The 55525-nt window shown below is 70.4% G+C and carries 53 protein-coding genes (2 of these 53 running past the window's edge); 30 read left to right on the top strand and 23 right to left on the bottom strand.

Going from position 1 to position 55525, the window contains the following annotated elements:
- The 3 genes in view from ACWPN7_RS09435 to ACWPN7_RS09425 are tightly spaced (at most 35 nt apart) and all read left to right on the top strand, a layout consistent with a single transcriptional unit that may run on beyond the window.
- A protein-coding gene (locus ACWPN7_RS09435; RefSeq protein ID WP_459197244.1) for an FAD-binding oxidoreductase crosses the window boundary here: on the top strand, positions 1-1016 show its 3' portion. It extends 454 nt beyond the left edge of the window; only the last 1016 of its 1470 coding nucleotides appear in the window; its start codon lies beyond the left edge, outside the window; the stop codon is at positions 1014-1016.
- Positions 1017-1046: 30 nt separating this feature from the next.
- A complete protein-coding gene (locus ACWPN7_RS09430; protein WP_492273260.1) occupies positions 1047-1811 on the top strand; it encodes an electron transfer flavoprotein subunit beta/FixA family protein in 765 nt (254 codons plus the stop codon).
- A gap of 35 nt (positions 1812-1846) precedes the next feature.
- Positions 1847-2776 carry an electron transfer flavoprotein subunit alpha/FixB family protein gene (locus ACWPN7_RS09425; protein ID WP_492273259.1) on the top strand — a complete coding sequence of 310 codons (930 nt, stop codon included), beginning with the start codon at positions 1847-1849 and terminating at the stop codon, positions 2774-2776.
- On the opposite strand, the gene ACWPN7_RS09420 is transcribed toward ACWPN7_RS09425, so the two are convergent.
- Genes ACWPN7_RS09420 through ACWPN7_RS09410 form a run of 3 tightly spaced genes read right to left on the bottom strand, consistent with a single transcriptional unit; the run spans position 2742 to position 5313 of the window.
- Positions 2742-3215, bottom strand: coding sequence for an SRPBCC family protein (locus ACWPN7_RS09420; protein ID WP_459197522.1), 474 nt, complete (start codon positions 3213-3215; stop codon positions 2742-2744). The genes ACWPN7_RS09425 and ACWPN7_RS09420 overlap by 35 nt on opposite strands.
- Before the next feature lie 12 nt (positions 3216-3227).
- A complete protein-coding gene (locus tag ACWPN7_RS09415) occupies positions 3228-4064 on the bottom strand; it encodes a phosphoenolpyruvate hydrolase family protein (RefSeq protein WP_040137909.1) in 837 nt (278 codons plus the stop codon).
- A gap of 13 nt (positions 4065-4077) precedes the next feature.
- Entirely contained in the window at positions 4078-5313 is a 1236-nt protein-coding gene (locus tag ACWPN7_RS09410; RefSeq protein ID WP_459197523.1) for a Tm-1-like ATP-binding domain-containing protein, read from the bottom strand.
- A 105-nt stretch (positions 5314-5418) separates the two neighbouring features.
- Between ACWPN7_RS09410 and ACWPN7_RS09405 the strand changes: the two genes are divergently transcribed.
- On the top strand, positions 5419-7215 hold the full coding sequence (locus ACWPN7_RS09405; RefSeq protein WP_456530732.1) for a phosphoenolpyruvate hydrolase family protein: 1797 nt from the start codon (positions 5419-5421) through the stop codon (positions 7213-7215).
- On the opposite strand, the gene ACWPN7_RS09400 is transcribed toward ACWPN7_RS09405, so the two are convergent.
- Positions 7197-7811 (bottom strand): phosphoenolpyruvate hydrolase family protein, encoded by a 615-nt coding sequence (locus tag ACWPN7_RS09400; protein WP_459197524.1) that lies wholly within the window; start codon positions 7809-7811, stop codon positions 7197-7199. The two genes, ACWPN7_RS09405 and ACWPN7_RS09400, sit on opposite strands and share 19 nt — an antisense overlap.
- Before the next feature lie 187 nt (positions 7812-7998).
- Between ACWPN7_RS09400 and ACWPN7_RS09395 the strand changes: the two genes are divergently transcribed.
- Complete coding sequence (locus ACWPN7_RS09395) at positions 7999-9228, top strand: ABC transporter substrate-binding protein (RefSeq protein ID WP_459197525.1); 1230 nt, start codon at positions 7999-8001, stop codon at positions 9226-9228.
- A gap of 34 nt (positions 9229-9262) precedes the next feature.
- Here the strand turns inward: ACWPN7_RS09395 and ACWPN7_RS09390 are convergent, their stop codons facing one another.
- From ACWPN7_RS09390 to ACWPN7_RS09320, 15 genes are all read right to left on the bottom strand, one after another.
- A complete protein-coding gene (locus ACWPN7_RS09390) occupies positions 9263-10474 on the bottom strand; it encodes a YlbE family protein (RefSeq protein ID WP_149649314.1) in 1212 nt (403 codons plus the stop codon).
- A 36-nt stretch (positions 10475-10510) separates the two neighbouring features.
- Positions 10511-10996, bottom strand: a complete 486-nt coding sequence (locus ACWPN7_RS09385) for a MarR family winged helix-turn-helix transcriptional regulator (protein ID WP_051658733.1) — start codon at positions 10994-10996, stop codon at positions 10511-10513.
- Positions 10997-11094: 98 nt separating this feature from the next.
- Entirely contained in the window at positions 11095-11475 is a 381-nt protein-coding gene (hpxZ, locus tag ACWPN7_RS09380; protein WP_040137906.1) for an oxalurate catabolism protein HpxZ, read from the bottom strand.
- On the bottom strand, positions 11472-12650 hold the full coding sequence (locus ACWPN7_RS09375; RefSeq protein ID WP_456530734.1) for an amidase: 1179 nt from the start codon (positions 12648-12650) through the stop codon (positions 11472-11474). Before ACWPN7_RS09375 ends, hpxZ begins: the two co-directional genes overlap by 4 nt.
- A 118-nt stretch (positions 12651-12768) precedes the next feature.
- The gene (locus ACWPN7_RS09370; RefSeq protein ID WP_459197526.1) at positions 12769-13461 is read right to left on the bottom strand and encodes an SRPBCC family protein; all 693 of its coding nucleotides are present in this window, start codon (positions 13459-13461) and stop codon (positions 12769-12771) included.
- A gap of 4 nt (positions 13462-13465) precedes the next feature.
- Positions 13466-13954, bottom strand: a complete 489-nt coding sequence (locus ACWPN7_RS09365) for a (2Fe-2S)-binding protein (RefSeq protein ID WP_201044078.1) — start codon at positions 13952-13954, stop codon at positions 13466-13468.
- A complete protein-coding gene (locus tag ACWPN7_RS09360) occupies positions 13951-14763 on the bottom strand; it encodes an FAD binding domain-containing protein (RefSeq protein WP_407825819.1) in 813 nt (270 codons plus the stop codon). The genes ACWPN7_RS09365 and ACWPN7_RS09360 overlap by 4 nt, the downstream gene beginning before the upstream one ends.
- Positions 14760-17129 (bottom strand): xanthine dehydrogenase family protein molybdopterin-binding subunit, encoded by a 2370-nt coding sequence (locus ACWPN7_RS09355; RefSeq protein WP_459197527.1) that lies wholly within the window; start codon positions 17127-17129, stop codon positions 14760-14762. Before ACWPN7_RS09355 ends, ACWPN7_RS09360 begins: the two co-directional genes overlap by 4 nt.
- Positions 17130-17152: 23 nt before the next feature.
- The gene (locus tag ACWPN7_RS09350; RefSeq protein ID WP_014199601.1) at positions 17153-17857 is read right to left on the bottom strand and encodes an ABC transporter ATP-binding protein; all 705 of its coding nucleotides are present in this window, start codon (positions 17855-17857) and stop codon (positions 17153-17155) included.
- Entirely contained in the window at positions 17844-18662 is an 819-nt protein-coding gene (locus ACWPN7_RS09345; RefSeq protein ID WP_051658731.1) for an ABC transporter ATP-binding protein, read from the bottom strand. Before ACWPN7_RS09345 ends, ACWPN7_RS09350 begins: the two co-directional genes overlap by 14 nt.
- A complete protein-coding gene (locus ACWPN7_RS09340) occupies positions 18659-19696 on the bottom strand; it encodes a branched-chain amino acid ABC transporter permease (RefSeq protein ID WP_201044074.1) in 1038 nt (345 codons plus the stop codon). The genes ACWPN7_RS09345 and ACWPN7_RS09340 overlap by 4 nt, the downstream gene beginning before the upstream one ends.
- Positions 19693-20472, bottom strand: a complete 780-nt coding sequence (locus tag ACWPN7_RS09335) for a branched-chain amino acid ABC transporter permease (RefSeq protein WP_492273258.1) — start codon at positions 20470-20472, stop codon at positions 19693-19695. The genes ACWPN7_RS09340 and ACWPN7_RS09335 overlap by 4 nt, the downstream gene beginning before the upstream one ends.
- 306 nt (positions 20473-20778) lie before the next feature.
- The gene (locus ACWPN7_RS09330) at positions 20779-21933 is read right to left on the bottom strand and encodes an ABC transporter substrate-binding protein (RefSeq protein WP_014199597.1); all 1155 of its coding nucleotides are present in this window, start codon (positions 21931-21933) and stop codon (positions 20779-20781) included.
- Between the two features lie 74 nt (positions 21934-22007).
- Positions 22008-23597 carry a gamma-glutamyltransferase family protein gene (locus ACWPN7_RS09325; RefSeq protein ID WP_459197528.1) on the bottom strand — a complete coding sequence of 530 codons (1590 nt, stop codon included), beginning with the start codon at positions 23595-23597 and terminating at the stop codon, positions 22008-22010.
- 7 nt (positions 23598-23604) lie between these two features.
- Positions 23605-24441: a sulfite exporter TauE/SafE family protein gene (locus ACWPN7_RS09320; RefSeq protein ID WP_081863434.1), complete on the bottom strand. Its 837-nt coding sequence runs from the start codon at positions 24439-24441 to the stop codon at positions 23605-23607.
- 694 nt (positions 24442-25135) lie between these two features.
- Here ACWPN7_RS09320 and ACWPN7_RS09315 point away from each other — a divergent pair.
- The 14 genes from ACWPN7_RS09315 (at position 25136) to ACWPN7_RS09250 (ending at position 37838) form a co-directional block, all read left to right on the top strand.
- Positions 25136-26407 carry an amidohydrolase/deacetylase family metallohydrolase gene (locus tag ACWPN7_RS09315; protein ID WP_456525865.1) on the top strand — a complete coding sequence of 424 codons (1272 nt, stop codon included), beginning with the start codon at positions 25136-25138 and terminating at the stop codon, positions 26405-26407.
- A 155-nt stretch (positions 26408-26562) separates the two neighbouring features.
- On the top strand, positions 26563-26841 hold the full coding sequence (locus tag ACWPN7_RS09310; RefSeq protein ID WP_040137897.1) for a hypothetical protein: 279 nt from the start codon (positions 26563-26565) through the stop codon (positions 26839-26841).
- A 93-nt stretch (positions 26842-26934) separates the two neighbouring features.
- Positions 26935-27324: a hypothetical protein gene (locus tag ACWPN7_RS09305; RefSeq protein WP_451995940.1), complete on the top strand. Its 390-nt coding sequence runs from the start codon at positions 26935-26937 to the stop codon at positions 27322-27324.
- Between the two features lie 277 nt (positions 27325-27601).
- Positions 27602-28738, top strand: coding sequence for an ABC transporter substrate-binding protein (locus ACWPN7_RS09300; protein WP_040137895.1), 1137 nt, complete (start codon positions 27602-27604; stop codon positions 28736-28738).
- A gap of 98 nt (positions 28739-28836) precedes the next feature.
- Positions 28837-29709 carry a branched-chain amino acid ABC transporter permease gene (locus tag ACWPN7_RS09295; protein ID WP_014200179.1) on the top strand — a complete coding sequence of 291 codons (873 nt, stop codon included), beginning with the start codon at positions 28837-28839 and terminating at the stop codon, positions 29707-29709.
- Position 29710: 1 nt separating this feature from the next.
- Positions 29711-30682, top strand: coding sequence for a branched-chain amino acid ABC transporter permease (locus ACWPN7_RS09290; RefSeq protein ID WP_040137893.1), 972 nt, complete (start codon positions 29711-29713; stop codon positions 30680-30682).
- Positions 30679-31503: an ABC transporter ATP-binding protein gene (locus tag ACWPN7_RS09285; protein WP_459197529.1), complete on the top strand. Its 825-nt coding sequence runs from the start codon at positions 30679-30681 to the stop codon at positions 31501-31503. Before ACWPN7_RS09290 ends, ACWPN7_RS09285 begins: the two co-directional genes overlap by 4 nt.
- Complete coding sequence (locus tag ACWPN7_RS09280; RefSeq protein ID WP_145679906.1) at positions 31500-32264, top strand: ABC transporter ATP-binding protein; 765 nt, start codon at positions 31500-31502, stop codon at positions 32262-32264. Before ACWPN7_RS09285 ends, ACWPN7_RS09280 begins: the two co-directional genes overlap by 4 nt.
- 87 nt (positions 32265-32351) lie before the next feature.
- A complete protein-coding gene (locus tag ACWPN7_RS09275) occupies positions 32352-33575 on the top strand; it encodes an FAD-dependent monooxygenase (protein ID WP_492273257.1) in 1224 nt (407 codons plus the stop codon).
- A gap of 135 nt (positions 33576-33710) precedes the next feature.
- Positions 33711-34466 carry a maleate cis-trans isomerase family protein gene (locus ACWPN7_RS09270; RefSeq protein WP_040137890.1) on the top strand — a complete coding sequence of 252 codons (756 nt, stop codon included), beginning with the start codon at positions 33711-33713 and terminating at the stop codon, positions 34464-34466.
- Positions 34467-34480: 14 nt separating this feature from the next.
- A complete protein-coding gene (locus ACWPN7_RS09265) occupies positions 34481-35296 on the top strand; it encodes an alpha/beta fold hydrolase (RefSeq protein WP_349620856.1) in 816 nt (271 codons plus the stop codon).
- Between the two features lie 27 nt (positions 35297-35323).
- Positions 35324-36370: a 2,5-dihydroxypyridine 5,6-dioxygenase NicX family protein gene (locus ACWPN7_RS09260; protein WP_451995928.1), complete on the top strand. Its 1047-nt coding sequence runs from the start codon at positions 35324-35326 to the stop codon at positions 36368-36370.
- Entirely contained in the window at positions 36367-36999 is a 633-nt protein-coding gene (locus ACWPN7_RS09255) for an isochorismatase family protein (RefSeq protein WP_492273256.1), read from the top strand. The genes ACWPN7_RS09260 and ACWPN7_RS09255 overlap by 4 nt, the downstream gene beginning before the upstream one ends.
- A 74-nt stretch (positions 37000-37073) precedes the next feature.
- Positions 37074-37838: a TetR/AcrR family transcriptional regulator gene (locus ACWPN7_RS09250; protein WP_349620857.1), complete on the top strand. Its 765-nt coding sequence runs from the start codon at positions 37074-37076 to the stop codon at positions 37836-37838.
- A 120-nt stretch (positions 37839-37958) separates the two neighbouring features.
- Here the strand turns inward: ACWPN7_RS09250 and ACWPN7_RS09245 are convergent, their stop codons facing one another.
- Positions 37959-38987 carry a LacI family DNA-binding transcriptional regulator gene (locus ACWPN7_RS09245; protein ID WP_349620858.1) on the bottom strand — a complete coding sequence of 343 codons (1029 nt, stop codon included), beginning with the start codon at positions 38985-38987 and terminating at the stop codon, positions 37959-37961.
- A gap of 221 nt (positions 38988-39208) precedes the next feature.
- Here ACWPN7_RS09245 and ptsP point away from each other — a divergent pair, with 221 nt between their 5' ends.
- The 5 genes from ptsP (at position 39209) to ACWPN7_RS09220 (ending at position 47113) form a co-directional block, all read left to right on the top strand.
- Positions 39209-41761: a phosphoenolpyruvate--protein phosphotransferase gene (gene ptsP, locus ACWPN7_RS09240; RefSeq protein WP_459197531.1), complete on the top strand. Its 2553-nt coding sequence runs from the start codon at positions 39209-39211 to the stop codon at positions 41759-41761.
- Positions 41758-42720: a 1-phosphofructokinase gene (gene pfkB, locus ACWPN7_RS09235; RefSeq protein WP_451995922.1), complete on the top strand. Its 963-nt coding sequence runs from the start codon at positions 41758-41760 to the stop codon at positions 42718-42720. Before ptsP ends, pfkB begins: the two co-directional genes overlap by 4 nt.
- A 35-nt stretch (positions 42721-42755) precedes the next feature.
- Complete coding sequence (locus tag ACWPN7_RS09230) at positions 42756-44510, top strand: PTS fructose transporter subunit IIBC (RefSeq protein ID WP_451995920.1); 1755 nt, start codon at positions 42756-42758, stop codon at positions 44508-44510.
- A 267-nt stretch (positions 44511-44777) separates the two neighbouring features.
- Positions 44778-45365, top strand: a complete 588-nt coding sequence (locus tag ACWPN7_RS09225) for a DUF6655 family protein (protein WP_456525859.1) — start codon at positions 44778-44780, stop codon at positions 45363-45365.
- Between the two features lie 143 nt (positions 45366-45508).
- A complete protein-coding gene (locus ACWPN7_RS09220) occupies positions 45509-47113 on the top strand; it encodes a sensor histidine kinase (protein ID WP_459197532.1) in 1605 nt (534 codons plus the stop codon).
- Positions 47114-47179: 66 nt separating this feature from the next.
- On the opposite strand, the gene ACWPN7_RS09215 is transcribed toward ACWPN7_RS09220, so the two are convergent.
- Positions 47180-47860 carry a LuxR C-terminal-related transcriptional regulator gene (locus ACWPN7_RS09215; protein WP_014200193.1) on the bottom strand — a complete coding sequence of 227 codons (681 nt, stop codon included), beginning with the start codon at positions 47858-47860 and terminating at the stop codon, positions 47180-47182.
- A 305-nt stretch (positions 47861-48165) separates the two neighbouring features.
- Between ACWPN7_RS09215 and ACWPN7_RS09210 the strand changes: the two genes are divergently transcribed.
- From ACWPN7_RS09210 to ACWPN7_RS09195, 4 genes are all read left to right on the top strand, one after another.
- Positions 48166-48366: a hypothetical protein gene (locus ACWPN7_RS09210; RefSeq protein ID WP_014200194.1), complete on the top strand. Its 201-nt coding sequence runs from the start codon at positions 48166-48168 to the stop codon at positions 48364-48366.
- A gap of 100 nt (positions 48367-48466) precedes the next feature.
- Positions 48467-48895, top strand: a complete 429-nt coding sequence (locus tag ACWPN7_RS09205; RefSeq protein ID WP_014200195.1) for a VanZ family protein — start codon at positions 48467-48469, stop codon at positions 48893-48895.
- 109 nt (positions 48896-49004) lie between these two features.
- The gene (locus ACWPN7_RS09200) at positions 49005-49247 is read left to right on the top strand and encodes a hypothetical protein (protein WP_040137885.1); all 243 of its coding nucleotides are present in this window, start codon (positions 49005-49007) and stop codon (positions 49245-49247) included.
- 139 nt (positions 49248-49386) lie between these two features.
- Positions 49387-50496: an FkbM family methyltransferase gene (locus ACWPN7_RS09195; protein WP_459197533.1), complete on the top strand. Its 1110-nt coding sequence runs from the start codon at positions 49387-49389 to the stop codon at positions 50494-50496.
- A 6-nt stretch (positions 50497-50502) separates the two neighbouring features.
- Here the strand turns inward: ACWPN7_RS09195 and ACWPN7_RS09190 are convergent, their stop codons facing one another.
- Positions 50503-52623 (bottom strand): tetratricopeptide repeat protein, encoded by a 2121-nt coding sequence (locus ACWPN7_RS09190; RefSeq protein ID WP_459197534.1) that lies wholly within the window; start codon positions 52621-52623, stop codon positions 50503-50505.
- A gap of 97 nt (positions 52624-52720) precedes the next feature.
- Positions 52721-53629, bottom strand: coding sequence for a LysR family transcriptional regulator (locus ACWPN7_RS09185; RefSeq protein WP_103040635.1), 909 nt, complete (start codon positions 53627-53629; stop codon positions 52721-52723).
- A gap of 116 nt (positions 53630-53745) precedes the next feature.
- Between ACWPN7_RS09185 and ACWPN7_RS09180 the strand changes: the two genes are divergently transcribed.
- Both ACWPN7_RS09180 and ACWPN7_RS09175 read left to right on the top strand, forming a co-directional pair.
- Positions 53746-54939 (top strand): serine hydrolase domain-containing protein, encoded by a 1194-nt coding sequence (locus ACWPN7_RS09180; protein ID WP_492273255.1) that lies wholly within the window; start codon positions 53746-53748, stop codon positions 54937-54939.
- Positions 54936-55525, top strand: partial view of an MFS transporter gene (locus ACWPN7_RS09175; RefSeq protein WP_492273254.1) — the 5' portion only. 727 nt of this gene lie beyond the right edge of the window; only the first 590 of its 1317 coding nucleotides appear in the window; the start codon lies at positions 54936-54938; its stop codon lies off the right edge, out of view. The genes ACWPN7_RS09180 and ACWPN7_RS09175 overlap by 4 nt, the downstream gene beginning before the upstream one ends.

Below are 55525 nucleotides of genomic sequence, written 5' to 3'. Positions count from 1 at the left end.
TCGCCGCCGAGGGCTCCTGCCAGATCGGCGGCAACATCGCGACCAACGCCGGCGGCGTCCAGGTCGTGCGCTACGGCAACATGCGCAACCTCGTCGCCGGGCTGGAGGTGGTGCTGCCCGACGGGCGGATCTGGGACGGGCTGCGCGGGCTGCGCAAGGACAACGCCGGCTACGACATGAAGCAGATCTTCATCGGGTCGGAAGGCACGCTGGGCATCGTCACCGCCGCGGTGCTGAAGCTGTCGCCGCTGCCGCGCGCCACCGCCACGGCGCTGGTCGCGGTGTCGGCGCCCAGCGACGCCGTCGATCTGCTGACCCGCGCCAAGGGCGTGGCCGGCGACCGCATCATCACCTTCGAGCTGATCCAGCGCGACTGCATCGACGTCGCCCGCCGCCACGTGCCGGACGTGCCCGATCCCCTGCGCGACCGCTATCCGTGGTACGTGCTGGTCGAGTTGGCCGACCAGGACGGCGGCAACCGCCTGATGGAGATGCTGGAAGGCATCCTGGAAGCCGGAATGGAGGCCGGCGAGGTGCTGGACGGCGTCGTCGCCGCCTCCAAGGCGCAGGCCGATTCGCTGTGGCGCATCCGCGAGGGCATCCCGGAGGGCCAGAAGCGCGAAGGCGTGTCCTTCAAGCACGACGTGTCGGTGCCGATTTCCCGCGTGGCGCGCTTCCTCGACCGCGCCAACGCGGCGCTGGAGCGGGAGTGTCCGGGCATCCGCCCCTTCGCCTTCGGCCATCTCGGCGACGGCAACATCCACTTCAACCCGATCCAGGCGGAGGGCGGCGACCCGGCCGAATGGAAGGCGAAGCTGGCGACGGTCAACGCCATCGTCCATGACATCGTCGTCGAGCTGGGCGGTTCCATCTCCGCCGAGCACGGCATCGGACGGCTGCGCATCGACGAGATGCCGCGCTACAAGTCCCCGGTCGAGCTGGACATGATGGCGACGCTGAAGCGCGCCTTCGATCCGCACAACATCATGAATCCCGGCAAGATCCTGCGCACCTGAGCGCGGTTCCGCCAGTCAAGGATTGAACCCATGAAGGTCCTCGTCCCGGTCAAGCGGGTGGTCGATTACAACGTCAAGATCCGCGTCAAGGCGGACGGTTCCGGCGTTGAGACCGCCAACGTGAAGATGAGCATGAACCCCTTCGACGAGATCGCCGTCGAAGAGGCCGTCCGCCTCAAGGAAGCCGGCAAGGCGACCGAGGTCATCGTGGTCACCGTCGGCCCGACGGCCGCCCAGGAGACCCTGCGCACCGGCCTCGCCATGGGCGCCGACCGTGGCATCCTGGTGCAGACCGACGCCGAGACGCAGCCGCTGGCCGTCGCCAAGGTGCTCAAGGCGCTGATCGACAAGGAAGGCCCCCATAAAGACGGGATTGGGCTGGTCATCCTCGGCAAGCAGGCGATCGACGACGACTGCAACCAGACCGGCCAGATGCTCGCCGCCCTGCTGGGCTGGCCGCAGGGCACCTTCGCCTCCAAGGTCGTGCCGGGCGAGGGCTCGGTCACCGTGACCCGCGAGATCGACGGCGGGCTGGAGACGGTGCAGCTGACGCTGCCGGCGGTGGTCACCGCCGACCTGCGCCTCAACGAGCCGCGCTACGCCTCGCTGCCCAACATCATGAAGGCCAAGAAGAAGCCCATCGAGACGCTGGCCCCCGACGCGCTGGGTGTCGACGTGGCGCCGCGCCTGACCACGCTCAAGGTCGCCGAGCCGGCCAAGCGCAAGGCCGGCGTCAAGGTCGCCGACGTCGCCGCCCTGGTCGACAAGCTGAAGAACGAAGCCCGCGCGATCTGAAGGGCCAGCGTGCTCTGAAGGGAAAGTGATCTGACATGTCCATTCTCGTCATCGCCGAACACGACAACGCCGCGCTGAAGGCGGCCACGCTGAACGCGGTCAGCGCCGCCGCCAAGATCGGCGGAGAGATCCACGTGCTGGTCGCCGGCCAGGGTGCCCAGGCCGTCGCCGAGGCCGCCGCCAAGGTGGCCGGCGTGGCCAAGGTGCTGCTGGCCGACGACGCGGCCTACGCCCACCCGCTGCCGGAGAACGTCGCACCGCTGGTCGTCAACCTCGCCAAGGGCTACGGTCACGTGCTGGCCGCCGCCTCGTCGGAGGGCAAGAACCTGCTGCCGCGCGTCGCCGCGCTGCTCGACGTCGCGGCGATCTCCGACATCACCGGGGTGGTCTCCGCCGACACGTTCGAGCGGCCGATCTACGCCGGCAACGCCATCGCCACGGTGAAGTCCGCCGACCCGATCAAGGTCGTCACGGTGCGCACCACCGCCTTCGAGGCGGCCGCCACCACCGGCGGTTCGGCGACGGTCGAGGCGATCGCCGGGACGGGCGACGCCGGTTCGGCCAAGTTCGTCGGCCAGGAGCTGACCAAGTCGGAGCGTCCGGAGCTGACCCAGGCCAAGATCGTGGTGTCGGGCGGGCGCGGCATGCAGTCGGGCGAGAACTTCAAGCTTCTGGAAGCGCTGGCCGACAAGCTCGGTGCGGCGGTCGGCGCCAGCCGCGCGGCGGTGGACGCCGGTTTCGTGCCGAACGACTACCAGGTCGGCCAGACCGGCAAGATCGTGGCGCCCGAGCTGTACATCGCCGTCGGCATCTCCGGGGCCATCCAGCACCTCGCCGGCATGAAGGACAGCAAGGTCATCGTCGCGATCAACAAGGACGAGGAGGCGCCGATCTTCCAGGTCGCCGACTACGGCCTCGTCGCCGACCTGTTCAAGGCGGTGCCGGAGCTGGAGCAGGCGCTGTAACGCCGGCGCCGCACAGCGCCGCCAGCGCCCGGAACCCGGCGGCGAAGGTGTTCCGGCCGACCTGTTCGCGCAGCGTGGGCAGGTCCTCGGGCCGGCACTCGAAGTCGGCCCACCATTCGCCGAAGGTCCGGTTGCCCTCCGTCACCTCGGTCAGGCGGAAGGTCGCGACGTAGTCGGTGAGCGGCAGCGGGGATTCCAGGATCGTGTAGGTGTAGGAGCGCTCGCGGTCGCTGAAGGACACCAGCTGTTCGCGCAGCCGGCCGCCGGGCGTGAGCCCGAAATTGCGGACGCAGCCGACCGTGTCGCTGCGCAGCCCGTCCTCGATGTGGCTGTCCGCGATGATGGGATGCCAGGCGTAGTGGCCGTTGAAATCCCGCGCCTTGTCCCAGACCTGCCCGACGGGCGCGTCAATGACGGCGCTGACATAGACCCGTGCCATGCGTTCTCCCCTTCAGCGTTGCTTGGTGATGGCCTTGAAGCGGCGCGTCTGCTCGGTCAGCGCGGTTTCCGTCGGCAAGCGTTCCATGCTGGACGCCCCGTAGAAGCCGTGGCAGACGGTGCACGCGCCGAGGACGAAGGAGGCGTCCTCCGGCGTGGCGATCGGGCCGCCGTGGCACAGCACGATCACGTCCTTGCGCACCCGCAGGGCCGCCTCCGCCCAGGCGTCGATCTTCGGCACGCAATCCTTCAGCGACAGCGCCGTTTCCGCCCCGATGCTGCCGCCGGTGGTCAGGCCGAGGTGGCAGACGATGACGTCGGCCCCGGCCTCGGCCATCGCCACCGCCTCCCCTTCCGAGAAGACGTAGGGCGTGGTCAGCAGATCCAGCTCATGGGCGGCACGGATCATATCCACCTCCAGCCCGTAGCCCATGCCGGTCTCCTCCAGGTTGGCCCGGAAGACGCCGTCGATCAGCCCCACGGTCGGAAAGTTCTGCACGCCCGAAAAGCCCAGATCGGCCAGCCGTCGCAGGAACTGGTCCTGGATCATGAAGGGATCGGTGCCGTTGACGCCGGCCAGCACGGGGGTGTGTCGCACCACCGGCAGCACCTCGCGCGCCATGTCGACGACGATCTCGTTGGCGTTGCCGTAGGCGAGCAGCCCCGCCAGCGAGCCGCGCCCGGCCATGCGGTAGCGGCCGGAGTTGTAGATGACGATCAGGTCGATCCCGCCCGCCTCCTCGCATTTGGCGGACAGCCCGGTTCCGGCGCCGCCGCCGACGATGGGTTCGCCGCGGGCCATCATGCCGCGGAACCGGTCGAGGATTTGTTGACGGGGAATGCGGGGCATCGTCGAAGGCTCCTTATGGCGTCGTGCCGTGGCCGGCCGCGGCGATGTCCCGGAAGGCCCGGACGAGCGCGGCGGCGAAGGCGGGGTCGTTGATGTTGTGGGGAAGGCGGATCAGCCGGCGCGCGTCCGTCTGCTCGACGGTGCGCTCCAGCGCATCGAACAGCGCGGCGTCCGCTTCGGGATCGTGGAAAGGCTGGCCCGGCGCGTCGAGCACCGACACACCCCCTTCGGGGATGAGGAAACGCACCGGCCCGGTGAAGGCGTTCAGCTTGCGGCCGATCCAGGCACCCATCGCCCGGTTCTCCTCCGCCGTGGTGCGCATCAGCGTGACCTGGGGGTTGTGCACGTAGAACAGCCGGTCGCGGTAGCGGTCGGGCACGGTGTCGCGCGGGCCGAAATTCACCATGTCCAGCGCGCCGCAGGACCCGACATAGGGGATGCCGGCCCGCGCGATGGCGTCCAGCCGCTCCTCCCCGGCGCTGAAGACGCCGCCCATCAGCAGGTCGCAGACCTCGGTGGTCGTCACGTCCAGCACCCCCGCCAGCAGACCCGAGGCGACGAGCTTCTCCATCGCCCGCCCGCCGGTGCCGGTGGCGTGGAAGACCAGGCAGTCGTAGGCGGGGTCGAGCGCCTGGGACAGCTGCGTGACGCAGGGGGTCGTCACGCCGAACATGGTGAGGCCCAGCGCCGGCTTGGTGTCCGTCTCGGGGATTGCGCGCGCCACCATGCCGGCCATCGCGTGGGCGGCGTTGCCCAGCACACGGCGCGAAATCCGGTTCAACCCGGCGACGTCGGTGACCGAGGCCATCATGCAGAGGTCCGTTCCGCCGACGTAGGACGCCACGTTGCCCGACGCGACGGTGGACACGATCAGCTTGGGCGTCCCCACCGGAAGCGTCCGCATGCCCGGCGCGATGATCGCCGTGCCGCCGGAACCGCCCAGCCCGATCATGCCGGCGACGTCGGAACGCCGCTCGACGAAGCGCCGGAACGCGTCGGCCATGCGCGACACGGCCAGCCCGCGGTCGTCGGTGCCCAGCACCGCCTCCGCCCCGTCGGGGTGGCAGGAGGCCACGTCCCGCGCCGGGACGTCGGCCGGGACGGCGGGCGGGCGGGTGCCCACATCGACCGTCACCGTGCGCAGCCCCTCCGCCGCGATCAGCCCCCGCACATAGTCCAACTCGATTCCCTTGGTGTCGTAGCAGCCGACGACATAGACCGTCGCCGCGCCTTGCTCCGCATCCGCCATGGCCGGGCCTCCTCCCTTCGTCTTTTCCGGAAGTGTAGGCCGCCCGCCGGGGGTGCCAACCGGAGCGTTGCGGCGGAGCGGGTAATATTGGGTATAGTGGTTGGCATGACCCATGACCGCGTGCCCCATCACCGGACTCAGCTGCTGGACGATCTGCGACGGGCCTGCGCGGGCCGGCACACGCTGCTGGTCGGCGCCGCCATCGGCACCGGCCTCGCCGCCCGCGCGGCGGCGCGCGGCGGCGCCGACTTCCTGCTGGCGCTGGCCGCGGGACGCTTCCGCACCATGGGGGCGTCGTCCATCGCCACCATGCTGGCATTGCGCGACAGCAACGCCTTCGTCGCCGACTTCGCCTGCTCGGAGATCGTCGACGCGACGCCGATTCCGGTCTTCTTCGGCGCCTGCGCCTGGGGCCTCGCGGAGGAGGAGTTTTCTCCCCTCATGGAGCGGCTGCGCGGCTGGGGATTCGCCGGCGTGGTGAATTTCCCGACCGTGTCGCATGTCGACGGGCGCTTCCGCGAGGCGCTGGAGCGCACCGGCCTGGGCTTCGCGCGGGAGGTCCGCCTGCTGGAGGCGGCGCGGGCGGCCGGGCTGGCGACCGTCGGCTATTTCCGCCGCCGGGAGGAGGCGCTGGCGCTCGCCCAGGCGGGGGTAGACGTCTATTGCTTCAACATCGGCTGGAACGCCGGCGGCGCCGTGGGCGTGCCCAGCGGGGAGTCGGTGCTTCAGGTCGGCAACCGCGCCCGCGGCCACATCAAGGCGATCCGCACCGCCGACCCCGGCGCGCTGTGCGTGATCGAGGGCGGGCCGATCACCACCCCGCAGGAGATGCACGAGGCCTGCCGCGAGGCGCGCGCCGACGGCTACATCGGCGGCTCGACCATCGACCGCCTGCCCTCGGAAAGCTCGATGGAGGAGATGACCGCCGCCTTCAAGCTGGTCTCAACCCTGCAGCGGCGCATCGACCGGCTGGAGCGCCGCCTCGACCAGACCGGCCAGGGGATGGGGCTGGTTGGCCGCACCGACGCGCTGGTGGAGGCGCGGGCGCGGCTGGAGCATCTCGGCGCCGACGGCGGGCCGGTGTGGGTCGCCGGGCCGGACGGCAGCGGGCGCTCGCTGGTGGCCACTCTGCTGCACGGGCGCGGGCCGCAGCGCCAGCGTCCGCCGATGACCGTCGACGCCCGCCATCTGGACGGCGGGTGGCTGTTCGGGGCGGAGCCGGCGGACGGCGGACGCCGCCGCCTCGGCTGGGTCGAGGCCGCCAACGGGACGACGCTGGTGATCGAGAACGCGGAAGGACTGGCGCCCGGCACGCAGGCCGAGCTTGCCGCCTTCCTGGAGCGCGGCAGCTTCCGCCGCCAAGGCGGCCAGGACAGCCTGCGCTCCAACGCGCGGATCATCCTGATCGGAACGGCGGGTCTGGAGGCCGCGGCCGGCGCCGGGACGCTCGTGCCCGACCTGGCCCGCCGCCTCGCCCGACGCGACATCGACCTGCCGCCGCTGAGCGAGCGGCTGGACGACATTCCACTGCTGGTCGAGCATTTCGCGGCGGCGCTGCGCCCGTCAGCGGGTCCCGTGCGCCTATCGCCACGGGCGTTCCGGCTGCTCATCGCCCATGACTGGCCGGGCAACCTCCGCGAACTCCGCGCCGTGGTGGAGCAGGCGCTGGACGGCAGCGGCGATGTCATCGAGGCGGAAGCCCTGCCCGCCCTGGACGGCAAGCGCACGGGCCGCCCACGCCCCGACGCGCCCGGAGACCGGTCGCCCAAACAGTCAGAACGGGACTGGATTCTCGACGGCCTGCGGCGGCACCGCTTCCGCCGGGGGGAGACGGCCCGTTTCCTCGGCCTGTCGCGCAAGACGCTCTACAACAAGATGCGCCACTACGGCCTGTTGGAGTGACCGGCGTCGGGCGGAAGCACCAGCCCGTCGGCCGTCCGCCTCATGACGTCATGATGGTCCTCGAAGCCGGCCGGCCGATAGAGGAGGACGGGACCGCCGCCCTCTCCACGCAGTTCGGCGGCGACCGCGGTGGCGTTCGCGACCGCCTCGGCGTCGCGTGACGGATCGCCGGTCGCGGCGCCCGGATGCACGACGAGGCGCCCCGCACCCGCCGCCCGCAGGCGCCGGCCGATGTCCGCGTCGGCGGCGAAGCCGGTGACGGCGAATCCCGCACAGGCGGCCTGCTCAAGGAACGACACCTCCCGCTCCGCACCGAGCCCGACGCCGCGCAGCGTCTCGCCGGTTTCCCCGTCGAACAGCGCGGTGGTGGGGAAATTGGCGACCGCCTGCACCCCGAACCGGCGCAGGGTTTCCAGGAACGGCCCCACCGGCCGGAAGGGGTCGACGGCCAGCACGCCGACGCACACCCCCTCCGGCACGCCATCCGGCGATTCGGCCAAGGCGGCGAACAGCCGCCCGTTGCTGTCCTGGACGGGAAGCAGGGCCAGATACTCGGCGCGGTCCACCGGATGCCCGCCGAAGGCCGGACAGAACAACCTCTCATTGGGCATTTCCGCCAAAGGACAGAACGCAGAAACGATTTGTACGTCGAACCGACCTTTTTTCCCCATTTTACCCATGCTCCGGATCGCGCGCCGTTGTGGAATCGACCATGGGGCGGGACGGTATGGCAACGGGTTTCGGTGAAGGCTCGCCGGGACGACGCAAAACAGGGAGGAATCGATGAAGCGTCAGTTGGGCACCGCGCTGCTGTCTGGGACCGCGCTGCTGCTCGCCACCATGCTGCCGGCGGCGGCGCAGCAAGGGGCCAGGATCTCGAACGACGTCGTCCGGATCGGGGTCATCACCGACCTGTCCGGGGCCTTCTCCGACCAGAGTGGCCGCGGCTCCATCGCCGCCGCGCAGATGGCGGTGGAGGATTTCGGCGGCACGGTGCTGGGCAAGCCCGTCGAGGTGCTGACGGCCGACCACCAGAACAAGGTGGATGTGGGCTCGGCCATCGTGCGCGAGTGGATCGACGCGCAGAACGTCGATCTCATCCAGGACGTGGCGAACTCCGGTCTGGCGCTGGCGGTGGCGGACATCGTCCGCGACAAGAACCGCGTCGCCATCTTCAACGGCCCGTCCGTCACCCGCCTGACCGGCGACAAATGCACGCCCAACACCATCCACTACGCCTACGACGCCTACGCGCTGGCCAAGGGCACCGGGGCGCAGACGATCAAGCAGGGCGGCGACACCTGGTACTTCCTCACCGTCGATTTCGCCTTCGGCCACGGGCTGGAGGAGAACACGGCGAAGATCGTCCAGGAGAACGGCGGCAAGGTCCTGGGCGCCGTGCGCTTCCCGCTGAACAACCTCGATTTCGCCTCCTACGTCACGCAGGCGCAGGCGTCGGGTGCCAAGATCGTCGGCCTCGCCACCACCGGGATGGACGCGCGCAACGCCATCAAGGCCGCCTCCGAGTTCGGCCTGACCCAGAGCGGCCAGCAGCTCGCCGGCCTCCTGCTGTTCGACACCGACGTCCACGCCCTCGGGCTGGAGGCGACGCAGGGGATGTACCTGACCACCGCCTTCTACTGGGACCGCGACGACGAGACCCGCGCCTTCTCCCGGCGTTTCCACGAGCGGGTGAAGATCATGCCGAACATGGGGCAGGCCGGGGTCTACTCCTCGACGCTCGCCTACCTCAAGGCCATAGAGGCCGCCGGCACCGACGAGGCCGGCCCGGTCATGGAAAAGCTGAAAAGCATGCGGATCAACGACGTGTTCGTGAAGGACGGCTGGGTGCGCGAGGACGGCCGCTTCATGCGCGAGATGTACCTGATGCAGGTGAAGAAGCCTTCGGAGTCCAAGTACCCCTGGGACTACTACACCCTGCGCGCCACGATCCCCGCGGAGGAGGCCTTCCGGCCGCTGTCGCAGAGCGACTGTCCCCTCGTGAAGAAGTGACGGGGAGTCCCGTCTGACCCGCGGCCCTCGGACGTCAGGCGCGACGGTCGGGAGCGTCCGGGAAGCCGGCGCGGCTCCGCGCGTCCACCGCGGCCACCGCCTCGGCGTGGCAGGAGGGCGGATGCCAGGCGAGGCCGCGCCCGACGATCCCGTCCTCCCCCGCCGCGTGCAGGGCGGCCAGGCAGACCGGGGGCACCGGGCCGCCCAGCAACACGGCGCGAGCGTCCAGCCCGACGCGCCGCCCGTGGACGGGATGGTCGGCGCAGAGCAGCCGGTCTGCCGCCGCGATGGCCGTCTCGGCCGCCGCCCCCAGCTCCGCCCGCAGCAGCGGGGCGGCGTCGAGGGCCAGCGCGCCGAAGCCCAGCGCGTCGATGACGGCGCTGTCCCCGATCGCCGGCAGGCGTGGGCGGGGAGCACTGCCGGGAGAGCCGATGTCCGGCCCCTGCGGTGCGGCCACCGGCGCGCTCGCCCAGCCCTCGCCCATCATGCCGGACAGACGCAGCCCGAAGCGCACCCCATTGCCGCCGGCCGCCGTCACCAGCGCCGACCCCGGCACGCCGTCGGCGGCCAGCATCACCGCCTTGCAGGCGGCCATCCAGGGATTGAGGAAGAACTGCCCGGCCTCCTTCAGGAAGGCACAGACCTCACCGGTCCCGCCCAGCCGCGACACCAGCGTCTCGGTCAGCAGGGCCGAGGCCACCCCGACACGCCCGTGCAGCTCGTCCCCCTGCTCCATCGCCTCGCGCGCAATGCCACGCAGTTCCACTGCCCCGATTCCGGCCAGCGCCGAGCCGACCGCGCCGTGCAGCAGGCGCAGCCGCTCCACCACCGCGCCGCTGACGATGCCGAAACGCAAAGCGGGGCCGCCGCCCTCGTTGAGCGGGCTGTAGGCGCGGGCGCCGGAGCCGCCGGCATCCTCCACCACATGCAGCCACATCGACCGCGACACGACGGCGGCGAGCGGGGTGACCACGCCGAAGTCCTGCGCCGGACGCAGGGTTACGGCGCCGCTGCGCACCAGGGCGCGGGCCTCCTCCACGCTGCCGGCCATGCCTTCGAACAGCAGCGCCGCGGCGGCAGCGTTGAGGATCGGCGGGCAGATCTCCGCCGGATCGGCGAAGGGCGGTCCGGCGTGCAGCAGCGTGTGGCGGTCCAGCCCGATCCGCTCCCCGGCGGTTCCGGTCTCCGTCCACAGCGGATCGGCGGCCAGCATCCGTTCCACGGCCCGCGCGGTGGCGTCGTTCATCGCGTATGTCCCCAGGTCTCGATGTTGTCCGTGCCTTTACGGCAGATGCAGCGGGGCGCGGCCGTAGCCGTTGCTGGCGTCGACCAGATGCAGCAGGTAGCGCAGGAAGACCGCGCGGTCCTCCTTCAGCAGGGGCGCGATGGTGCGGTCGTGGGCGCGCTGAGCCTTCTTGTCCATGCGGCGCAGCAGCTTCCGGCCCTCCGCGGTGATGGCGGCCAGCTTCATGCGCTTGTCCACCGGGCTGGCCCGGCGCTGGATCAGCCCGCGCTCGGCCAGCCGGGCCAGAACGCCGGCGGTGGTCGTGCGGTCGATGCCGATCTGGGCGCCCAGCGTCACCTGATCCAGGTCGGGCCGGTCCACCAGGGCGGTCAGCACGCTGTACTGGACGGGGGTGATGTTGAACTCCGCGCACTCCTCCATGAACATGGCGACGTGGATCTGGTGCAGGCGGCGGATGAGGAATCCGGGACGCTCCGCCAGGACGCGGTACGCCTCTTCGATCAGGGGGTCGTCTAATGTCATCGCGGGCGGTCCGTCGGAGCGGGTTTGGGAAAGCGGCGAACAGAGAGAGGATGGCGGCGGGCCGGAGGATCGGCAACCGGGCCGGATGGCCGCAACGTCTAGCCCATCAGCGACACATGCGCGGCGACGATCCGCCAGCCCTCCGGCATGCGGACCCAGGTGTGGCTCTGCCGCCCGACGCGCTCGGTGGACGGGCGCGTGAACTCGGTGTTGGCGGTCGCCATGTCGCGGCCATAGGTGGTGATGACGGTGTTGCGCAACACCCGGTCCAGCCCCGCCGCGGGGCGGCCCTGGCGGAAGGCGGCGATGGCGTCGTAGCCGTACAGGTTCTCGCCCACGCCGTAGCGCAGGGTCGCCGGGTGGTTCCAGAACAGCTCGTCCAGGACCGCTACGTCGTTGCCGGTCAGCGCGCGCTCGTAGCGCTCGAAGGCGGCGGTGACCTCGGCCACCACCTCGGGGATGTTGATTTCAAGCGTCATGCGAACAGTTCCTCGGCAATGGACAGAAGCGTCGAATCGCTGCCGCGCGGCCCGATCAGCGACAGGCCGAGCGGGCAGCCCTGGAGCCGCGCCGCGGGAATGGAGAGTTGCGGCAGGCCAGCCAGACCGGCGGGGCAGAGGATCGCCAGCGCCCGCCCGCGCTCCGCGTCCACCGCCGCCCCCGACGAGCCGCGCAGCGGCGCGATGCCCGGCGCGCTGGGCAGGACGATCAGCCCGTCCGTCCCCAACAGGCCGTCCATCCGCCGCCGGATGCCAGCCCGTGTCTCCGCCGCCGCACGGGCCAGGGCAGGGTCGAGCGTCGCCGCCGCGGCGAAGCGGTCGCGCACCCCCGGCCCGAAGGTCGGTTTCGTCGCCGTGATCCAGGCGCCGTGCGCCGCCCAGGCTTCGGCGGCCTGGAGCGTCTGGAAGACCGGACGCCATTGCTCCAGCCCCTCCGGGGCCAGTGTCACGGTCTCCGCACCCCCGAACCGCTCGCGCAGCCGGTCCAAGGCCGGGGTGAGGGCGGCGCGCACCGCCTCCCCCGCGATGGCGAAGGCGTCCTCGGCGACCAGCAGGCGGCGGAAGGCCAGATCGGGTCCCAGAGTGGACGACGGCAGCAGCACCGCCCCGACGCGGCGGAGCAGCGCCGCCTCCCACGCGAACCAGCCCACCGTGTCGAAGCTCGGCGCCAACGGCACGGAGCCGTCCAGCGGAACCGCCCCGTGGGTGGGCCGGATGCCGTAGAGGCCGCAGTAGCTCGCCGGCAGGCGGACCGACCCGCCGGTGTCCGTCCCGATGGCGAAGTCCACCGCCCCGCCCGCCACCGCGGAGGCCGACCCGCTGGAGGAACCGCCGGGGATGCGGCCCGGCGCCTGCGGGTTTTCCGGGGTGCCATAATGGGCGTTCTCGCCGGCCAGGCTCCAGGCCAGCTCGTCGGTCAGCGTCTTGCCGGCAACGCGCGCCCCGGCGTCGAGCAGGCGCTGCACGGCGGGCGCGGTCTCCTGTGGGACTTCGTGGGTGCGCAGCCAGTCCGGGTTGCCGGCCCCGGTGGGAAGGCCGGCGATGTGGAACAGGTCCTTCACCGCGAAGCGCAGCCCGGCCAGCGGGCCGCTTGCGGCTCCGGCGACCTCGGTCCGGCCGTAGGGGACGAAGGCGTTCAGGGGGTCGTTCGGCATGATGCGGGTTTGGGTCTCGTCAGAATTCCAAAATCCCCTCTCCCCTCCGCTCACGCGCAAACGAAGTTTGCGCTGACGCGGCAGGCGGACCTTTGGTCCGCCGACAGCGGGGAGAGGGTCAGGGTGAGGGGGTTGCGCTTTTGCCGGACGCACCGCCGCGCGCATCCCCCTCACCGGCCCTCCGGGCCACCCTCTCCCCAGAGGGGAGAGGGTTGGAAAAGAGCTTGCGCAACCAATCCTTCAACATGCTCCACAGCAGATTGCCAGCGTTCAATTCCTTGGCGGGCTCGGGAGCGGGTTCCGGGGCCGGAGCGGCCACCACGTCAGACGACGCAGCCGCCGCCACCTCCGCCACCGGTGCGGTCGCGGCGAGCTTGGCTTCCAGGTTGCGGGCGAATTCGGCGGTCAGGCGGTTGGCGATCTCCTGCACGATGGCGCCGCGGCTGAACTGGGCCAGAACGCCGGTCAGCGTGAAATCGACGGTCAGGTCGATGCGCGTCACCGGCCCCTCCTCCACAACGGCGAAGGTCACGTCGGCCTTGGCGCGGGAGTTGTTCTTGGGGTCGGTTCCCTGGCCGTGGATGACGCCGGTGTGGGTCGCCTCGTCCATCGTCAGCGTGCCCTCGCCCACGAAGGCGGCGGCGATGGGGCCGAGCTTCACGCGCATCTGCCCGAAGATCCGGTCGCCCTCGCGCGGCTTGGTCAGCGAAGCGCCGGGCATGCAAGCGATCACCTGCTCCACGTCGCCGAGCAGCGGCCAGACGCGGGCGCGCGGGAAGTTGACGGCAAGGGTCTGGGTCATGGTCGGCATGGGCTTACCCCGCGTTCGTGTTGCGCGCGTCGATGACGCGGCGGATGGCGTTGACGATCCCGACATAGCCGGTGCAGCGGCACAGGTTGCCGCTCATCGCCGTGCGGATCGCCGGGTTGTCGGCGTCCGGGCAGCGCAGCACCACGTCACGCGCCGCCACCAGCATCCCTGGCGTGCAGAAGCCGCACTGGAGCCCGTGCTCGGCCGAGAAGGCCTCGCGCAGCTCCGCGGCGACGGGGTCGTCATCCAGCCCCTCCACCGTAGTGATGGACCGCCCGTCGCAGGCCACCGCGAAGGTGATGCAGGAGCGCGCCGGCTCGCCGTCGATCAGGATGGTGCAGGCGCCGCACACGCCGTGCTCGCAGCCCAGATGGGTGCCGGTCAGCAGCTCCCGCTCGCGCAGGAAGTCGCCGAGATGCTGGCGCGGCGGCACGCTGGCCTCGACCCGCGTGCCGTTGACGGTCAGGGAAATGGTTTTGGCGTGGGCGCTCATGACATCACCTGCGCGATGGCGCGCTTCAGCGCGACGGTGTGGGTCCGAAGGGCGATGGGGTCGTCCGCGGCGGGGCTGCCGGCGAGATGGGCGGCCATCGCCGCTTCCGTGCAGCCGTCCGCGAACAGGGCGGGGCCGTCGATCACCACCGGCTTGCCGGAGGTCGCACCGACGACGCAGCGCTGGACGCCACGGGCCGGGTCGATCAGCACCGCGCCGGTGGCGTGGGAGAACTCGCCGGTCTTGCGGCAGACCTTGTAATAGCCCCAGCGCGCCCGCTCGGACAGGGCGGGCACACGGATTTCCGCGACGATCTCGCCCGGTTGCAGGGCCGTTTCGAAGACACCCAGGATAAAGTCGGTCATCGGCACGTTGCGCCGTCCGCCCGTGCCGGCGATCACCACGTCCGCGCCGAGCGCGGTCAACACGTTCACCCAGTCCGCCGCCGGGTCGGCGTGGGCGAGGCTGCCGCCGATGGTGCCGCGGTTGCGCACCGCGCGGTAGGCGATCACCGCCGCCACGGATGGCAGGACACCGCGCGTCACGTCCGGATAGTCGCCGTCCTCCAGCCGCGCGTGGGTGACGCAGGCCCCGATGACCAGCCGGTCGCCCTCCTGGCGGATCGTTTGAAGCTCGGCGATGCGGGTGATGTCCACCAGCAGCTCCGGCTGGGCCAGCCGCAGGTTCAGCATGGGGCCGAGCGACTGGGAGCCGGCCACCGGCCGCACCATCACGTCCTCGCGCGCCAGAAGTTCCAGCGCCGCGTCCAGCGTCGCCGGCTGGGCGTAGTCGAAATCGACCGCCTTCATGCCGCACCCCGCTTGCCCGCAATGGCGGAGAGAATGACCTCCGGGGTCATCGGTGCGTTCGTCACGATGACTCCCAGCGGCTTCAGCGCGTCGTTGATGGCGTTGCAAATCGCGGCCGGCGGGGCGATGGCGCCGCCCTCGCCGATGCCCTTCACGCCGAACTCGGTGTAGGGCGAAGGCGTCAGCATGTGGATGATCCTCACGTGCGGGACCTCGGTGAATCCGGGGATCAGGTAATCCGCGAAGGTGGAGGCGAGCGGCTGGCCCTCCGCGTCGTAGGGCATCCGCTCGTAAAGCGCGGTGCCGACGCCCTGGGCGACGCCGCCGTAGATCTGGCCGTCGACGACCATCGGGTTGACCATGGTCCCGGCGTCCTCGACCACCACGTAGTCGAGGATTTCGACCTGCCCGATCTCCGGGTCCACGGCCACCGCCACGGCGTGGGTGGCGTAGGAGAAGGTGCCGTGGTCGCTGCCCGGCTTGTAGCCGGCGGTGACCTCCAGCCCGCCGCGGTCCACGTCGGCGGGGAGGAGCTGCGGCGCGCGGTACCAGGTGTGGGCGATCTCGCGGATGGTCACCGCGGCGGCCCCGGCCTTCACCGACCCGCCGTCCAGAACCACCCCGTCCGGCCCGGCCTGCATCAGGTGCGCGCCGATCTTGCGCAGCCGCTCGGCAAGCGTGCGGCAGGCGGTGGCGACGGCGCCGCCGGCCATGACCATGCTGCGCGACCCCCAGGTGCCCGTCGAATAGGGCGTCAGGCCGGTGTCGCCGTGCACCAGCTTGATCTTCTCCAGCGGGATGCCCAGCACCTCGTGCGCGACCTGGGCGAAGGTGGTCTCCATGCTCTGGCCGTGCGACTGCACGCCGACGCGCAGCTCCAGCCCGCCATCCGGGGTGATGCGGGCCTGCGCCTGCTCGTGCCCCGGCACCATGGGAATGCCCCAGCCGTGATAGACGGCGGTGCCGTGGGCCGACTGCTCGCAATAGGTGGCGAAGCCGACGCCGATCAGCCGACCATCCGCCTCCCCGGCCTTCTGGCGGGCGCGCCAGCCCTCAAGTTCGATGGCGGCGACGGCGCGGCGGACGGATTCGGGATAGTCGCCGCTGTCGAAATGCTTCCTCGTCACGTTGTCGAAGGGCATCTTCTCCGGCGGGACGAGGTTTTCCAGCCGCACCTGCCACGGCTCCCGCCCGACGGCGTCGGCCACGGCGTCGATCATCTGCTCCATGGCGAAGCACACGCCGGTGCGCGCCACGCCGCGGTAGGGGACGATCGGCGGCTTGTTGGTGCAGACTGAGAAGGTGCGGCAGCGGTAATGCGCGAAGTCGTAGGGGCCGGGCAGGATGCTGCCGACCTGTGCGGCCTCCAAGCAGGCCGAGAAGGGATAGACGGAATAAGCCCCGGCATCGACCCAGGCGTCGGCCTCGATGCCCAGCAGCCGCCCGCGCGCGTCGGCGTAGGCGGTGATCTCGTAATGGTGCTCGCGGGCGTTGGCAGCGGCGACCAGATGCTCCCGCCGGTCCTCGGTCCAGCGGACGGGGCGGTCGAGCCGCATGGCGATCCAGGCGGCCACGATCTCCTCGGGCTGGAGCAGACCCTTCCAGCCGAAGCCGCCACCGACGTCCGGCGCCACCACGCGGATCAGCCCCTGGTCGAGGCCCAGGCATTCCGACAGGCCGGCGCGCACGATGTGCGGCATCTGGGTCGAGGTGGTCAGGACGAGCTGTTCGACATGGCGGTCCCAATGGGCGACCACGCCCTTGCCCTCCAGCGGCACCATGCACTGGCGCGCCGTTCGGATGGTCCGCGACACCTTCACCGGGGCGGTGGCGGCGATCTCCGCGATGTTGCCGCCGACGTTGGTCTCCAGGAAGACGTTGTCCGGCCAGTGGTCGTGCACCTTCGGCGCGCCCGGCGTCACCGCCTCCAGCATGTCGGCATTCACCGGCAGCTCGGCGTAGTCGACGAAGACGGACGCCGCGATGTCCTCGGCCTCGGCGCGGGTGGCGGCGACGCAGACGGCCACCGGCTCGCCGACGAAGCGCACCTTGCCGTCGGCCAGCGCCGGCTGCTCCGACACCTTGAAGCCGGGCAGGCCCGAGACGGCGCGGATCGGCTTGACGCCGCCCGCCGCCAGATCCGCCCAGGTGAAGACGGCGCCGCGGTGCTCCTCCGGGATCTCGATGCCGGTGATGGTGGCGTGGGCGACCGGGCTGCGCACGAAGGCCAATTCCTTCATGCCGACCAGGGCGATGTCGCCGACGAAGCGGCCCCGCCCGCGCAGCAGCCGGTCGTCCTCCTTGCGGCGAACCCGCGCGCCGACACCGGAACCGGCGCCCGATCCAGCGGTGCTAACCTCTCCCATTCCCTGACCCTCTCGTTTCTTGCTTAACCGCCCAGATAGGCGCGCTGGATGTGGTCGTTGGCGAGCATGGCCTGCCCCGTGCCCTGCTCCATCACCTGCCCGCTTTCCAGCAGATAGGCGCGGTCGCACATGTCGAGCGCGGCGTAGGCGTTCTGCTCGACCATCAGCACAGTGGTCCCTTCCCGGCGGATGTCCGACACGATCTCGAAGGTGCGCTCCACGAGGTTGGGGGCGAGGCCGAGCGACGGCTCGTCGAACAGCACGATCTTCGGGCGCGACATCAGCGCCCGCGCGATGGCCAGCATCTGCTGCTCGCCGCCCGACATGGTGCCGGCGGGCTGGTTCAGCCGCTCCTTCAGGCGGGGGAAGCGGTGGAACAGCCGCTCCATGTCCTGCGCCACCGCCTGATGGTCGCGGCGCAGATAGGCGCCCATCTCCAGATTCTCGCGCACGGTCAGGTGGGGGAAGACGCGCCGCCCCTCCGGACAGTGCGCCACGCCCAGCGCCAGCACCGTGCGGGGCGCGGCGTTGCCGATCTCCCGCCCCTCGAAGGTGATGCGGCCCGAGGCCAGCGGCAGCAGGCCGCTGATGGCGCGCAGCGTGGTGGTCTTGCCGGCGCCGTTGGCGCCGATCAGGGTGACCAGCTCCCCCTCCTCCACCGTCAGCGAGACGTTGCGGAGCGCCGGGATCTGGCCGTAGCAGACGGTGATCCCCTCAACCTTTAGCATGCTTCACCCCCTGGCCCAGATAGGCCTGGATCACGTCCGGGTTGGCGCGAATGACCTCCGGCGGGCCTTCCGCGATGATGCGCCCATGGTTCAGCACCACCACGCGGTCGGAGATGGTCATGACCATGCGCATGTCGTGCTCGACCAGCAGGATGGTCACGCCGCGGTCGCGGATGCGCTGGACGACGCCCATGAAGGCCTCCGTTTCCGACGGGTTCAGCCCGGCGGCGGGCTCGTCCAGCAGCAGCAGCTTCGGATCGGCGGCCAGCGCGATGGCGATGCCGAGCAACCGCTGCTCGCCGTAGGCGAGGTTGCCGGCCAGCTCATCGGCGCGGTGCGACAGCCCGACGAAGGCCAGGATCTCGGCCACCGCCGCCCGCATCCGCTCCGTCTCCGCCCGCACGGAGGCGAGCCGCAGCAAGGCGCCCCAGGTCTCCGCCCGGCCCTGCCGGTGCATCCCGGTCAGCACATTGTCGAAGACGGTGCAGCCGGCGAAGATGCTGGTGCGCTGGAAGGTGCGCACGACGCCCAGGCCCGCGATGCGGTTGGAGGACAGGCGCGTCAGGTCGGTGCCGCGGAACAGCACCTTGCCGCCGGTCGGCTTCAGGAAGCCGGTGATGACGTTGAAGGCGGTCGTCTTGCCCGCCCCGTTGGGGCCGATCAGGCTGACGATCTCCCCCTCCGGCACGGCGAAGCTCATCGAGGCGATGGCGATCAGGCCGCTGAAGTGCACGGCGACCTCGCGCACCTCAAGGATTGGCGCGGCCAGGATCGGCGCGGCGGATTCGTCGAACGCGAAGCTCATGCCGAGGTCTCCTTGCGCAGGCCAAGCGCCGTCCCGGCGACGCGCTTGCGGCGGCCGGCGAACCAGTTCTTCACCGCCGGAACGATGCCCTGCGGCAGGAAGAAGACGACCACGATCATGGCGACGCCGTAGATGATCCACTGCACCTCGGGCCGCGCCACCTCGCGCAGCACCTCGGGCAGGATGCCGAAGGCGAGGCCGCCGACGATCGGACCGGCCAGCGTGCCCTTGCCGCCCGTCACCACCATGATGACCATGGTCACCGTGTAGATGAACATGAAGACGTCCGGATCGACGATGCGGATGTAATGGGTGTAGAGCCCGCCCGCGGCACCGGCCATGCCCGCCGCGATCACCGTGGCGACGACCAGATAGCGCGTCACGTCGATCCCGACGGAGCGCGCCAGCGACTCGTTCTCGCGCAGCGCCACCAGCGCCCGGCCGACCCGCGACTGCACCAGCCGCTGGATCACCAGGAAGCAGACCACCGCAACCGCCAGCACCAGAAGGTAATTGTATTCCTTCTTGTAGAGCGGGAGCACCCCGTCCCACGGCAGCCACACCGACAGCGGCGGGATGTTGTTCAGCGCCATCGGCCCCTCGGTCAGGTCCACCCAGTTCAGCGCGACCATGCGCATGACCTGGGCGAAGCTGATGGTGACGATGACGAAGTAGGCCCCGCGCACCCGAAAGGCGAGCTTGCCGATCAGGAAGCCGAACAGCGCCGCCATCAGGATGCCGCCGAGGAAGGCGACCCACACCGGCTGCGGCCCCAGCACGAAGGGTTCCGCCCCGCCGAGATCGAGGTCGAAGCCCAGCGACAGCAGCGCGCTGGTGTAGGCCCCGATGCCGAAGAAGGCGATGTGGCCGAGGCTGAGCTGCCCGGTGTAGCCGAGCAGCAGGTTCAGGCTCATCGCCCCGATGATGAAGATGCCGGTCGAGGTCAGGACGTAGAGGATGTACTGGTCGCCCAGCCACAGCGGCCCGACCGCCATGAATAGGACGAACAACCAGGGGAGGAGACGCGTCGTCATCCGATCCGCTCCTTCATGGCGAAGAGACCCTGGGGCCGCACGATCAGCACGGCGATGATCAGCAGGAAGCCCATGGCGTCGCGGTAGCCCGACGACAGATAGCCGGCGCCGAACTCCTCGGCGAGCGCCAGGACGAAGCCGCCGATGGTGGCGCCGGGGATGTTGCCCAGCCCGCCCAGGATGACGATGGCGAAGGCCTTCAGCGCCACCAGATCGCCCATGGTCGGCGTGACCACGAAGATCGGGCCGAGCAGCGCCCCCGCCGTGGCGGCGAGGCCGGAGCCGAGCGCGAAGGTCAGCGTGTACATCAGCCCGCGGTTGACGCCCATCAGCGCCGCCGTGTCCGGGTCCTGGAAGGTGGCGCGCATGGCCACGCCGAGCTTGGTCCGGTTGATGAGCAGGTAGAAGCCGCCCAGCAGCAGCAGCGCCACGCCCAGGACGAACAGCCGGTTCATGCCCACCGACACCGACCCCAGCACCACCGGCTCGGTCGGGAAGGGGCTGGGCACGGACTTCGCGACACCGCCCCAGACCAGCTGCTCGCCGGCCTGCATGGCGATGCCGGCGCCAATCATCACCAGCATGGTGGTGTCGATGTCGGCGCCCTTCAGCGGCCGCAGCAGCGTGAATTCGATCAGCGCGCCCAGCGCCATGCCCAGCAATGCTGCCATCGCCAGGGACATGAAGAAGTTCAGCCCCATCATCCCGGCCAGCATGTAGGCCATGTAGGCGCCGAAGGTGTAAAGCTCGCCATGGGTGAAGTTGACCACGCGCATGATGCCGAAGATCAGCGTCAGGCCGATTCCCAGCAGCGCGTAGGTCCCCCCAGGACCACGGCGTTCAAAAGGTGCTGCAGATGCGCTTCCACCGCGTGTCTCCTTACTTCCCCTCTTCCGTCCCGGGAGAGGGTGGCGCCGAAGGCGCCTCTCGCGCTGGCTGAAAGCCAGCGCTGACGGCGACAGGCGGATGCCTATGGCATCCGCTGAGAGCCGGGTGAGGGTCGCCCGAGGATCGAGGCGCTGATCCTTGCCGGTACCCTCACCCTTCCCACGCCTTCGGCGCGGGCGTTTGAAAGGAGGGCCTTACGGCATCGTCACCTTGCCGTCCTTCACCTGGACGACGTAGACGTTGGCCTCGTTCTGGCCGCTCTCCTTGCCCTCCGGGCCGTCCTTCTTGAAGGCGATGTCGCCGTTCACGCCGTCCAGCTTGACGGTCCACAGCGCGTCGCGGATGGCCTGCGGCTCGGCCTTGCCGGCCTTCTTGATGGCTTCCACGATGGTCATGATGCCGTCATAGCCGCGGTAGCCCTCGGTCAGGCCGGCGAAGTCGTAGCCCTTCTTGTTCCAGCCATCGACGAAGGTCTTGGCGACCGTCGGGTGCACCGCCTTCTCCGGGAACCAGGGGGCGAAGAACAGCGTGAAGTAGCCGCCGTCCGCTGCGGCACCCGCCTGCGCGATGAGCTGGTCGGGGGAGGAGGAGCCGCCGTTGGTGATGACCCGGTGCGGCAGGCGCAGCTCCGCCGCCTGCTTCAGGATCAGGGTGATCTGCTCGACGCCGGTGGTGACGAACAGCGTGTCGCCGCCCGACTGCTTGATGCTGGAGAGCTGTGCCGACAGGTCGGTGGCCTCCGGCGCCATCGTCTCGGTGACGCCGATCTTGACGCCCTTGGCCTGGAGCATCTTGCGGAACTCGTCCGCCGAGCCGCGGCCGAAGTCGTTGTTCACCGCCAGGAAATCGGCCTTCTGGATGGCCGGCTGGAAGTGGTCCAGCTTCTCCGCGAAGGACTTGGCCTCCATGGCGGAGGTCGGGGCGATGCGGAACACCCACGGGTTGCCCGAGGTGGTGATCTTGGTCGAGGAGGAGGTCTCCACCACCATCGGCACGCCGTATTCCACCAGCTTCGGCATCACCGCCAGGGTGAAGGTGGAACTCCAAGCGCCCATCAGCACCGGGACCTTGTCGCGCACGATCAGCTTCTCGGCGGAGGCGACGGCCTCCTTCGGGTTGCTCTTGTTGTCCTCGATGATCAGCTGGATCTTCTTGCCGAGAACGCCGCCGTTGGCGTTCACGACCTCCTCCGCCACCCGCGCGCCGTTGGCGACGTAGTTGCCCGACGCGGCGACCGCGCCGGTCAGCGGCTGGGTCACGCCGATCTTGATCGTCTCCTGCGCAAAGGCCACGCCCGGCGCCAGCAGCGCGGCGCTCAGCAGCAACGCCGTGGTCTTCATCGTCCGCATGTCGTCTAGCCCCCTCTTTTTGATTTGAACCGTCAGTAAGCAGCGGTCACTTGGTGGTGTTCACCCAATGGCACTCACCAGGCAGCGACCGCGCCGTCGCTGCGGGGATCGGTCGCCCCCTCCAGCGTTCCGTCGGCATGGCGGACGATGGCGCCCGCATGCCCCATGGTGCTCGTGTACGGATCGAGCAGTTCGACCGTGTGCCCGGCGTCGCGCAGGGCGGCGACCAGGGCGGGGTCGAAGCGGCTTTCCAGCTTCAGCGTCACGCTGTCCTCGCCCCAGGTGCGGCCGAGCAGCCAGCGCGGCGCCGTGACGGCGGCCTGCAGGCCCTGCCCGAACATCGCGTAGCGGGAGAAGACGGCGGCCTGCGTCTGCGGCTGCCCCTCCCCGCCCATGGTGCCGTAGACCATGCTGCGCCCGTCGTCGAAGCGGGCCATCGCCGGGTTCAGCGTGTGGAAGGGCTTGCGGCCCGGCACCAGCGCGTTCCAGCCTTCCTCCGCCAGTCGGAAGGAGGCGCCGCGGTTCTGCCAGGTGATGCCAGTCTCCGGCAGGACGAGGCCGGAGCCGAATTCGAAATAGACGCTCTGGATCATGCTGACGGCGCGGCCCTGGCCGTCGATCACACCCAGCCACACCGTGTCGCCGGGCTTGGTGACATGCGGCCAGGGCAGCGCGCGGGCGCGGTCGATGGTCGCCGCCAGCCCATCCAGCACCGCGTCGTCGAGGAAGCTCTGCGCCTCCCGCCCCATGTAGGCCGGGTCGCCGACCTCGCGGTCGCGGACCAGGAAGGCCTGCTTGGTCGCCTCGATCAGCCCGTGGATGTGGTCGAAGCCCTCGCCCTCCGTCACGCCCAGCCGGTCGAACAGCGCGAGGATCATCAGCGAGGCCAGACCCTGCGTCGGCGGCGGGTGGTTGAACAGCCGCGCCCCGCGCACGCCGACCGACAGGGCCGGTCGGCGGTGCGCCGCGTGGGCCGCGAGATCCGCCGCGTCCACCGGCGCGCCGGCGCGCTGCAAATCCGCCGCGATGGAGGCGGCGAGCGGCCCGCGGTAGAAGCTCTCCAGCCCCTCCGCCGCCAGCCGGCGCAGCGTGGCGGCCAGCGCCGGCTGCTTCAGCGTGGAGCCCTCCAGCGGCACGGCGCCGCCCGGCAGGAAGGTGCCGGCGAAGCCGGGAACGTCCTTCAGCTCGTGCAGCTTCTGACAGGTCAGCCCTTCCTGGCTGGCGGTCACCGGGATGCCCTGCTCGGCGTGGGTGATGGCCTCGTCCAGGATGCGGGCGAGCGGCAGCGGCTCGGCCCAGCCGGCGCTGACGGCCAGCGCCTCGCGCCAGCCGTCGATGGTGCCGGCGACCGTGTTCGCCGCCAGCGGCCCGCGCCAGGGCACGGTGGCGTGGCCGTGGCGCCGGTAGAGGTCGAGCGAGACGGCCTTGCCCGCCCCGCCGCAGGCGTCGATGGCGACGGGGTCGCGTCCCGGCTCGGCGATCAGCCAGAAGCCGTCGCCGCCGATGCCGGTCATGTGCGGGTAGACGACGGCCAGCGCCGCGGCGACCGCGACCGCCGCCTCGACGGCGGTGCCGCCGTCGCGCAGGATCTGGAGGCCGGCTTGGCTGGCGAGATGGTGCGGGGAGGTGACCATTCCCCGGCGGCTGCGCGGCGTGTTCAGCATGGGAACCTCAGGGAAGAAGGCCGTAGATCATCCGCGCCGCGGTCAGCCCGAGGAACAGGGCGAAGACGCGGCGCAGGACGCGGGTGTCGAGGCTGTGGGCGAGCCGCGCGCCGAGCGGCGCCATCGCCATGGAGGCCGGCAGGATCAGCGCCAGCCCCAGCAGGTTGACGTAGCCCAGGCTGAAATCCGGGCGGCCCGGCACGTTCCAGCCGGTCAGCACGAAGCCCACCGTTCCCGGCACACCAATGATGAAGCCGAGCGCCGCCGCCGTGCCGACCGCGCGGTGGATCGGGTAGCCGAACAGGGTGAGGATGGGGACGCTGAGCGTGCCGCCGCCGATGCCCATCATCGCCGACATCATGCCGATGCCGCCGGCCAGCCCCTGGCGCGGCGCGCCGCTCGGCAGCCCGTCGGCGATGCGCCACTCGGGCTTGCCGAACAGCATGTGCAGCGTGACCAGGACCGCCATCCCGGCGAACACCGCCGTCAGCACCGGGCCGCGCACCACGCCGGCCACCGCCGTTCCCGCCAGCACGCCGAGGAAGATCGCCGGCCCCCAGGCGCGCAGCAGCTCGCCGTCCACGGCGCCGCGCCGCCGATGGGCGCGCAGGGAGGTGAGCGAGGTGGCGATGATGGTGGCGAGCGAGGTGCCGACCGCGACGTGCATGCGCACGGCCTCGTCCACGCCCAGCGCGGTGAACAGGTGATAGAGCACCGGCACGATCACGATGCCGCCGCCCACCCCCATCATGCCGGCCGCCAGCCCGGCGAAGCCGCCGGCCAGCAGCAGCCCGCCGCCGAGGATGGGAAGCTGCGGCACCGCCGCGATCCCCAGCCCGGTCACGGGACGTCCCGCCGCATCTGCAGAAACCCTCTCATTTTTATGGATATCCGACTTTTTCCGTTGGTTTCCCATCCCTTTGCGAACGCCGTGCCAACCGGCAGAACACTGCGCATTTCGGTTCGGTGGGAAGGAGGGCGCGGCGTGGCGCCAAGGCCGAAAATCGCCCTAATGTTGGGCAAACGGATGGATGGAGGGGCCACGCGGCTGCCGGAAAACGACCAGCATCCATTTGAGAAACAACAAATAATTGTGACTTCCGAGCGGGCCGGCTTTCCGCTTCATTCCTGCGCAACCTCTGCCTGCTGCGCGGGCATTCATCAGCATACTGACGATATGATGATGCTCGTGAAGAGCTCGTGCATGCCCCGGCGCGGCGACAGCGGACCACCCCAGGAGCCCCTGGAAACCCCTTATTTCCGCCTCGACTTCTGTGTTCGTGCACAAATTGGTGGCAGGGTGCCACGCCGCGCCGCTGCGCCGTGAATCATCAGCATGCTGCGGAAAATCGGGCACCGACGGGCGGCGGGCGCATGCCGTGGTATGCCGTATTGTGCGTATTTTGACCACCAAATGCCCAACGGACGGTCATTCGTCAGTGTGCTGAAGTTTTGTGCGCCCCGGCGACTCCCCCCCGCCCTGGCATGACGCTTGCTGAAAGGACCGCCAGATAAAAATCAGCGCAAGAAGGTGGGTTATGTCAGAGACGCACACGTTCGACCTCGTGCTCCGCGGCGGACGGATTCTCGATCCGGCCAACGGGCTGGATCTGGTCGGCGATCTGGCGGTCGCGAAGGGCCGCATCGCGGCGGTGGCAGAACGGCTGCCCGACGATGCCGCCGACACCATCCTCGATGTCTCCGGAAAGCTCGTGACGCCGGGCCTGATCGACACCCACGCGCACGTCTTCGAGAAGGTGACCGGGCGCTTCGGGCTGAACCCGGACATGGTGGGCGTGCGCTCCGGCGTGTCAACGCTGGTCGACCAGGGCGGGCCGAGCCTGATGACCCTGCCGGCCTTCCGCCGCTTCATCGCCGAGCCGGCGCGCTCGCGCACGCTGTGCTTCCTGTCGGCCTATCTGGTCGGCGGGCTGGAGGGGCACTATTACCCGCAGCTCTACCGTCCGGATTGCGTCGATGTGGACGCCACCATCCGCGTCGGGCGCGAGAACCGCGACATCGTGAAGGGCATCAAGGCCCACGCGGAGGTCGGCGGCGCCTCGCGCTGGGGCTTGGACGTCATCAAGCAGGCCAAGCGCATCGCCGACGGCATCGGCGTGCCGCTCTACGTGCATCTCGGCCAGCTCTGGCCGGAGGTGGAGGGCGGCGAGGCCGTCGATCCCGACATGCTGGTGGAGGAGCTGGTCCCGCTGCTGGATTCGCGCGACATCCTGGCCCACCCCTTCACCCGGCATCCCGGCGGCTTCATCTCCACCCGCACCGGCGAGGTACACCCGGTCATCTACAAGGCGCTGGAGCGCGGCCTGACCGTGGACGTCGGCCACGGCTCGCACTTCAGCTTCGAGATGGCGCGGCGGACGCTGGCGGCGGGCATCCTGCCCTACACGCTGGGCGCCGACCTGCACGGCTACAACGTGAAGGCCCCGACGGTAGGCGCCGGCGGCGAGCGCGAGGCCAACCCCTTCTACGGCGTCGCCCCCTTCAGCCTGACCCACGCGATGACCGAACTGCTGACTCTTGGCATGGCGCTGGGCGACGTGCTGAAGACGGTGACCAGCAACCCCGCCGCCATGCTGGGCATGGCCGACGAGATCGGCGCGCTGACTCCGGGCATGGCCGCCGACGTGGCGGTTCTGGAGGTCAAGGCCGGCCGCTGGCAGCTCAGCGACAACAGCGGCGAGCGGGTGACCGCGCCGGAGATGATCGTCCCGGCCTTCTCGCTGCGCGACGGCGTGGTGCAGGAGGTGGACAGCCCGCTGCTGCCGAAGCCGATTCCGCTGGCGGCGTAACGCGGCGGTGCCCCCACCCCGGCCCTCCCCCTCTACGAGGGAGAGGGTGCCTTCTGCGAAGCGGCGGCAGTCCCCTCCACCTCATAGAGGGGGAGGGTTAGGGAGGGGGCACCGTCGGCACCCGAACACCTCTCCATCCCACGAGGACTCCGCCCATGTCCGAAGCCGCGCTCGCCTTCTGGATGTTCGAGGTCCCGGCCCGCTGCCGCGACGCCGAGGGGCGGCGGCTGGGCAAGGCCCGCGCCCTGCTGCTGTCCCACCCGCAGCGCCAGCAGCGCATGATGCTGGAACTGGCGCACGACACCCCGCTCGCCATGGGAAGCCGCGTCGTCACGATGCGCGCAGCCTTCGTGGTCGAGCGGTGCGAAGGCGAGTCCGGCTTCGGCTTCCGGCGCTACGCCGTGCGCTGCGTCGGAACGCGGCCGTCCCCGTGATAAAAACCGGGCGCGGCTGATCCACATCAAGGCGCCGGGCGCTCCGATGGCAAATATTAATCGAACGATTAATAACCAGCTTCGGAGACTCCCATGACCACCCCCGCCCCCGCGCCGCATGAGGGCCTGTGCGCGAAACTCCTGCGCGGCTGGCGCGGCGCGCGGTCCCTGGACGCGCTTCAGGCACTGGCGCCGCACGACCGCGACCGCGTGCTGGCCGACGCCGGCCTGACCGACCTGACCGCGCCAGCCGTGCTGCGCGCCGGCCATGTCGGCGCGCTGCTGCCCGCCGCGATGGCGCTGCACGGCGTTGACGGCGCCGCGGTGGAACAGGACCGCCCCGACCTGATGAACGACCTGCAGCGCGTCTGCGCGCTCTGCCGCAGCGCCCGCACCTGCCGCCATCTGCTCGCCGAGGGCTGCACGCAGCCGGAGCACGCGCTGTTCTGCCCCAACGCCGACACGCTCGACGCGCTCCGCTGAGGAGCGCGCCGAGCGGGCGCGAAACCTCTCCCCGGAAAATCCCCACGAAAAATCCCCAACCGTCTTCGTCGGAAAAGCGATTGACAGCGCCGCGACGCGACCGTTAGCATCCCTGCATAATTAATTGGCCGTATAATAAAACACGGGAACGGTTGCCGTATCGGACGGCACGCGTTCCCGCAACGGGCCGACGCGCCCACGCCGAGAGCGGCGGGGCGCCGACAGGGAATCGTCATTCGCCGTCATCGCGACATCACCGTCGAACGCGGAGGGAGAGATGAGAAACGTGGTACTGGGCGGCCTGCTGTTGACCGGCATCGCCGCGTCGGTTCCGGCGCAGGCGCAGGACACAGTCAGGATCGGGCTGGTCCAGCCGCTGACCGGATCGGTCGCCTACAACGGCAAGTCCGTGGTGGAAGGCGCCCGGCTCGCCGTCGAGGAAATGAACGCCGCTGGGGGCGTCCTCGGCAAGAAGATCGAACTGATCGTCGAGGACGGCCAGTGCACCCCGGCCAACTCGGTCAACGCCGTCGAAAAGCTGGTGCAGAAGGACAAGGTCGTCACGCTGGTCGGCGCCTTCTGCAGTTCCGCCACCGCGGCGATCATGCCGGTTGCCCAGAAATACAAGCTGCCGCTGATCACCGGCGTGTCCTCGAAGGCCAGCCTGACGGAACAGGGCAACCCCTATTTCTTCCGCGCCGCCGAGACGGACGCGCTGATGGCCGAGGCCTTCGCCAAGATCCTCGCCAACGACCTGAAGCTGACCAAGGTCGCCTACATCGGCGTCAACGACGACTGGGGCCGCGGCGGGGTTGAGGAATTCTCCCGCGACCTGACGGCGTTGGGCGTCAAGACGGTGCTGACCGAGTATTTCGACCACGGCGCCACCGACTTCTTCACGCTGCTGACCAAGCTGCGCGCCGCCAAGCCGGACGGCGTGTTCGTCGCCGCGGAGACCCAGGACGGCTCCATCCTGGTCAAGCAGATCCGCGAGATGGGTCTGGACACCAAGGTGTTCGGCGTCGGCTCCTGGGCCACCGCCGACTTCATCAACCTGACCGGCGAGGCCGCGGAAGGCATCCACGCCGCCGTCCCCTACGCCTCCAGCATGGACACCCCGCGCAACCAGACCTTCGTCCAGAAATATCAGGCGAAGTACGGCATCAAGCCCGGCAAGTACGGCGCCGCCGGCTACAACGCGCTGAACATCGCCGGGCAGGCCATCGCGCGGGCCGGCGGCACCGACGCCGAGGCCATCCGGGCGTCGCTCGCCAAGACCAGCTACGAGGCGCCGAACGGCGTCTACAAGTTCACCGACAAGGGCCAGGCCTACGGCTTCGACGCGGTGCTGGTGCGGATCGAGAAGGGCGAACCGAAGGTGATCGCCTCCACCCCGGTGGACGCGCCGCACTGACCGGCGGACGCGCCGCGGGGCCGCCGTGACGGCATCGCTCCCGCGGCGCGCACCGATCCAACGCACCGTTTGTGCGGGCCTGCTTTTGCGAGAACGTCATGGATCTCTTTCCGCAGTTCCTGGCCAACGGGCTGGTGATGGGCGTGTTCTACGCGCTCTCCGCCCTCGGTCTGACGCTGATCTTCGGCCTGATGCGCGTGGTCAACTTCGCCCATGGCGAGTTCTACATGCTGGGCGGAGTCAGCGGCTGGTTCGTCACCAATTACCTGGGTCTCGATTTCTTCAGCGGCCTGATCGTGGTCGCCGCCTTCATGGCCGCCGTCGGCTGGCTGGTCGACCGTTTCCTGATCGAGCGGGTGCGCGGCCAGGGTGAGGAGCCGGGCATCCTGCTGACCATCGGCCTGTCGATCTTCCTGGTCAACGGCACGCTCCTGCTGGTCGGCCCGGCGCCCATGAAGGTGGCCGGCGCGGTGGCCGAGGGGCCGCTGTTCTTCGGCCCGATCGCGGTGACCAAGCTGCGCCTGCTGGCCGTGGCGGTCGGCATCGCGCTGATCGTCGGCGCCCATCTGCTGATCCGCCGGACCCGGCTGGGGGCGGCGATGCGCGCCACCTTCCAGGACCCGATGGCGGCCAGCCTGGCCGGCATCCGCACCGGCCACGTCTACGCCGCCACCTTCGCGCTGGGCTGCACGCTGGCCGCGCTGTCGGGGATGCTGCTGGCCTCCATCTACTCCGCCCAGGCGTCGGTCGGCGGGCTCATCAGCCTGAAGAGCTTCGTCGTGGTGATCCTCGGCGGCATGGGCAGCTTCGCCGGGGCCATCGCCGGGGGCCTGCTGCTGGGCGTCGCCGAGGCGATGTGGGGCGGCTACGTCTCCATGGGCATGGTGGACGTCATCGGCTTCGTCCTGGTCATCCTGATCCTGCTGTTCCGGCCCCAGGGCCTGTTCTCGATCCGCACGGAAAGGGCCTGACATGACCCTGGAACGCAACATCCTCCTGGCCTTTCTGGCGGGGGCGGCGCTTCTGCCCTTCGCGGTGACGGACCAGTACATCCTGCACCTTGCCATCATGGCGCTGTTCTACGCGGTGCTGGCGAGCAGCCTCAATCTGGTGGTCGGCTATGTCGGCGAGTTCTCGCTGGGCCACACCGCCTTTCTCGGCACCGGCGCCTACACGGCGGCGCTGCTGTCCACCCAGGCGGGGATGCCGATGTGGGTGACGATCCCGCTGGCCGGGCTGGTCTCCGCCGTCTTCGGCTTCGCCATCGGGGCGATCACGCTGCGGCTGCAAGGCCCTTACTTCGTCATCGTCACCCTGTCCTTCGCCGAGGTGCTGCGCATCGTCGCCAACAACTGGATCGCGGTGACCAACGGCCCGATGGGTCTGGCCGGCGTCGGCCAGAACCTCTTCGGGGACGTCACGGTCACCGACAAGGCCGGCTTCTTCCTGATCGTTCTGGGCATCGCCGCGGTGGCGCTCTACCTCTCCTACCGCTTCGTCTATTCCAACGCCGGGCGGGCGGCGGTGGCGGTGCGCGAGAACCGCTACGTCGCGCAGTCCATCGGCGTCGATCCCTTCGGCACGGCGATGCAGGCCTTCGTGCTGGGCGCCTTCCTGGCCGGTTTGGCCGGGGGCTTCTATGCCCATTACATCTCCTTCGTCGGGCCGGAGGTGTTCCGCTTCGCCTTCATGGCGACGATGATCATCATGGTCCTGCTGGGCGGCAAGGGCACGCTGATCGGCCCGCTGGCCGGTGCTGTGATCGTGACGGTGCTGGAGGAGTATCTGCGCGAGGTGCAGGAACTCCGCCTCACCCTGTTCGGGCTGATCGTCATGGCCATCGTCCTGTTCCTGCCCAACGGCCTGATGGGCTTCATCGCCCTGCGCCGCGAGCAGCAGGCCGCCAAGCCGACCCTCAACGCCGCGAAGGAGCGCACCGTATGACGGCGACCACCGAGCCGACCACCGAGCCGACCGTCGAACCGGCCACCGACCGGCAGCCGCTGCTGCGCGCCGACGACCTGACCATGACCTTCGGCGGCATCACGGCGGTGAAGGACTTCAGCTTCCACATCGAGCCCGGCGAGATCGTCGGCCTGATCGGCCCCAACGGCGCCGGCAAGACGACCTGCTTCAACATGCTGACCGGCTTCTACGCGCCGAGCAACGGGCGGGTGCGCTTCAAGGGGCAGGACATCACCAACCGCAAGCCCCACGCCATCGCCCGGCTCGGCCTCGTCCGCAGCTTCCAGAAGACCAACGTCATGAAGCGGCTGACGGTCTTCGAGAATGTGCTGACCGGCCATTACATGGCCAGCCGCCAATCCCTCCTCGCCACCTTCTTCCCCGGCGAGGCGGTCCGCCGCGCCGAGCGCGAGGCGCGGGAGAGCGCCGCGGCCATCGTCGAGACGATGGGTCTGGCCCAGCGCATGAACGCCCCGGCCCACCTGCTGTCCTGCGGCGAGCTGCGCCTGCTGGAGGTCGCGGTGGCGCTGGCCGCCAAACCCAGCCTGCTGATGCTCGACGAACCCGCCGCCGGGCTGAACAGCCACGAGGCCGGGACCTTCGGCGCGGTGCTGAAGACGCTGATCGGGCGCAGCATCGACGCGCTGCTGATCGTGGAGCACAACATGGATCTGGTCATGTCGGTGTCCGACCGGATCGTCGTCCTCAACTTCGGCCGCAAGCTGGCCGAGGGCCGGCCGGCCGAGATCCTGGAGAACCGGCAGGTCGCCGAAGCCTATCTCGGAAAGGCCGCCGCATGACGCTGCTCTCCGAATCCCCCTCGCCCTCCGCCATCGCGCAGGCCGCCGACGCGCCGGTCCTCGCCGTGGAGGGCTTGCACGTCGCCTACGGCTCCACCGCCGCGCTGCACGGTGTGTCGCTCGACGTGCGGGCCGGCGAGACGGTCGCCCTGATCGGCGCCAACGGTGCGGGCAAGAGCACCATCCTGCGGGCCATTTCCGGCCTGCTGAAGGCGCGCTCCGGCACCATCGTCTGGAACGGCAAACCGATCGCCAACCTGCCCGCCGACCGCATCGTCGCCGCCGGCATCGCCCACTGCCCGGAGGAACGGCACGTCTGGCCGAACATGACGGTGCAGGAGAACATCGCGCTCGGCGCCTATCTCTGCCGCTCGCGCGAGGAGGTGCAGCGGCGCATCGGCATGGCCTTCCACCGCTTCCCCCGCCTGCGCGAGCGGTCGCGCCAGATGGCCGGCACGCTCAGCGGCGGCGAGCAGCAGATGCTCGCCATCGCCCGCGCGCTGATGTCGGAGCCGCGGCTGCTGATGCTGGACGAGCCCAGCCTCGGCCTCAGCCCGAAAATGGCCGACGAGGTGTTCGACGTGGTGCGCTCCGTCAACGCCCACGGCGTGACCGTGCTGCTGGTCGAGCAGAACATCCACAACGCGCTGGGCGTCGCCAGCCGCGCCTATGTGGTGAAGACGGGCCGCATCACCGCCAGCCGCCCCTCGGCGGAGCTGCGCGGCGATCCCGACCTGCTGCGCGCCTATCTGGGCGGCTGAGGGCCACAGCGACGGCGAAAGGCCGTGTCACGAATAATTAAACGAACGACCGAACAATTCTCGGTCGCCGTCCTTCAGGAGGCAAGAGTGCGAACCAACATGCGAATTGGCATCGTCGGCGGCGGCATCGGCGGCGTCGCGCTGGCCGGCAGCCTGCTCCAGCGCGGCTTCGAGGTCCGCCTGTTCGAGCGGGCGCCGGGCTTCGGCGAGATCGGCGCCGGCATCCAGATGACGCCGAACGCGGTGAAGGTCATCAAGTCGCTGGGTCTGCTCGACAAGATGCTGGCCGCGGGCTTCCTGCCGCAATCGCTGGTCGGGCGCAACTGGCGCAGCGGGCGGGAGAGCTTCCGCACGCCGCTGATCGAGACCTGCCCGGTGCTCTACGACGCGCCCTTCATCCACATCCACCGGGCCGACCTGCACGCCATCCTGGCCTCGCTGGTCCCGGAGAGCGTCGCCAATTTCGGGGTTGGCTGCACCGGCGTGCGCCAGGACAAGAGCACGGCGGTCGCCAGCTTCAGCGACGGCAGCGAGTACGAGGCCGACCTGATCGTCGGCGCCGACGGCGTGCGCTCCGTCGTGCGCTCCGCCCTGTTCGGGCCGGAGGCGCCGCGCTTCACCGGCCACATGTGCTACCGCGCCGTGGTGCCGACCGGCGGGGTGGTGGATTACGTCAGCCCCGACGCCTCCTTCTGGTTCGGGCCGCACAGCCACGTCGTGACCTACTACGTGCGCGGCGGCAAGGCCGTGAACATCGTGGCGGTCGCCGAGACCAAGGAGTGGGTGGAGGAGTCCTGGAACGCCCCCAGCAGCAAGGAGGAGATGCTCGGCGCCTTCCGCGGCTGGCACCGCAATGTGGAGACGCTCTTCAGCAAGGTGGACCAGGTCTACAAATGGGGCCTGTTCGACCGCGACCCGATGACGAGCTGGTCGAAGGGCCGCATCACGCTGATGGGCGACGCAGCACACCCCATGCTGCCCTTCCTCTCGCAGGGCGCGGCGATGGCGATCGAGGACGCCTATGTGCTGGCCGAATCCCTGAAGGGGCACGGCAGCGACGTAGCCTCGGCGCTGCGCGACTACGAGGCGGAGCGGCTTCCCCGCACCAGCCGCGTCCAGCTGGAGGCGCGGGAGCGCGGACGGACCTACCACCTGCCCTCCCCGCTGGCCCAGGCGAAGCGCGACTTCATGTACTGGCTGCGCGGGCTGTTCAACCCGCAGGCCACCGGCATCCAGGCCAACTGGGTCTACCAGTACGACGCCCGCGCCTTCCGCCCGAACCTCTCCGACAAGCCGCGCCTCGTGGCGTGATGCCCCCTCCCTAACCCTCCCCCTCTACGAGGTGGAGGGGACTGCCGCCGCTTCGCAGAAGGCACCCTCTCCCGCGAGAGCGGGGGAGGGCCGGGGTGGGGGCCAGCCGCCAGAAGACATCTCCAAGGACCGACCATGACCAACAAGACCTATCGCATCGGCCAGATCGTCCCCAGCTCCAACACGACCATGGAGACGGAAATCCCGGCGATGCTGACCGCCCACGCGCTGGCGCACGGCACCCGCTTCACCTTCCATTCCAGCCGCATGCGCATGAAGACGGTGAAGAAGGAGGAGCTCGCCGCCATGGACGCCGAGTCCGACCGCTGCGCGCTGGAGCTGTCGGACGCCCGCGTCGACGTGCTGGGCTACGCCTGCCTCGTCGCCATCATGAGCATGGGCAAGGGCTACCACCGCGTCTCGCAGGAGCGGCTGCACGGGCGCACCGCGGAGAACGGCGGGACGGCCCCGGTCATCACCAGCGCCGGCGCGCTCGTCGACGGGCTGCACGTGCTGGGCGCCAAGAAGATCGCCCTGGTTGCCCCCTACATGAAGCCGCTGGCGCAGCTCGTGGTCGATTACATCGAGCATGAGGGCGTGCAGGTCGCCGACTGGCGCGCGCTGGAAATCCCCGACAATCTGGAGGTCGGGCGCCACGACCCGTCCCGCCTGCCGGGCATCGTCGCCGGCATGGACACCGCCGGGGTAGACGCCGTCGTGCTGTCGGCCTGCGTCCAGATGCCGTCGCTGCCCGCCATCGCGCAGGTCGAGGCGATGACCGGCAAGCCGGTGCTGAGCGCCGCCGTCGCCACCACCTACGCCAAGCTGAAGGCGCTGGGTCTGCCGACGCGCGTTCCGGGGGCCGGCGCCCTGCTCTCCGGCGCCTACTGAGCGGGGGTTATGCCATGACCAGCAGCACCTACCGCTACGGCGCGAACGTCCGCGCCAACGGCATCCGCCAGCATTACCTGCGCTACGGCGGCGAGGGGAAAACCCGTCCCGTCGTCATCGTTCCGGGCATCACCAGCCCCGCCGTCACCTGGGGCTTCGTGGCGGAGCGCTTCGGGCGCAACTTCGACACCTATGTGCTCGACGTGCGCGGGCGCGGCCTGTCGGAGGCGTCGGACGCGCTCGACTACGGGCTGGACGCCATGGCCGCCGACGTGACGGCCTTCGCCGAGGCTCTGGGCCTGCGCGACTACGCGCTGGTCGGCCACTCCATGGGCGCCCGCATCGGCCTGCGCGCGGTCAGCCGCCATGGCGCCGCCCCGGCGCGGCTGGTCATGGTCGATCCGCCGGTCTCCGGGCCGGGCCGCCGCCCCTACCCGGCGCAGCTTCCCTGGTACGTCGATTCCATCCGCCTCATGCGCGAGGGTGCCGACCTGGAGGCGATGCGGCCCTTCTGCCCGACCTGGACGGACGAGCAGCTCCGCCTGCGCGCCGAATGGCTGCACACCTGCGACGAGCGGGCCATCGTCACCGCCTTCAACGACTTCCAGACCGACGACATCCACGCCGACTTCCCGCGCATCCCCTGCCCGGCCCTGCTGATCGCCGCCGGGCGCGGCGACGTGATCCGGCCCGAGGAGGAGGCGGAAATCCGCCGGCTCCAGCCCGAGCTGGCCGTCACCCGCGTCGAGGGGGCCGGCCACATGATCCCCTGGGACGACGAAGAGGGCTTCTTCCGCGCCTTCGGCACGTTCCTCGGCACCGCCGTCTGACCGCCCATCCGGAAAGGGACACGCATCATGCCCGTCAGTGACGCCGATATGGTCCGCGCCTGGACCCATGTTCTGACCCTGTCGAAGCTGAAGCCGCAGGAGGTGGTCACCGTCCTGACCAGCGACGGCACCCATCCGCAGACCCTGCGCACCGCCCTGATCGCCGCCTCGAACTTGGGCGCGCGGGTCAACCGGCTGGACCTGCCGCCGGTGAACGCGGAGCACGCCCACAGCCGCGACAGCCTCGCCTATCTCGGCACCACCCCGCTGACCGGAAACCGCGCCGCCATGGCCGCGCTGAAGGAAAGCGATCTGGTGCTGGACCTGATGACCCTCCTCTTCTCGCCGGAGCAGATGAAGATCCTGGAGAGCGGCACCAAGATCCTGCTCGCCGTCGAACCGCCGGAGGTGCTGGTCCGCCTGCTGCCCAGCCTGGAGGACAAGGCGACGGTGGGCGAGGCCACGGCGCTGCTGAAGGCGGCGAAGGAGATGCACGTCACCTCGCGCGCCGGCACCGACCTGCGCCTGCCCATCGGGGAGTTTCCGACGGTGCAGGAGTACGGCTTCGTCGACGAGCCGGGGCGCTGGGACCACTGGCCGAGCGGCTTCGGCTTCACCTTCCCCAACGAGGGGCAGGCGAGCGGGCGGATCGTGCTCGACAAGGGCGACATCCTGCTGCCGATGAAGTCCTACCTGACCTCGCAGATCGAGATGACGGTGGAGAAGGGCTACGTCACCGCCATCACCGGTGGTTTGGACGCCGATCTGCTGAACGACTACATGGACGCCTTCGCCGACCCGGAGGCCTACGCCATCTCCCACATCGGCTGGGGCACGCAGAAGCGGGCGCGCTGGTCGACGCTCGGCCTCTACGACCGGGAACAGACGCTGGGCATGGACGCGCGGGCCTTCGCCGGGAACTTCCTGTTCTCGCTCGGTCCCAACAACGAGGCGGGCGGGTCGCGCACCACCGCCTGCCACATCGACATCCCCATGCGGAACTGCACCGTCAGCCTGGACGGGCGCGCGGTCGTCCGCGAGGGCAAGCTGCTGGCCGGAAAGGAACTGGCATGAGTGTTTCGGAACAGGCCGTCTACGAGCGGCAGGGCTTCGGCCGGTCGCTGGGTATCCAGGGCCGGATCGGTTTGCTGATCGTCGATTTCGTCAACGGCTTCGCCGACCCGGCGGTGTTCGGCGGCGGCAACATCGCGCCGGCCATCGCCCGCACCGCGCAGGTGCTGGAGAAGGCCCGGAATCGCGGCTGGTTCGTCGCCCACAGCCGGATCGTCTACGCCGACGACGGATCGGACGGGAACGTCTTCTCCATCAAGGTGCCGGGCATGCAGACCCTGACCGAGCACGCCGCCAACAGCGCCATCGTGCCGGAACTGACTCCGGTGCCGGGGGAGCTGGTGGTGCGCAAGACGGTTCCCTCGGCCTTTTTCGGGACCGGGCTGGCGCCGTGGTTGACACAGCGCGGCGTCGAGAACTCTTTTGATCGCCGGAGCGACGACGAGCGGCTGCGTGCGGGCCAGCGTGGTGGACGCCATGTGCCACGGCTTCCGCCCGGTCGTCATGGCCGATTGCGTGGGCGACCGCGCCCTGGCGCCGCACGAGGCCAACCTGTTCGACATCGGCCAGAAATACGGCGACGTGGTTCCGGCGGAGCGCATTCTCGCCTTATGAGACGCGGTCGGGGTTGAAAAGAGGATCAGGCGTTGCACCATGTTAGACTTTCCATCCGAAGAGTGCCGCCGGGAGTGAAATGAGCCGACCGATGAGCAAAGTCCAGGACAGCGCGCCCGTCGCCGACACCGCGCCGGAGAGTGGGCAGGCGCGGGGCCGCCCCGCGCGCGGCCGCCGCGCCGGGCCGGGCCGTCCGGAGGGCACCAGCAACGTGCGCGACCAGATTCTGGACGCGGCGGAGCTGGAATTCGCCAACCTCGGCTACGCCGGCACCAGCCTGCGCAACGTCGCCGACCGGGCCGAGGTGACCCAGGCCCTCATCAGCTACTATTTCGGGTCCAAGCACGGGCTGTTCGAGGAGGTCTTCCTGCGCCGCGGCCGGAAGATCGCCGACGAGCGCATGGAACGGCTGGAGGCGCTGCGCCGCGGCCCCGCGCCGCCGCCGGTGCGCGACATCGTCTACGCCTTCCTGATGCCGGCGCTCGCCATGCGCGAGACGGAGGGCGGGCGGACCTTCATGCGGCTCCAGGCCCGGCTGCACACCGAGCCGCCGGAGATTTCCTACAAGCTGCGCAACGAGGCCTACGACGCCTCGACGCGCATCTTCGCCGCCGCGCTGAAGGAGGCGTTGCCGCATCTGTCGGAGCGGGACGTCTACTGGCGGATGACGCTGATGATCGGCGCCTATCTCTACGCCTTCTCCGACACCCACCGGCTGGAGGAACTGGCGCCGGGCATCTGCAACCCCGGCGACCCGGACGAGATCATCACGGAGATCAGCAGCTTCGTCAGCGCCGGCATGCTGGCCCCGGTGCCGGAACCGGCGCAGGCGCCAGGGCGGAGAAAGCGGGGGTAGTTTTTTGGAAAGTGGCTGCGTTGCGCCCCCCTCCCGGCCTCCCCCCGCTTCGCAGGGGGAGGAGATAAAGCCCTCCCCTGCGAAGCGGGGGAGAGTTGGGTGGGGGCCCAATTCAACCACTCACCCCACCCCACCCGTCGACCCCCGCGCCACGCAGGTCCCCGACAGCACCACCTTGCGCGTCGCCCGCTCCGGATCGTCGAGCCGTTCGAACAGCAGCGTCATCGCCGCCCGCCCGATCTCGTGGACCGGCTGTTCGATCACCGTCAGGCCGGGGCCGACCAGCTCCGTCCACGGCTCGTTGTCGAAACCGGCGACCGCCAGATCGCCGGGGATCGTCAGCCCCAGCGTCCGCGTCGCCTTCACCACCCCCATCAGCAGCAGGCTGTTGCTGACCATCACCGCGTCCGGCATGGCGCCGGAGCGCCGCGCCTCCGCCAGCCAGCGGGCGATCTCCACCTCCGCTGCCTCCGCCGTCGGCGGGACGAAGCGCGCCTCCGCGTGCAGACCGTGGGCGGCCAGCGCCGCCTGATAGCCGGCGTGGCGCTCCACCGCCGTGGTGCTGGTGTTGCCGAACAGGCCGGCGATGCGGCGGTAGCCCTCGCCGTGCAGGTGATCGACCAGAAGGGCGGCGGCCTGCGGGTTGTCCAGCACCACCGAATCGAACCGCCCGGCGGGCGCGCTGCGGTCGATCAGCACCACCGGGAAATCCAGGTCGGTCCGGTCGAGCTGGGCCAGCGTCGCGCGGGTCGGCGCGAAGATCAGGCCGGTCACCCGCTCCTCCTGCATCAGCCGCAGGTACATGGCCTCCCGCTCCGGGTTCTCGTCGGTGTTGCACAGGATCACCCGCATGCCGGCCTGGAAGGCGGCGTCCTCCACCGCGCGGCTGACCGCGGTGAAGAAGGGGTTGCGGATGTCCGAGACGATCAGCCCGATGGTCTGGGAATGCTGCGAGCGCAGCCGCCGCGCCGACAGGTTCGGGCGGTAGCCGGTGGCCCGCACCGCATCCTCCACCCGCGCGCGCAACGCGTCGCTGACCGGGCCGTTGCTCAGCACCCGCGACACCGTGGCGACCGAGACACCGGCCTCGCGGGCGACGTCCTTGATTCCGACCGCCTTGATTCCGATGGCTTTGGCGCTGTCGCTCATGATGATCCGGTCACCGATCCGTCTTGAAACTGTTTTTGAAATCGTTTCCATCCCTTAGGGCTATTTAACCGCCCCATACGGCACAGTCTGCCCGAAGAAGTCCGCGGATTCAATGCAAACTCCGTTGACAGAGCCAGATGTAATCGTTTTCAATAACAGCGCTGCAAGGACGACGCCCAAGAACGCCCGGCGCCACACCGAACGGAGGAGACGGACCCGCCATGGCCCCCGACGCCAACACCGCCATCATGCCCACCGGCCTGCCCAACGATTTGCTGCGGCCCGATCTGCTGCGACTGAACGCCAGTCCCGCCGGCAAGGAGGAGGCGATCCGCGAGGCCGCCCAGCTCCTGATCGCCGCCGGCTGCATCGACCCGGCCTACGCCGCCAGCATGCTGCGCCGGGAAGCCGTGGCGAACACCTTCCTCGGCCACGGCGTCGCCATCCCCCACGGCATGGTGGAGGATCGCGGCATGGTCCGCCGCAGCGGCATCGCCGTCCTCCAGGTGCCGGGCGGCATCGAATGGAATCCCGGCCAGACGGCCCATCTGGTGGTCGCCATCGCCGCCCAGTCCGACGCCCACATCGCCGTGCTGCGCCGCCTGACCCGGCTGATGCAGGACGAGGCGCGGCTGACCGCCCTGTTCACCGTCACCGACCCCGCCGCCCTCGCCGCCACCCTCAGCGAGGACGCGCCCGTGACCGCCCCCACCACGCCGGGCGGCGATCTGGCGGAGCGCTTCGACTGGGTGGTCGACTACCCCACCGGCCTGCACGCCCGCCCGGCCACCGCCTGGGTGGAGACGGCGCGCGCGTCGGCCGCCCGCATCCAGGTCCGCCATGGCGATCTGGTGGCCGACGCCAAGGCGCTGGTGGCGCTGCTCCAGCTCGGCCTGCGCGCCGGCGACAGCGTGGTCGTCTCGGCGGAGGGTGATGACGCCGTGGCGGCGCTCGCTCGCATGAAGGCGACCATCACCCGCCTGACCGCGCGGGAGAAGGCGGACGCCGCCGCCGCGGCGCAGAAGTCCCGCGCCCCCGTGCGCGGCTGGACGCCGCCGAGCCCGCTGCCCGCCGTGCCGGGAATCGCCGCCAGCCCCGGCCTCGCCATCGGCCCGGTGCATGTGCTGCCGCGCGCCGCGGTGTCGGTGCCCGACGAGCCGGTGCCGCTGATCGAGGGCGGCGACCGCCTGCACGAGGCGCTGAGCCTGACCCGCCAAAATCTGAAGGCGCTGGCCGACGACACCGCCCGGCGCCTCGGGCCTTCCGAAGCGGCGATCTTCACCGCCCAGGCAGAGATCCTGAACGACACCGACCTCGTGACGCTGGCCTGCCAGCTCATGGTCGAGGGGCACGGCGTCGCCTGGTCCTGGCATCAGGCGGTGGAGCGCACCGCCGCCGGGCTGGCCGCCCTCGACAACCCGGTGCTGGCGGCCCGCGCCGCCGACCTGCGCGACGTCGGCCAGCGCGTGCTGGCGCGGATCGACCCGGCGCTGCGCACCGGCGGCGCGCCGGACCTGCCGGACACCCCCTGCATTCTGATCGCCGAGGACCTGTCGCCCTCCGACACGGCGGCGCTGGACATGGCGCGGGTGATCGGGCTGGCGACGGCGCAGGGCGGCCCGACCTCCCACACCGCCATCCTGGCGCGCACGCTGGGCCTTCCCGCGATGGTGGCGGGCGGGGCTGCGCTGATGGAGCTGGCGAACGGCACCCCGGCCATCCTCGACGGGCAGACCGGGCGCCTGCACCTGTCCCCCGCCGAGGCCGACACTGCCGACGCCCGCGCCTGGATCGCGCGGGAGGAGGCCCGCAAGGCCGAGGAGGAGGCCCGGCGCGGCCTGCCCGCCCGCACCCGCGACGGCCACGAGGTGGAGATCGGCGCCAACGTCAACCGCCCCGATCAGGTGGCCGTCGCCCTGTCGCAGGGGGCGGAGAGCGTCGGGCTGATGCGCACCGAGTTCCTGTTCCTGGAGCGCGGCGACGCCCCCGGCGAGGACGAGCAGTACGAGACCTACCGTGGCATGCTGACCGCCCTGGAGGGCCGCCCGCTGATCGTCCGCGCGCTCGACATCGGCGGCGACAAGCAGGTGCCGCACCTCCAGCTTCCCCATGAGGAGAATCCCTTCCTCGGCGTGCGCGGCGCCCGCCTGCTGCTGCGCAGGCCCGAGCTTCTGGAGACGCAGCTCCGCGCCCTCTACCGCGCCGCCAAGGACGGCGGGGCCAAGGGCGGCGGAAATCTGTCGATCATGTTCCCGATGATCACGGCGCTGGGCGAGGTGCAGGCCCTGCGCGCCGCCTGCGACCGCATCCGGGCGGAGCTGGACGCCCCGGCCGTGCCGCTGGGCATCATGGTCGAGGTTCCGGCGGCAGCCATCCAGGCCGACGTCCTGGCCCGCCATGTCGATTTCTTCTCCATCGGCACCAACGACCTGACCCAATACGCGCTGGCCATCGACCGCCAGCACCCCGAACTGGCGGCGGAGGCCGACAGCCTGCACCCCGCCGTCCTGCGGCTGATCCGCCTGACGGTGGAGGGGGCGGAGCGGCACGGCCGCTGGGTCGGCGTCTGCGGCGGCATCGCCGGCGACCCCTTCGGCGCCGCCCTGCTGACCGGGCTCGGCGTGCGCGAGCTGTCGATGACGCCGCGCGACATTCCCGCGGTGAAGGACCGGCTGCGCGGCAGCGAGCTCTCCGCCCTGCGGCAAGCCGCGCAACGGGCGCTGGACTGCGAGACCGCCGACGCGGTGCGCGCGCTCGACGGAGGCGAAGCATGAGCACGCCCGAAGAGGACATCCGGCCGGTCGTCACCGTCACGCTGAACCCGGCCATCGACCAGACCATCACGGTGGAGGCGCTGCGCCCCGGCCATGTGCACCGGGCAAGCGCCGTGCGGCGCAACGCCGGGGGCAAGGGCGTGAACGTGGCGAGCTGCCTCGCCGACTGGGGCACGCCCGTCGTCGCCACCGGCCTGCTGGGCAGCGGCAACGCCGCGGCCTTCGAGGCGCTGTTCGCCGCCAAGGGCATCGCCGACCGCTTCGTTCGGCTGCCCAGCGAGACGCGCGTCAACGTCAAGATCGCCGACCTCGCCGCGGCCGACACCACCGACCTCAACCTGCCCGGCCTGACCGCCGACGCCGACGCGCTCGACCGTGTCCGTCGCACCCTGCGCGAGCTGGTCCTGCCCGGCACGCCGGTCCTGCTGGCGGGAAGCCTGCCGGACGGGCTGCCGGCGGACAGCTACGCGACGCTGACGGCGGACCTGCGCGCCCAGGGCGCCCGCGTGGTTCTGGACAGCAGCGGCCCGCCGCTGGCGGCGGCGCTGGCCGCCCCGGACCTGCCCTTCTGCATCAAGCCGAACCGGCACGAGCTGGAAGCGTGGGCCGGCGCACCCCTGCCCACCACCGCCAACCTGCTGGAGGCGGCGCGCGGCCTGCACCGGAACGGCGTGGCAGTCGTGGTGGTCTCGCTGGGGGCGGACGGCGCGCTGTTCGTGGCCGACGGCCCGGCGCTGCACGCCCGGCTGCCGATGGTCAACGCGCTGAGCACGGTGGGGGCCGGCGACGCCATGGTGGCGGGGCTGATCGCCGCCTTCGGCGCGGATTTGCCGCTGGAGGGCATCGCCCGCCTGTCCGTGGCCTTCGCCACGGCGAAGCTCGGCTGCTTCGGCCCCAACCTGCCGGGGGCGGACGCGGTCCGCGCGCTGGCCGGACAGGTCGAACTCTCAACGCTTTAATGAACGGGGAGCGGGCGACCGCTCGGGAGGAAACCATGGCGAACATGCTGGCCGTGATCGCGGCGGGCGATCTCAGCACCCAGGCCGTCCTGGCCGCCGAAGCGCTGCGCAAGGCCGCGACGGCGCTCGGCCACACCATTCAGGTGGAGGTGCGCTCCAGCCTCGGCGTCCGCAACACGCTGCCCGCCGGGGCGGCGCAGGGCGCGCAGGGGGTCATCCTCGTCGGCTCCGGCGATCTGGGCGAGGAGCGCTTCGCCGGTCTGAAGCGCAGCGCCGCGGCGCTCGATGCCGTGCTGCGCGACGCGCGGGCCGTGCTGGAGCAGGCGTTGGCGACCGCCCCGGCCCAGGCCCCGGCCCAAGCTCCCGCACAGGCGGGCACGAAGAAGATCGTCGCCATCACCTCCTGCCCCACCGGCATCGCCCACACCTTCATGGCGGCGGAGGGCATCCAGCAGGCCGCCCAGGCGCTGGGCCACGCCGTGCGGGTGGAGACCCAGGGCTCGGTCGGCGCCCGCGACACGCTGACCGAGCAGGAAATCCGCGAGGCCGACGTCGTGCTGATCGCCGCCGACACGCAGGTGGACCTCGCCCGCTTCGCCGGCAAGCGCGTCTTCAAGAGCGGCACCAAGCCCGCCATCAACGACGGCCGCGCCCTGGTCGAACGCGCCCTGGCAGAGGCGCAGCCCCACGGCACAGTCCCGGCGCTGGCCGACGGCGTGGCGGCGGGCAAGGCCGCCAAGGCGGAGCACGTAGCGGCTCAGCGCAGCGGCCCCTACAAGCATCTGATGACCGGCGTGTCCTTCATGTTGCCCTTCGTGGTGACCGGCGGCCTGCTGATCGCCATCGCCTTCGCGCTCGGCGGCATCTACGTGTTCGAGGACAGCCAGCAGGGCACGCTGGGCAACGCGCTGTTCCAGATCGGGGCCAAGGGCGCCTTCGCGCTGATGGTTCCGGCGCTGGCCGGCTACATTGCCTTTTCCATCGCCGACCGGCCGGGCATCACGCCGGGCATGGTCGGCGGCATCCTCGCCGCCAACCTCGGCGCCGGCTTCCTCGGCGGCATCGTCGCGGGCTTCATCGCCGGCTACGCCACCAGCTTCCTCAACCGCAACATCCGGCTGCACAAGAATCTGGAGGGGCTGAAGCCAGTGCTGATCCTGCCGCTGCTCGGCTCGCTGGTCACCGGCCTCGCCATGATCTACGTGGTCGGCGCCCCGGTAGCGGAGGCCCTGGCGACGCTGAGCGCCTGGCTCAAGGGCATGCAGGGCAGCAGCGCGATCCTGCTCGGCCTGCTGATCGGCGCCATGATGGCCTTCGACATGGGCGGGCCGGTCAACAAGGCCGCCTACGCCTTCTCCACCGGCCTGATCGCGTCCCAGGTCTACACCCCGATGGCCGCCGCCATGGCCGCCGGCATGGTGCCGCCGCTGGGCCTGGCGCTCGCCACTAAGCTGTTCGCCGACCGCTTCACCCGGGAGGAGCGGGAGGCCGGAAACGCCGCGGGCATCCTGGGCATCGCCTTCATCACCGAGGGCGCCATCCCCTTCGCCGCCCGCGACCCGCTGCGCGTCATCCCGGCGCTGGTGCTCGGCGCGGCGCTGACCGGGGCCATCTCCATGGGCATCGGGGCGGAGTTGAAGGTTCCGCACGGCGGCATCTTCGTCCTGCCCATCCCCAACGCCGTCACCCATCTGGCGGGCTACGTCGTGGCGCTGGTCGCCGGGACGGTCACCACCGCGATCGCATTGCGGTTCCTGAAGCGTCCGGTCAGTAGCGTGGTGACGGCGTAACAGCGCTGCGAAAGCGTCGTTGAGATGAAAACGTTTACATAACCCCTGGACAGAACGCCTCGTCGGCCCTATCTTTCTATTGCTGCCTCGGCAGCACGCTCTATAGGGCGTTTCCTCCCTAAACTCAGGCCACGTGCGGTTCCCGTGCGTGGCTTTTTTTTGTCCGGCGCGTTTCGTTTGTTCGGCGTGCGGGGCTGGTCCCAAATCTCTCCCTTGCCCGGACCGGGCGAACCTGAGAAGCCGGAGGCGAAAAGCACGAGGACCCGAATGCCCCGCAACAGACCGATGATCCTTGCAGCGCTGGCGGCCTCCGCGGCCCTGGCCGCCGGATGCACCGATGTGAAGGAAAGCCTTCCGTCCCGGACCGCCACCGAACAGCTTCTGATCTCCAGCGCCGCGGACAACGCCGCCAACCGCCTGCGGCTGGACCTGCCGGCGGACAAGCGGGCCTTTCTGGACACCGGCAATTTCGACGGCACCGACGCCAAATACGCCGCCAGCGCGATCAAGGAATCGCTGCTGCGCCAGGGCATCCGCCTCGTCCCCGACCGGGCCGCCGCCGACACGATCATCGAGATCCGGCTGGGCGCGCTGTCGGTGAACCAGAGCAAGACGGTGCTGGGCATTCCTCCCATCACCCTGCCCGGCACCATCACCTTGCCGGAGGCGTCGGTCTACAGCTCCACCGAGAACCAGGCGGTCGCGAAATTCTCCGCCTTCGCCTACGACAACCAGAGCGGCGCCCTGGTCGCCTCGACGGAGCCGGCCTATGGCCTGTCGGGAGAGCAGAGCTACCGGGCGATGACGCTGTTCTCCTGGCGCACCTCGCCCCCCTACCCTGAAGACACCAACTGACGACACCGACCGACGCGGGCATTCCCGCACGAATTTTGCGTTCAACCAAAGCCATAGCCGCATTCTCTGGCGCGGCTGTGGGTGGACGCGTACCATGCCGTGGCCCCGCGGGGCGCGGCATCAAGCGCAAAGGCGACGGCACAGTGGACGAGCATGGGGCGGAGCGGGACAGCGGCGGCGTCCGACGATCGGAACAGCTGCTGCTCGCCCAGAAGACCGCCCTGGAGCGGGCGATCGGCGGCGCCGGGCTGGACGAGGTGCTGGCCCTGCTGGTCCGGGCGGGCGCCGAGCAGCTCAGCGCGCGGGCGGCCATCTTCCTGGTGAACGAAGACGGGCTCACCCTGCGCTTCGGCGTGGCCGCGGGCCTGCCGGACTCCTGCGCGCGGACGATGGACGGATCGGCGATCGGCCCGCAAGCCCTCTCCTGCGGTCAGGCCGCCCACAGCGGAAAACGGGTGGTGGTCGAGAACGTCGCGCTGGACCCGCACTGGGCGCCCCACCAGGCGCTGGCGCGCGAGCATGGCATCGCCGCCTGCTGGTCCACCCCGATCCGCGCGGTCGGCGGCGCGACCCTGGGCACCTTCACCATCTTCCACGCCGTCCCCTGCGTCCCCGCCCCGCCGGACCTGGAAACGGTGGATCTGCTGACGCACACCGCCGCCCTGCTGATCGAGCGGGACCGGACGGAGCGGGAGCGCCAGTCCAGCGAAGCGCTGCTGTCCTCGGTTCTGGAGCATCTGCCGGTCGGCGTCGCCGTCTACGACACGCAGGGCCGCACCACCCGCAACAACCGGCTGATGCGCGACTACACCAACGGTTCCCTGCCATCCGCCGACGACCGGGAGGCGTCGCGTTGGCGCGCCTTCCACCCCGACGGGCGGCCGGTCGAACGCAAGGATTTCTCGGGCGCGCGCGCCCTGCGGGGCGAGATCGTGGTGCCCGGCATGGATTTCCTGCACCGCGCCGCCGACGGGACGGAGCATTGGACGCGCGTGTCGGCCGCCCCGCTGCGCGACGGCGACGGGCGGATCACCGGCGTGGTCGCCGTGGTCAGCGACATCGACGCGGAAAAGCGGGCGGCGCAGGGCTTGGCCGCGGCGCTGGACGAGGCCCGCCGCAGCGAGCTGGTGGCCCACGAGATGAGCCACCGCATCATGAACAGCTTCCAGCTTCTGCACGGGCTGGTGTCGATGCAGACGGCCACAGTCACCGACCCGGCGGCGCGCAAGGCGGTGGAGCAGGCCTTCTCACGAATCCAGGCGATGGCGCTGGTGCAGCGCCGCCTGTTCGAGGCGACGCGCAACGACCTTGCCACGCTCGACGCGGCCGACTATCTGCAACGGCTGGGGGAAAGCCTGACCGGCGCCTTCATCGATTCGGGCCGCTGCACGCTGGTCATCGACGCCGCGCACGGAATCCCGATGCCCGCCGCGCAGGCCTCGTCCATGGGGCTGATCGTGACGGAGCTGGTGCTGAACGCCCTGAAGCACGCCTTCGGCGCGCAACAGCAGGGGACGGTGACGGTCCGCTTCGAAGCCTGCGGAGGCGACCGCCGGCTGACGGTGACCGACGACGGGGCCGGTCTGCCGGACGGGGCGGGCACGGTGAAGCCCGCCGGGTCGGGGAAGGGCATGGGCATGACGCTGGTGCACGGTCTGGTGCGCCAGCTCGCCGGAAAGCTGGAGATCGACCGCCCCGATCAGGGCGGCCGCCCCGGAACCCGCTTCGTTCTGACTTTTCCAGCCTGACTTTTGAGCTTTCAGCGGTCAGGCGTCGAAGGCACCGGATTCCGGGATGGCGCGGCGTCCTGATCCTTAGGCGACGGCTTCCATCGGCTTCTCGACCTTGCCGCCGAACCCGTTCTCCAGCGCCCAGATGGCGGCCTGGGTGCGGTTGGAGGCGTTGATCTTGCGCAGCAGGCTCTTCAGGTGAACCTTCACCGTCGCTTCGGTGATGTTCAGATGATTGGCGATCATCTTGTTGCTGTCACCCTGCAGCAGGCGCTCCAGGATCTGCGTCTCGCGCTGCGACAGGCCCTTGGCCGCGGTCGGGCCGTTGGCGCTGGTGTTGGCGCCGGCCTTGCCGGTGATGAGGAGGGCGGCGAGATGGGTCGGGAAGACCTTTTCGCCGATCATCACCAGACGCAGCGACTGCGCCAGCGCGGCGGGGGAGATGTCCTTCATCAGGAAGGCGTCGGCGCCGGCCTGGATGGCGTTGGCCATTTCCTGGGCGTCGAGGTGGCTGGCCAGAAGGACGAGCCGCGCGGTCGGATACTGCTCCCGCAGGACGGTGACGGCCTGGACCGTGCCGTTGGCGGAAGCCGGGTCCATCATGATCAGCTCGGGCGTGTCGCCCTCCATCATGCCCGGCGGCGGTACGTCGCTGAAACTGGCGGCCTCTTTCGTGATGCGGAACTCCCCTTCCGAGAAGAGGGCCTTCATGCCTTCGCGGAAAAGTTTGTTGGCGTCGATCAGAAAGATGGAGACCGATTGCATCGTCCAGTCACTCTCGAAGGTGATTGAGATGAGCAACCCTACCCTATCGTTGGCGGGCCGGCTACCCGTCCGTTAGTAGAATATTAACCAATGAAGTCCGAGGCACGTCCTCCCATCGGGCATATGCCCTCCCCGGAAAGCCGGTCCAGGACGCTCCCGGATGCCTGGAAACTCCGAAAAACCACGCCTGAACAGGCCACTACCCATTTTGCGCGGGAATCGAACGCCGTCTCGTTAATATCACGGCAACCATAATCGGCCATTGGTACAGTCATCGTAATTCATCGCTTGGATGGGTGCCCGACATGCCGATGGTGTCCATGTGGAAGAAGATCAGTCCCTGTCACTTCGTGATGCAGGACTGTCACCGCCGGATCGAAATCCGTTACCACGCCACCGGCTCGCAGAGCGGTTGGGGCGTCTACGCCGACGGAACTCTGGTGCAGCAGCGCGCCGCCTTCACCGAAGCGCGCGGCATTGCCATGGGGCTGGCGACCGGTTCCTGAAACGAGCCTTGCCCGCCTGATGTCACAGCGCGGACATTGGGCGGTTAACCGGCTCTTGAGACTGTTCCGCGCAGGATGGCCTTCGTCGCAGGAGGCCGTCATGACGTTCCGCCCACTTCCCCTTGTTTGGCGCCGGCTCGCGCTCTGCGCCCTTCTCGGCCTCATGGGGATCGCCTTCTGGGCCGCGCTGCAACCGCAGTTGGCGCCCAGCGGCCTTTACGGCTTCGACAAGCTGGTGCACGCCGGGGCCTTCGGGCTCCTCACCCTGCTCGGCATCCTGGCCAGCGCCAGCCGGCGCGCCGCCGTCCTGGCGGTTCTGGCGGTCTTCGCGCTCGGCGCCGCCATCGAGGTGGCGCAATCCTTCGTTCCGGGACGCGAGGCCAGCCTGTCCGATCTGGCCGGGGACGCCGTGGGAATCGCCCTGGGAATCATGACCATCCGGCTGGGACATCGCGCCATCCAACGCGCGCGCCGCGCGCGCCATGGAATAGTCACGCAGCCCGCGGCGTTTGCGTCCTTACCGGAGTGAGGGGACGCAGCGTCCGGATCGACAATCCCAAGCAGCCTCCTCCGTTTTTGGTTTTGTTCGTCCACCGAACTATGCTATGCCGAAAGGCAGGACATCTGGAGTAACGCTTATGGACTGGCATAACGAAAAGGCTAAGACCGGCGCCCGCGCCCTGGAATCCGCGTTCGGCGTGATGCTGACGGTCTGCGAGGCCACCGACGGCTGGTGGAACTGGCATGCGGAGCATGAGGGGCTGAGCTGGACCCCCGACGCCCGCTGGTTCGCCACCCGCCGCGAGGCGCAGGACGCGGCGGAGGAGTGGGCCTCCACCCTGGCGCCGCAGCATCTGGGCTTCCTCCACCGCGCGGCCTGACGCCGCAAGCTTATCGTGATCGGGGCGGTGCCGTTGACCCGCCCCGCGTCCGCTTCCACAATGGCTATCGTGCCAAGGCGACGGGAAGCGGCTGCGATCATCCCTTGGGACTGTTCATCAGCCCCATTGCGGTGACGAGATGCAGCACGAGACGCCTCCCCTTCCCGGACTTCCGCTTCAAAAAGCCTTCCTGCCGCCCGAGGCGACTCTGGTGGCGGTCGGAACCGGTGCCGGGCGTTGGACCGACGCCGCCACCGGCCGGAGATGCTTCGCCCTGTCGTCCACCCTGCCGGGACTCGACGCGTGGTGCAGTCCGGTTGGGCCGCGCCAGATCGACTGGCTGATTCTGGACGGCTGCGGCGACGCCCTGGCGGTGCTGGACGGTGCCGCCGATCTGTTGCGCCTGCGCCGCATCGACTTCCTTCAGTTCGAGGAGGCCGAGGCCGGTGGGCAACTGGCCGCGCTGTACGCGCGCCTGCAGGCCAACGGCTATTCGCTGTTCCGCTTCGCCGACCGCAATCTGGAATTCCGCGGCACGCCGCCGGATGACGGGCGCGTCGGCACGCACATGGCGGTCGCCCCACGGCACTGGAACCGGCTGTTCGCGCGCAGCCAGGGCATGTTCCGCTACAAGGACCTGTTCCCCCGCCACGGAGTCGTGCCGCGCGGCATCATCCATGTCGGCGCCCATGAGGGCGAGGAATACGCCAACTACCGGGAGGCCGGCGCCGACCGAGTCCTGTTCGTCGAGGCGGACCCGGCGACCTTCGCCACGCTCCAGGCCCGTTTCGCCGGCCACGGCGACGTCGTCTGCCTGAACGCCGCGGTGTCCGACCGAGCCGGGCGGGCGCGCTTTTCCCGCATGTCGAGCCGCCAGTCCAGCTCCCTGCTGGAGCCGACGGGCCATCTGACCGTCTATCCCCACATCACCGTCGACGAGGTCATCGAGGTGGAGACCCGGACCTTACCGGACCTGCTGGCGTCCCACGACCTCGCGCCAGAGGGGTTCAACGTGCTGGCGATCGACGCGCAGGGATCGGAATGCCGGATTCTCACCGGCTGCGGTGATCTGCTGGCCCGGTTCGACGCGGTGGTGACCGAGGTGAGCTACGCGGAGCTGTATGAGGGCTCGGGCCTCGCGGCCGATGTGGACGACATCCTGTTCGCCCACGGCTTCGACCGCGTCGCCGAAACCAGCCCCTACCATCACAGCTGGGGCGATGCGCTCTACGTTCGCCGTCCCGACTGACACTCGTCAGGGCAGCAGGACCGGCCCGCTCCAGGGATCGAAGGGCACCAGCCGCGCCCGTTCGCGGTCGGGGCGCAGGGCGGCGCGCAGCGCCGGGTTCAGCATCGCCGCCGTCACCGAGAAGGAGCTGTTGGACACGGCGACGTGATCGGCCCGCGACAGAATCCAGTGGTCGGTGAAGAACTCCGCCCCCGGCAGCGGCGCACCCAGATCGCCGGCGAGGACGGGGCGGTAGCGGGCGAAGCGGTCCGCCAGTTCCGGCGCGTCGGTGGCGAGATAGAGCACCGGCCGGTCCAACGTCGTCCACACCCCGGCCAGCCAGTCGAGATACCAGCCCTCCGGCGCGATCCAGAAGCGGTCGTTGAGGCCGAAATCGCCGCGGCGCAGATGGATCGCCACCAGGGTCCGCCCGCGCGTCCGCAACCCGTCCAGCGCCGCCGCGGCGCGCTCCGCCACCGCGCCGACCGGTGTGAAGAGGGCGCGGAACCGCGCGCGGTGCGGCGCCAGCGGCGCGGTGTCGCCGCAGAAATAGCCGACCACGTCGTGACCGTGCGCGTTCACCAGCGCCCGCCCGTCCAGCAGCGCCGGAACGCCGCAGTCCTCCTCGTGCAGGCTGGGCAGCGGCTGGCCGGAGAGCGGATCGTCCAGGCCGTAGAGAGGGCGCCCGATCCACTCCGGCGTTTCCAGCTCCATCCCGTTGCGCTCCGCGCAGACGCGCAGGTAACCGTATTGGAGAAGCTGGTTGCCGAAGCGTCCCGCATGACCGAGCGTGGACACCGACAGCCGGCGCTTGCCCGACGGTTGGCGCGGCGGCGGGCCGTCGCCCACGACCCGGCGCAGCAGCAGCACTGCACGGCGGGAGAAGCCCGTGCCCACACCCGGTGCGGCGGCGATCGCCCGGTCGTAGAGGGCCAGCGCCTCGCGGTCGGCCCCTTGCCCCTCGCGGACCTCACCGGCCAGCAGCAAGCCGGAGGGCAGGCCAGGGACGAGCCGCAGCGCCCAACGCGCGCAGCGGCTGGCCCACGCCGCATCCCCCCGCCGCAGCGCCGCGCGGCCGAGCGCCACCCAGGAGTCCCCGTCGTCCGGGCGCGCGGCCAGCGCCCGTTGCAGCAGCGTCGCCGCCCGCTCCGCCAAGCCGGCGCGCTCGCACAGCCGGCCATGTTCGGCCAGCGACGCCGCGTCGCCGGGACGCAGCCGGCCGGCGCGGTCCAGCGCCCGCCCGGCCGCCTCCAGGGCGTGCACCGCGTCGAGCGCCGCGCCGAGGGCGAGGTGCAGTTCCGCCGAGGCGGGGTCGAGCGACAGGCCGCGCCGCGCCGCCGCCAGCGCCGGGCGCGGCTTCTCGGCGATCTGCTGGGCGGCGGCGAGCCGGACCAGCAACCCGGTGTCGGCGGGTGCGGCCAGCGCCGCGCGCCGGCCGGCCGTGACCGCCGCGCCGCGCTGCCCCAGCTCGTTGCGCAGCAGGCAGAGGCTCGCCCAACAACCGCCCTGCGCGGGGTCCAGGGCCACCGCCGGACGCAGCGCCGCGACGGCCCTTTCCGTCTGGCCAAGCGCCCGCCGCGTTTCCGCCTCGGCCATGCGGGCACGCAACAGCGTCGGGTCGAGCCGGGCCGCGAGCCCGGCCAGCCGGGCGGCCTCATGCAACCGTCCAAGCCCCTTGGCGGCCATCGCCGCGTCGAAGGCGGCGGGCAGGTTTTGCGGATCGAGGGCCAGCACCCGTTCGTACAGCGCCGCGGCAGAGGCCAGGGCGCCGGAATCGAACGCGGTCTCGGCCAGTAGGCGGAGCGCCGGGGCCAGCCGCTCCGCCGCCTCCGCGTGATCCGGTTGCAGGCGCAGCGTGGCGAGCCAGCTCGCCGCCGCGCCCGCGGTCCGTCCGAGCGCGTCCTGAACCTTACCGCGGTTGAGGTGATAGGTCGGCGATGCCGGATCGCCGGCCACGGCGGCGTTGAGATGGGGAAGCGCCGCCGCCGCCCGCCCGGTCTGGGCAAGCAGAAGCCCCATCAGATGGCTGGCGCCGGGATGGCCGGGGACCGCCTCCAGGATCCGCCCATAGAGGGTCTCCGCCTCCGCCACGCGCCCGGCGATGTGATGGTCGAGCGCGATGGACAGGGCTTCGGAAACGGTGGCCATGAGCCGGGGCAATCCGCGTGGGGCCGCTTCGGGATGGCCTCACAGTGGCCGGGCCACCCCCGGACTGTCAACCGTCGGCCTGTCAACCGCCAAACTGTCAACCGCCGGGCTTGGCCTTTGCGGCCGGGAACACCCTCGCGCGTAGGAAGTCCACCAGCGCCCGCACCTTCGGCGAGGGGTGCTTGCTCGCCGGCCACAGCACATGGAAAACGCCGGTGCGCCCCACGTGATCGGCCAGGACCGGCTCCAGCCGGCCGTCTGCCAACAGATCGCGGATGGCGAAGTCCGGAAGGTAGGCGATCCCCAGCCCCTGCAGCGCGAAGCACACGCGCGTTTCGATGTTGTTGCAGATCATCGAGGTCGGCAGTTGCAGTTCGGGCTCGCCGGGCGCCTGCCGCAGCGCCCAGGTTTCCAGCTTGCCGCTGTTGGGAAAGCGGTAGTGCAGGCAGGCGTGCCGCCGCAGATCGGCCGGCGTTTGCGGCGTGCCCCGCCGCGCCAGATAGTCCGGCGAGGCGACCAGCAACAAACGGAAGTTCCCCAGCCGGCGCGCCGACAGCCGTGAATCGGCCGGCTCGCCCGTGCGCACCACGGCATCGAAGCCCTCCTCGATCACGTCGACCATGCGGTCGGTAAAGTCCAGGTCCAGTTCGATCTCGGGATAGGCGCGCATGAATTCGCCAAGCACCGGCAGGACCAGCGAGCTGACCAGCGGCAGGCTGACGCGCAGGCGTCCGCGCGGCACGGCGGAGGCCTGTGACAGCTCCAGCTCCGCCGCCTCGATCTCGGCCAGGATGCGGCGGCTGCGCTCCAGGAACAGCGTGCCCTCGGCGGTCAGCGTGACGCTGCGCGTGCTGCGGTGGAACAGGCGCACGCCCAGCTTCTCCTCCAGCCGCGCCACGCTCTTGCCGACGGCCGAGGCCGACACGCCGAGCAGCCGGCCGGCGGCGACGAAGCTGCGCGTCTCGGCAACCTGCACGAACACCACGAAGCCGTTCAGGCTGTCCATCCGGCTCCTCCATTGCGGACACACAACTCCGCATAATCAGGAACTGCACCCGACTTTTTCTTTAATAGCAGGATTTTTATCGTCACGGCATCGCCAATTGAAACGAGCCGCGTGCCATGACGCATCCGCCCTTTGTCCTCCGCCAAGGCGTTCCGCCGGCGAATCTCCGTGAGCGCGTTCACAGCGCTGTCCAGCGGGCGCTCGACGAGCAGCGGCTTGTCGGCGCCGTCGTCCTGGTGGCGAGGGACGGCGCGCTGCTCCACCGGCAGGCCGCCGGCTTCGCCGACCGCGAAAGCGCGCGGCCGATGGCCGTGGAGACGGTCTTCCGTCTGGCCTCGGTCAGCAAGCCCATCGTCTCCACCGCGGCGCTGGCTCTGGTGGCGCAAGGCCGGCTCGACCTCGACGCGGACATCGCGCGCTGGCTGCCCCGGTTCCAGCCCCGGCTGGCCGATGGCCGACCGGCGCGCATCACGGCGCGGCAGTTGCTCAGCCACACGGCCGGTCTCGGCTACCGCTTCTTCGAGGCCGACGCGGACGGCCCCTATGCGCGGGCCGGCGTGTCGGACGGCATGGACGCGTCCGGCATCAGCCTGGACGAGAACCTGCTCCGCCTCGCCGACGTGCCGCTGCTTTACGAACCGGGGACGGGCTGGGGCTACTCACTGGCGACCGACGTGCTGGGCGCGCTGGTCGCGCGGGTCCACGGCACGACGCTGGACGAGGCGGTGCGCCGTCTGGTGACCGGCCCGCTGGGCATGGCGGACACCGGCTTCACCGCCCACGATCCCCGGCGCGTGGCGACCGCCTATGTGGGTGATGCACCGCGGCCGCATCGGCTGGCCGAGGGCGAGACGGTCTCCCCTTTCGAGGGCGCCGTCGGCATCGCCTACAGCCCTGCGCGCATCTTCGATCCGCAGGCCTTTCCGTCGGGCGGCGCGGGCATGGCGGGGACGGCGGAGGACCTTCTGCGGCTGCTGGAGACCCTGCGCCAAGGCGGTGGTGCGCTCCTCCCCGGCGAGCTGATCGCGGAGATGGCCCGGGACCAGACGGGCGGCCGGGACCTGCCCAACGCGCCCGGCTTCGGCTTCGGGCTGGGCTTCTCGGTCCTGCGCGACCGGATCTCGGCCGCCTCGCCCGAATCGGAGGGCACTTGGCGCTGGGGCGGCGCCTACGGCCATTCCTGGTTCGTGGACCGGGCGCGGGGCCTCAGCGTCGTCGCCTTCACCAACACGCTCTACGAGGGCATGTCTGGCCGCTTCGTCACCGACCTGCGCGACGCGGTCTATGGCGCCCTGGAGGCGCGGCCATGAGGACGCCCCCGCGCACGCGCGCCGCCGCTTCGGACCGCCTGCCCCTGGCCTCGCTGCTGGCGCTCGCCATGGCGGCCTTCATCACCATCCTCACCGAAGCGCTGCCCGCCGGACTGCTGCCGCAGATGGCCCAAGGGCTGGGAGTGACCGAGGCCTGGGTCGGCCAGACCGTGACGATCTACGCCGCCGGTTCGCTGGCGGCGGCCATCCCGCTGACCGCCGCCACGCAGGGGGTGCGCCGCCGCCCGCTGCTGCTGGCGGCCATCGCCGGCTTCGTCGTCGCCAACACCGTCACGACCTTTTCCGGCAGCTTCGCCCTGACCATGGTGGCGCGCTTCCTGGCGGGCGTATCGGCCGGCCTGATGTGGGCGCTGCTGGCGGGCTATGCCGCGCGCATGGTGCCCGACCACCAGAAAGGCCGGGCCATCGCCGTCGCGATGGTCGGCACGCCGCTGGCGCTGTCGCTCGGCGTGCCGGCCGGCACCTTCCTGGGCGCTCTGGTGGGCTGGAGGGTGTGCTTCGGCATCATGAGCGCCTTGGCGCTGGCGCTCATGCTGTGGGTGCGCGGCGCGCTGCCGGACTTCGC

The organism is Azospirillum sp. UENF 312511 (assembly GCF_058780635.1).
The sequence above is the reverse complement of the archived record's forward strand: the minus strand, read 5'-3'. Positions and strand labels throughout refer to the sequence as shown.

Excerpts from the sequence above, each read along its gene's own strand:
- ACWPN7_RS09255 (WP_492273256.1), top strand. The coding sequence starts at position 36,367 with ATGAGTGTTTCGGAACAGGCCGTCTACGAGCGGCAGGGCTTCGGCCGG.
- ACWPN7_RS09375 (WP_456530734.1), bottom strand. The coding sequence starts at position 12,650 with ATGCCGAACGACCCCCTGAACGCCTTCGTCCCCTACGGCCGGACCGAG.
- ACWPN7_RS09370 (WP_459197526.1), bottom strand. The coding sequence starts at position 13,461 with ATGCCGACCATGACCCAGACCCTTGCCGTCAACTTCCCGCGCGCCCGC.
- ACWPN7_RS09315 (WP_456525865.1), top strand. The coding sequence starts at position 25,136 with ATGTCAGAGACGCACACGTTCGACCTCGTGCTCCGCGGCGGACGGATT.
- ACWPN7_RS09285 (WP_459197529.1), top strand. The coding sequence starts at position 30,679 with ATGACGGCGACCACCGAGCCGACCACCGAGCCGACCGTCGAACCGGCC.
- ACWPN7_RS09265 (WP_349620856.1), top strand. The coding sequence starts at position 34,481 with ATGACCAGCAGCACCTACCGCTACGGCGCGAACGTCCGCGCCAACGGC.
- ACWPN7_RS09210 (WP_014200194.1), top strand. The coding sequence starts at position 48,166 with ATGCCGATGGTGTCCATGTGGAAGAAGATCAGTCCCTGTCACTTCGTG.
- ACWPN7_RS09305 (WP_451995940.1), top strand. The coding sequence starts at position 26,935 with ATGACCACCCCCGCCCCCGCGCCGCATGAGGGCCTGTGCGCGAAACTC.
- ACWPN7_RS09270 (WP_040137890.1), top strand. The coding sequence starts at position 33,711 with ATGACCAACAAGACCTATCGCATCGGCCAGATCGTCCCCAGCTCCAAC.
- ACWPN7_RS09330 (WP_014199597.1), bottom strand. The coding sequence starts at position 21,933 with ATGCGGACGATGAAGACCACGGCGTTGCTGCTGAGCGCCGCGCTGCTG.
- ptsP (WP_459197531.1), top strand. The coding sequence starts at position 39,209 with ATGGCCCCCGACGCCAACACCGCCATCATGCCCACCGGCCTGCCCAAC.
- ACWPN7_RS09360 (WP_407825819.1), bottom strand. The coding sequence starts at position 14,763 with ATGAAGGCGGTCGATTTCGACTACGCCCAGCCGGCGACGCTGGACGCG.
- ACWPN7_RS09340 (WP_201044074.1), bottom strand. The coding sequence starts at position 19,696 with ATGACGACGCGTCTCCTCCCCTGGTTGTTCGTCCTATTCATGGCGGTC.
- pfkB (WP_451995922.1), top strand. The coding sequence starts at position 41,758 with ATGAGCACGCCCGAAGAGGACATCCGGCCGGTCGTCACCGTCACGCTG.
- ACWPN7_RS09180 (WP_492273255.1), top strand. The coding sequence starts at position 53,746 with ATGACGCATCCGCCCTTTGTCCTCCGCCAAGGCGTTCCGCCGGCGAAT.
- hpxZ (WP_040137906.1), bottom strand. The coding sequence starts at position 11,475 with ATGACGCTTGAAATCAACATCCCCGAGGTGGTGGCCGAGGTCACCGCC.
- ACWPN7_RS09405 (WP_456530732.1), top strand. The coding sequence starts at position 5,419 with ATGACCCATGACCGCGTGCCCCATCACCGGACTCAGCTGCTGGACGAT.
- ACWPN7_RS09185 (WP_103040635.1), bottom strand. The coding sequence starts at position 53,629 with ATGGACAGCCTGAACGGCTTCGTGGTGTTCGTGCAGGTTGCCGAGACG.
- ACWPN7_RS09345 (WP_051658731.1), bottom strand. The coding sequence starts at position 18,662 with ATGAGCTTCGCGTTCGACGAATCCGCCGCGCCGATCCTGGCCGCGCCA.
- ACWPN7_RS09250 (WP_349620857.1), top strand. The coding sequence starts at position 37,074 with ATGAGCAAAGTCCAGGACAGCGCGCCCGTCGCCGACACCGCGCCGGAG.
- ACWPN7_RS09280 (WP_145679906.1), top strand. The coding sequence starts at position 31,500 with ATGACGCTGCTCTCCGAATCCCCCTCGCCCTCCGCCATCGCGCAGGCC.
- ACWPN7_RS09385 (WP_051658733.1), bottom strand. The coding sequence starts at position 10,996 with ATGACATTAGACGACCCCCTGATCGAAGAGGCGTACCGCGTCCTGGCG.
- ACWPN7_RS09195 (WP_459197533.1), top strand. The coding sequence starts at position 49,387 with ATGCAGCACGAGACGCCTCCCCTTCCCGGACTTCCGCTTCAAAAAGCC.
- ACWPN7_RS09215 (WP_014200193.1), bottom strand. The coding sequence starts at position 47,860 with ATGCAATCGGTCTCCATCTTTCTGATCGACGCCAACAAACTTTTCCGC.
- ACWPN7_RS09430 (WP_492273260.1), top strand. The coding sequence starts at position 1,047 with ATGAAGGTCCTCGTCCCGGTCAAGCGGGTGGTCGATTACAACGTCAAG.
- ACWPN7_RS09410 (WP_459197523.1), bottom strand. The coding sequence starts at position 5,313 with ATGGCGGATGCGGAGCAAGGCGCGGCGACGGTCTATGTCGTCGGCTGC.
- ACWPN7_RS09310 (WP_040137897.1), top strand. The coding sequence starts at position 26,563 with ATGTCCGAAGCCGCGCTCGCCTTCTGGATGTTCGAGGTCCCGGCCCGC.
- ACWPN7_RS09290 (WP_040137893.1), top strand. The coding sequence starts at position 29,711 with ATGACCCTGGAACGCAACATCCTCCTGGCCTTTCTGGCGGGGGCGGCG.
- ACWPN7_RS09225 (WP_456525859.1), top strand. The coding sequence starts at position 44,778 with ATGCCCCGCAACAGACCGATGATCCTTGCAGCGCTGGCGGCCTCCGCG.
- ACWPN7_RS09230 (WP_451995920.1), top strand. The coding sequence starts at position 42,756 with ATGGCGAACATGCTGGCCGTGATCGCGGCGGGCGATCTCAGCACCCAG.
- ACWPN7_RS09335 (WP_492273258.1), bottom strand. The coding sequence starts at position 20,472 with ATGCGCGTGGTCAACTTCACCCATGGCGAGCTTTACACCTTCGGCGCC.
- ACWPN7_RS09245 (WP_349620858.1), bottom strand. The coding sequence starts at position 38,987 with ATGAGCGACAGCGCCAAAGCCATCGGAATCAAGGCGGTCGGAATCAAG.
- ACWPN7_RS09325 (WP_459197528.1), bottom strand. The coding sequence starts at position 23,597 with ATGCTGAACACGCCGCGCAGCCGCCGGGGAATGGTCACCTCCCCGCAC.
- ACWPN7_RS09295 (WP_014200179.1), top strand. The coding sequence starts at position 28,837 with ATGGATCTCTTTCCGCAGTTCCTGGCCAACGGGCTGGTGATGGGCGTG.
- ACWPN7_RS09260 (WP_451995928.1), top strand. The coding sequence starts at position 35,324 with ATGCCCGTCAGTGACGCCGATATGGTCCGCGCCTGGACCCATGTTCTG.
- ACWPN7_RS09365 (WP_201044078.1), bottom strand. The coding sequence starts at position 13,954 with ATGAGCGCCCACGCCAAAACCATTTCCCTGACCGTCAACGGCACGCGG.
- ACWPN7_RS09390 (WP_149649314.1), bottom strand. The coding sequence starts at position 10,474 with ATGAACGACGCCACCGCGCGGGCCGTGGAACGGATGCTGGCCGCCGAT.
- ACWPN7_RS09205 (WP_014200195.1), top strand. The coding sequence starts at position 48,467 with ATGACGTTCCGCCCACTTCCCCTTGTTTGGCGCCGGCTCGCGCTCTGC.
- ACWPN7_RS09415 (WP_040137909.1), bottom strand. The coding sequence starts at position 4,064 with ATGCCCCGCATTCCCCGTCAACAAATCCTCGACCGGTTCCGCGGCATG.
- ACWPN7_RS09190 (WP_459197534.1), bottom strand. The coding sequence starts at position 52,623 with ATGGCCACCGTTTCCGAAGCCCTGTCCATCGCGCTCGACCATCACATC.
- ACWPN7_RS09300 (WP_040137895.1), top strand. The coding sequence starts at position 27,602 with ATGAGAAACGTGGTACTGGGCGGCCTGCTGTTGACCGGCATCGCCGCG.
- ACWPN7_RS09425 (WP_492273259.1), top strand. The coding sequence starts at position 1,847 with ATGTCCATTCTCGTCATCGCCGAACACGACAACGCCGCGCTGAAGGCG.
- ACWPN7_RS09395 (WP_459197525.1), top strand. The coding sequence starts at position 7,999 with ATGAAGCGTCAGTTGGGCACCGCGCTGCTGTCTGGGACCGCGCTGCTG.
- ACWPN7_RS09355 (WP_459197527.1), bottom strand. The coding sequence starts at position 17,129 with ATGGGAGAGGTTAGCACCGCTGGATCGGGCGCCGGTTCCGGTGTCGGC.
- ACWPN7_RS09350 (WP_014199601.1), bottom strand. The coding sequence starts at position 17,857 with ATGCTAAAGGTTGAGGGGATCACCGTCTGCTACGGCCAGATCCCGGCG.
- ACWPN7_RS09420 (WP_459197522.1), bottom strand. The coding sequence starts at position 3,215 with ATGGCACGGGTCTATGTCAGCGCCGTCATTGACGCGCCCGTCGGGCAG.
- ACWPN7_RS09200 (WP_040137885.1), top strand. The coding sequence starts at position 49,005 with ATGGACTGGCATAACGAAAAGGCTAAGACCGGCGCCCGCGCCCTGGAA.